At 62.0% G+C, this 57,217-nt stretch carries 55 protein-coding genes (2 of these 55 only partly in view); 21 read left to right on the top strand and 34 right to left on the bottom strand.

What is annotated here, in order from left to right:
- The 6 genes from P7228_RS13880 to P7228_RS13855 form a co-directional block, all read right to left on the bottom strand.
- Positions 1–123, bottom strand: partial view of a hypothetical protein gene (locus P7228_RS13880; protein ID WP_278015826.1) — the 5' portion only. It extends 411 nt beyond the left edge of the window; 123 of the gene's 534 nt are visible here — the first part of the coding sequence; it begins with the start codon at positions 121–123; its stop codon lies beyond the left edge, outside the window.
- Between the two features lie 35 nt (positions 124–158).
- The gene (locus tag P7228_RS13875; RefSeq protein ID WP_278015825.1) at positions 159–860 is read right to left on the bottom strand and encodes a response regulator transcription factor; all 702 of its coding nucleotides are present in this window, start codon (positions 858–860) and stop codon (positions 159–161) included.
- Positions 861–984: 124 nt separating this feature from the next.
- On the bottom strand, positions 985–2,838 hold the full coding sequence (locus tag P7228_RS13870) for a cation:proton antiporter domain-containing protein (RefSeq protein ID WP_278015824.1): 1,854 nt from the start codon (positions 2,836–2,838) through the stop codon (positions 985–987).
- A gap of 22 nt (positions 2,839–2,860) precedes the next feature.
- Complete coding sequence (gene lpdA / locus P7228_RS13865) at positions 2,861–4,273, bottom strand: dihydrolipoyl dehydrogenase (RefSeq protein ID WP_278015823.1); 1,413 nt, start codon at positions 4,271–4,273, stop codon at positions 2,861–2,863.
- A 229-nt stretch (positions 4,274–4,502) separates the two neighbouring features.
- Positions 4,503–4,928, bottom strand: a complete 426-nt coding sequence (locus P7228_RS13860) for a hypothetical protein (RefSeq protein WP_278015822.1) — start codon at positions 4,926–4,928, stop codon at positions 4,503–4,505.
- Positions 4,925–6,316, bottom strand: a complete 1,392-nt coding sequence (locus P7228_RS13855; protein WP_278015821.1) for a 2-oxo acid dehydrogenase subunit E2 — start codon at positions 6,314–6,316, stop codon at positions 4,925–4,927. Before P7228_RS13855 ends, P7228_RS13860 begins: the two co-directional genes overlap by 4 nt.
- A 125-nt stretch (positions 6,317–6,441) precedes the next feature.
- Here P7228_RS13855 and P7228_RS13850 point away from each other — a divergent pair, with 125 nt between their 5' ends.
- Positions 6,442–6,888, top strand: a complete 447-nt coding sequence (locus P7228_RS13850) for a universal stress protein (RefSeq protein ID WP_278015820.1) — start codon at positions 6,442–6,444, stop codon at positions 6,886–6,888.
- Positions 6,889–6,898: 10 nt separating this feature from the next.
- Here P7228_RS13850 and P7228_RS13845 read toward each other — a convergent pair whose 3' ends face one another.
- The 8 genes from P7228_RS13845 to radA all read right to left on the bottom strand — a co-directional run bounded on the left by P7228_RS13845 (position 6,899) and on the right by radA (position 16,574).
- Complete coding sequence (locus P7228_RS13845; RefSeq protein ID WP_278015819.1) at positions 6,899–9,277, bottom strand: ribonuclease R family protein; 2,379 nt, start codon at positions 9,275–9,277, stop codon at positions 6,899–6,901.
- Between the two features lies 1 nt (position 9,278).
- On the bottom strand, positions 9,279–10,823 hold the full coding sequence (proS, locus tag P7228_RS13840; protein ID WP_278015818.1) for a proline--tRNA ligase: 1,545 nt from the start codon (positions 10,821–10,823) through the stop codon (positions 9,279–9,281).
- Positions 10,824–10,889: 66 nt separating this feature from the next.
- Positions 10,890–11,441, bottom strand: coding sequence for a polyhydroxyalkanoate synthesis repressor PhaR (gene phaR / locus P7228_RS13835; RefSeq protein ID WP_278015817.1), 552 nt, complete (start codon positions 11,439–11,441; stop codon positions 10,890–10,892).
- 70 nt (positions 11,442–11,511) lie between these two features.
- Positions 11,512–12,552, bottom strand: coding sequence for an alanine racemase (alr, locus tag P7228_RS13830; protein ID WP_278015816.1), 1,041 nt, complete (start codon positions 12,550–12,552; stop codon positions 11,512–11,514).
- Positions 12,542–14,179 (bottom strand): MFS transporter, encoded by a 1,638-nt coding sequence (locus P7228_RS13825; RefSeq protein WP_278015815.1) that lies wholly within the window; start codon positions 14,177–14,179, stop codon positions 12,542–12,544. The genes alr and P7228_RS13825 overlap by 11 nt, the downstream gene beginning before the upstream one ends.
- A gap of 38 nt (positions 14,180–14,217) precedes the next feature.
- Positions 14,218–14,658 carry an iron-sulfur cluster assembly scaffold protein gene (locus P7228_RS13820; RefSeq protein WP_278015814.1) on the bottom strand — a complete coding sequence of 147 codons (441 nt, stop codon included), beginning with the start codon at positions 14,656–14,658 and terminating at the stop codon, positions 14,218–14,220.
- On the bottom strand, positions 14,655–15,182 hold the full coding sequence (locus P7228_RS13815) for a CvpA family protein (RefSeq protein WP_278015813.1): 528 nt from the start codon (positions 15,180–15,182) through the stop codon (positions 14,655–14,657). Before P7228_RS13815 ends, P7228_RS13820 begins: the two co-directional genes overlap by 4 nt.
- 24 nt (positions 15,183–15,206) lie before the next feature.
- Complete coding sequence (radA, locus tag P7228_RS13810) at positions 15,207–16,574, bottom strand: DNA repair protein RadA (protein WP_278015812.1); 1,368 nt, start codon at positions 16,572–16,574, stop codon at positions 15,207–15,209.
- Positions 16,575–16,644: 70 nt separating this feature from the next.
- Between radA and P7228_RS13805 the strand changes: the two genes are divergently transcribed.
- Complete coding sequence (locus tag P7228_RS13805; protein WP_278015811.1) at positions 16,645–18,975, top strand: patatin-like protein; 2,331 nt, start codon at positions 16,645–16,647, stop codon at positions 18,973–18,975.
- Here the strand turns inward: P7228_RS13805 and P7228_RS13800 are convergent.
- From P7228_RS13800 to dnaK, 3 genes are all read right to left on the bottom strand, one after another.
- Positions 18,972–19,856 (bottom strand): MBL fold metallo-hydrolase, encoded by an 885-nt coding sequence (locus tag P7228_RS13800; protein ID WP_278015810.1) that lies wholly within the window; start codon positions 19,854–19,856, stop codon positions 18,972–18,974. The genes P7228_RS13805 and P7228_RS13800 overlap by 4 nt on opposite strands.
- A 70-nt stretch (positions 19,857–19,926) precedes the next feature.
- A complete protein-coding gene (gene dnaJ / locus P7228_RS13795; RefSeq protein ID WP_278015809.1) occupies positions 19,927–21,051 on the bottom strand; it encodes a molecular chaperone DnaJ in 1,125 nt (374 codons plus the stop codon).
- 75 nt (positions 21,052–21,126) lie between these two features.
- Entirely contained in the window at positions 21,127–23,061 is a 1,935-nt protein-coding gene (dnaK, locus tag P7228_RS13790) for a molecular chaperone DnaK (protein WP_278015808.1), read from the bottom strand.
- Between the two features lie 167 nt (positions 23,062–23,228).
- Between dnaK and P7228_RS13785 the strand changes: the two genes are divergently transcribed.
- From P7228_RS13785 to P7228_RS13775, 3 genes are all read left to right on the top strand, one after another.
- Positions 23,229–23,714, top strand: coding sequence for a copper chaperone PCu(A)C (locus tag P7228_RS13785; protein ID WP_278015807.1), 486 nt, complete (start codon positions 23,229–23,231; stop codon positions 23,712–23,714).
- Positions 23,715–23,782: 68 nt separating this feature from the next.
- Entirely contained in the window at positions 23,783–24,238 is a 456-nt protein-coding gene (locus P7228_RS13780) for a vgr related protein (RefSeq protein WP_278015806.1), read from the top strand.
- A complete protein-coding gene (locus P7228_RS13775; protein WP_278015805.1) occupies positions 24,235–24,720 on the top strand; it encodes a GNAT family N-acetyltransferase in 486 nt (161 codons plus the stop codon). Before P7228_RS13780 ends, P7228_RS13775 begins: the two co-directional genes overlap by 4 nt.
- A 1-nt stretch (position 24,721) precedes the next feature.
- Here the strand turns inward: P7228_RS13775 and P7228_RS13770 are convergent, their stop codons facing one another.
- The 4 genes from P7228_RS13770 to hrcA are packed head-to-tail and all read right to left on the bottom strand — an operon-like array spanning position 24,722 to position 29,371.
- Positions 24,722–25,948, bottom strand: a complete 1,227-nt coding sequence (locus tag P7228_RS13770) for a threonine synthase (protein ID WP_430732478.1) — start codon at positions 25,946–25,948, stop codon at positions 24,722–24,724.
- Complete coding sequence (locus P7228_RS13765; RefSeq protein ID WP_278015804.1) at positions 25,948–27,699, bottom strand: DUF885 domain-containing protein; 1,752 nt, start codon at positions 27,697–27,699, stop codon at positions 25,948–25,950. The genes P7228_RS13770 and P7228_RS13765 overlap by 1 nt, the downstream gene beginning before the upstream one ends.
- A 23-nt stretch (positions 27,700–27,722) precedes the next feature.
- Positions 27,723–28,310, bottom strand: coding sequence for a nucleotide exchange factor GrpE (gene grpE / locus P7228_RS13760; RefSeq protein ID WP_278015803.1), 588 nt, complete (start codon positions 28,308–28,310; stop codon positions 27,723–27,725).
- A gap of 17 nt (positions 28,311–28,327) precedes the next feature.
- Positions 28,328–29,371 carry a heat-inducible transcriptional repressor HrcA gene (hrcA, locus tag P7228_RS13755; protein WP_278015802.1) on the bottom strand — a complete coding sequence of 348 codons (1,044 nt, stop codon included), beginning with the start codon at positions 29,369–29,371 and terminating at the stop codon, positions 28,328–28,330.
- Between the two features lie 96 nt (positions 29,372–29,467).
- On the opposite strand from hrcA, the gene rph reads away from it, so the two are divergent.
- Together rph and rdgB are read left to right on the top strand one after the other, a co-directional pair.
- Positions 29,468–30,181 (top strand): ribonuclease PH, encoded by a 714-nt coding sequence (gene rph / locus P7228_RS13750; RefSeq protein ID WP_278015801.1) that lies wholly within the window; start codon positions 29,468–29,470, stop codon positions 30,179–30,181.
- Positions 30,178–30,807, top strand: coding sequence for an RdgB/HAM1 family non-canonical purine NTP pyrophosphatase (gene rdgB, locus P7228_RS13745; protein WP_278015800.1), 630 nt, complete (start codon positions 30,178–30,180; stop codon positions 30,805–30,807). Before rph ends, rdgB begins: the two co-directional genes overlap by 4 nt.
- Here the strand turns inward: rdgB and P7228_RS13740 are convergent, their stop codons facing one another.
- Positions 30,808–31,356, bottom strand: coding sequence for a CAP family protein (locus P7228_RS13740; RefSeq protein WP_278015799.1), 549 nt, complete (start codon positions 31,354–31,356; stop codon positions 30,808–30,810).
- A 180-nt stretch (positions 31,357–31,536) separates the two neighbouring features.
- Between P7228_RS13740 and hemW the strand changes: the two genes are divergently transcribed.
- Together hemW and P7228_RS13730 are read left to right on the top strand one after the other, a co-directional pair.
- On the top strand, positions 31,537–32,688 hold the full coding sequence (hemW, locus tag P7228_RS13735; RefSeq protein ID WP_278015798.1) for a radical SAM family heme chaperone HemW: 1,152 nt from the start codon (positions 31,537–31,539) through the stop codon (positions 32,686–32,688).
- A complete protein-coding gene (locus P7228_RS13730; RefSeq protein WP_278015797.1) occupies positions 32,685–33,584 on the top strand; it encodes a tyrosine recombinase XerC in 900 nt (299 codons plus the stop codon). Before hemW ends, P7228_RS13730 begins: the two co-directional genes overlap by 4 nt.
- A 70-nt stretch (positions 33,585–33,654) precedes the next feature.
- On the opposite strand, the gene P7228_RS13725 is transcribed toward P7228_RS13730, so the two are convergent.
- From P7228_RS13725 to rsmI, 4 genes are all read right to left on the bottom strand, one after another.
- A complete protein-coding gene (locus P7228_RS13725) occupies positions 33,655–34,275 on the bottom strand; it encodes a hypothetical protein (RefSeq protein WP_278015796.1) in 621 nt (206 codons plus the stop codon).
- A gap of 79 nt (positions 34,276–34,354) precedes the next feature.
- Complete coding sequence (gene gshB, locus P7228_RS13720) at positions 34,355–35,323, bottom strand: glutathione synthase (protein WP_278015795.1); 969 nt, start codon at positions 35,321–35,323, stop codon at positions 34,355–34,357.
- Positions 35,324–35,334: 11 nt separating this feature from the next.
- Positions 35,335–35,685 (bottom strand): YraN family protein, encoded by a 351-nt coding sequence (locus tag P7228_RS13715; RefSeq protein ID WP_278015794.1) that lies wholly within the window; start codon positions 35,683–35,685, stop codon positions 35,335–35,337.
- Positions 35,682–36,542: a 16S rRNA (cytidine(1402)-2'-O)-methyltransferase gene (gene rsmI, locus P7228_RS13710; protein WP_278015793.1), complete on the bottom strand. Its 861-nt coding sequence runs from the start codon at positions 36,540–36,542 to the stop codon at positions 35,682–35,684. The genes P7228_RS13715 and rsmI overlap by 4 nt, the downstream gene beginning before the upstream one ends.
- A 38-nt stretch (positions 36,543–36,580) precedes the next feature.
- Here rsmI and P7228_RS13705 point away from each other — a divergent pair, with 38 nt between their 5' ends.
- Complete coding sequence (locus P7228_RS13705) at positions 36,581–37,732, top strand: penicillin-binding protein activator (protein WP_278015792.1); 1,152 nt, start codon at positions 36,581–36,583, stop codon at positions 37,730–37,732.
- 57 nt (positions 37,733–37,789) lie between these two features.
- Positions 37,790–39,766 carry a DNA topoisomerase IV subunit B gene (gene parE, locus P7228_RS13700; protein WP_278015791.1) on the top strand — a complete coding sequence of 659 codons (1,977 nt, stop codon included), beginning with the start codon at positions 37,790–37,792 and terminating at the stop codon, positions 39,764–39,766.
- On the opposite strand, the gene P7228_RS13695 is transcribed toward parE, so the two are convergent.
- The 3 genes from P7228_RS13695 to P7228_RS13685 form a co-directional block, all read right to left on the bottom strand.
- The gene (locus P7228_RS13695) at positions 39,763–40,944 is read right to left on the bottom strand and encodes a glycosyltransferase family 87 protein (RefSeq protein WP_278015790.1); all 1,182 of its coding nucleotides are present in this window, start codon (positions 40,942–40,944) and stop codon (positions 39,763–39,765) included. The two genes, parE and P7228_RS13695, sit on opposite strands and share 4 nt — an antisense overlap.
- Positions 40,945–41,096: 152 nt before the next feature.
- Positions 41,097–41,402 (bottom strand): putative quinol monooxygenase, encoded by a 306-nt coding sequence (locus P7228_RS13690; RefSeq protein ID WP_278015789.1) that lies wholly within the window; start codon positions 41,400–41,402, stop codon positions 41,097–41,099.
- On the bottom strand, positions 41,399–42,619 hold the full coding sequence (locus tag P7228_RS13685; RefSeq protein WP_278015788.1) for a bifunctional alpha/beta hydrolase/OsmC family protein: 1,221 nt from the start codon (positions 42,617–42,619) through the stop codon (positions 41,399–41,401). Before P7228_RS13685 ends, P7228_RS13690 begins: the two co-directional genes overlap by 4 nt.
- A 147-nt stretch (positions 42,620–42,766) precedes the next feature.
- On the opposite strand from P7228_RS13685, the gene P7228_RS13680 reads away from it, so the two are divergent.
- From P7228_RS13680 to P7228_RS13665, 4 genes are all read left to right on the top strand, one after another.
- On the top strand, positions 42,767–43,342 hold the full coding sequence (locus tag P7228_RS13680; RefSeq protein WP_278015787.1) for a hypothetical protein: 576 nt from the start codon (positions 42,767–42,769) through the stop codon (positions 43,340–43,342).
- 113 nt (positions 43,343–43,455) lie between these two features.
- Entirely contained in the window at positions 43,456–44,310 is an 855-nt protein-coding gene (locus tag P7228_RS13675; RefSeq protein ID WP_278015786.1) for an AAA family ATPase, read from the top strand.
- A gap of 12 nt (positions 44,311–44,322) precedes the next feature.
- Positions 44,323–44,751 (top strand): GFA family protein, encoded by a 429-nt coding sequence (locus tag P7228_RS13670; RefSeq protein WP_278015785.1) that lies wholly within the window; start codon positions 44,323–44,325, stop codon positions 44,749–44,751.
- Positions 44,748–45,449, top strand: a complete 702-nt coding sequence (locus tag P7228_RS13665) for a hypothetical protein (RefSeq protein ID WP_278015784.1) — start codon at positions 44,748–44,750, stop codon at positions 45,447–45,449. The genes P7228_RS13670 and P7228_RS13665 overlap by 4 nt, the downstream gene beginning before the upstream one ends.
- Here the strand turns inward: P7228_RS13665 and P7228_RS13660 are convergent.
- Entirely contained in the window at positions 45,446–46,843 is a 1,398-nt protein-coding gene (locus tag P7228_RS13660) for a methyl-accepting chemotaxis protein (RefSeq protein WP_278015783.1), read from the bottom strand. The genes P7228_RS13665 and P7228_RS13660 overlap by 4 nt on opposite strands.
- A gap of 124 nt (positions 46,844–46,967) precedes the next feature.
- Between P7228_RS13660 and P7228_RS13655 the strand changes: the two genes are divergently transcribed.
- On the top strand, positions 46,968–48,152 hold the full coding sequence (locus P7228_RS13655) for a vWA domain-containing protein (protein ID WP_278015782.1): 1,185 nt from the start codon (positions 46,968–46,970) through the stop codon (positions 48,150–48,152).
- An 18-nt stretch (positions 48,153–48,170) separates the two neighbouring features.
- Here P7228_RS13655 and P7228_RS13650 read toward each other — a convergent pair whose 3' ends face one another.
- From P7228_RS13650 to P7228_RS13640, 3 genes are read right to left on the bottom strand one after another with little or no spacing between them, the layout of a single operon-like run.
- Positions 48,171–49,457 (bottom strand): spinster family MFS transporter, encoded by a 1,287-nt coding sequence (locus P7228_RS13650; RefSeq protein WP_278015781.1) that lies wholly within the window; start codon positions 49,455–49,457, stop codon positions 48,171–48,173.
- Positions 49,457–50,653: an exo-beta-N-acetylmuramidase NamZ family protein gene (locus P7228_RS13645; protein ID WP_278015780.1), complete on the bottom strand. Its 1,197-nt coding sequence runs from the start codon at positions 50,651–50,653 to the stop codon at positions 49,457–49,459. Before P7228_RS13645 ends, P7228_RS13650 begins: the two co-directional genes overlap by 1 nt.
- Complete coding sequence (locus tag P7228_RS13640) at positions 50,650–51,195, bottom strand: DOMON-like domain-containing protein (protein WP_278015779.1); 546 nt, start codon at positions 51,193–51,195, stop codon at positions 50,650–50,652. Before P7228_RS13640 ends, P7228_RS13645 begins: the two co-directional genes overlap by 4 nt.
- A gap of 48 nt (positions 51,196–51,243) precedes the next feature.
- On the opposite strand from P7228_RS13640, the gene tyrS reads away from it, so the two are divergent.
- From tyrS to P7228_RS13615, 5 genes are all read left to right on the top strand, one after another.
- Entirely contained in the window at positions 51,244–52,473 is a 1,230-nt protein-coding gene (tyrS, locus tag P7228_RS13635) for a tyrosine--tRNA ligase (RefSeq protein WP_278015778.1), read from the top strand.
- A 113-nt stretch (positions 52,474–52,586) separates the two neighbouring features.
- Positions 52,587–52,925 (top strand): PilZ domain-containing protein, encoded by a 339-nt coding sequence (locus tag P7228_RS13630; protein ID WP_278015777.1) that lies wholly within the window; start codon positions 52,587–52,589, stop codon positions 52,923–52,925.
- Positions 52,926–52,996: 71 nt separating this feature from the next.
- Complete coding sequence (locus P7228_RS13625; protein ID WP_278015776.1) at positions 52,997–54,301, top strand: MFS transporter; 1,305 nt, start codon at positions 52,997–52,999, stop codon at positions 54,299–54,301.
- Between the two features lies 1 nt (position 54,302).
- A complete protein-coding gene (gene cysK / locus P7228_RS13620) occupies positions 54,303–55,220 on the top strand; it encodes a cysteine synthase A (protein ID WP_278015775.1) in 918 nt (305 codons plus the stop codon).
- An 87-nt stretch (positions 55,221–55,307) separates the two neighbouring features.
- Positions 55,308–56,273: a phosphatase PAP2 family protein gene (locus tag P7228_RS13615; protein WP_278015774.1), complete on the top strand. Its 966-nt coding sequence runs from the start codon at positions 55,308–55,310 to the stop codon at positions 56,271–56,273.
- 54 nt (positions 56,274–56,327) lie between these two features.
- Here P7228_RS13615 and P7228_RS13610 read toward each other — a convergent pair whose 3' ends face one another.
- On the bottom strand, positions 56,328–57,217 hold the 3' portion of the coding sequence (locus P7228_RS13610) for an acyl-CoA dehydrogenase C-terminal domain-containing protein (protein WP_278015773.1). Its footprint extends 916 nt past the window's final position; 890 of the gene's 1,806 nt are visible here — the last part of the coding sequence; its start codon lies beyond the right edge, outside the window — the gene reads right to left on this strand; the stop codon is at positions 56,328–56,330.

Here is a 57,217-nt window from a genome sequence, read left to right as displayed (position 1 = left end):
CTCGATCGTCTCCAGGTTTTGCGGGACTCCGGCGCGGTCGAGCGCGAGCGGATCATTTATCGCGCAACTCGCGAGGCTTGCAGCCATGGCGCCAGCGAGGCCGAGAATTCCTGGGCGACCCATGCCTCGCAATCTTCTACCTCTCAGCATTGTCCGTCTTACGCAGCTTCAGCCTCTTCGTTGAAGCTGTCCATCCGGTAGCCGAAACCGAAGACCGTACGGATGACAAAGCCATTGTGCGGCTTCAATTCCAGCTTCGAGCGCAACCGCGACACATGCATGTCGATCGTGCGCGTCTCCAGATTGGCGTTACCCCCCCAGACGCGTGAGAACAAGTATCCGCGCGAAAGCGGACGATCGATATTCTGGAAGAACAGGAGAGCAAGCTGATATTCCTTGGCGGTCAACGCGATGGCCTGACCGTCCTTGGAAACGACGCTCTCTTTCTGATCGAACTCATAGGCGCCAAAAGTGAGGTGGCGCTCTTTCATGTCGGTCTTCGTCTTGCGGCCGGCTGCTTCGATCCGAGCGCGGATAACGTCTTCCGACTCGGGCTTGACGATGTAGTCGCTGGCTCCGGCCTCAAGTCCGCGCACGACCTCGCCCTTCTCGCGCCGACTGGTCAGCAGGATGAATGGCGGTCGCACAGAGAGGGTCTCGTCCGCCCAGGTCACGATCTCCAGCCCGGTGTACCCCGGCATGTTCCAGTCGAGCAGGACGACGTCGTAGGTTTCGCGCTTCAGCGCGTTCTGCAAATCGATCCCGTTCCGGAAGCAATCGACCGTGTGTCCGGCAGCTTTGACTACTGTCGACACCTGGTCGAGAATTTCCTGCTCGTCGTCAGCAATGGCCACCCGCATTCGAAAATCTCCCACAGCGATGCTATGTTCTTTTCCGACGGATTTTACATTCGTTGCGCCCGCGTTGCACGCACTTCGCTTGAAAGTTTACAAGTCTTTACGCCCTGTAGGTCCAAAGTCCCCATCAGTTTCCGCGACTTACGATCTCATCCATCTGGTCGCGCAGCTTCGGATCCCATTCCGCCCGAAGCTCCTTGATCTTGGCGATCAACGGCTCGTTTTCCCATGCGGGCAAGTCCACGCGGTAGAGGTCGGCCACGATAGGCATTGCGCGGCGGTCCATCTCCTCGAATGCGTCGACCATCGCCGTCGCAGACTGCCGATCGTGACCGAGAGCTTCGAGGGCCGAGCGTCCGATCCGAAGCGATCCGTCGTAGGTTTCGCGGATGATGTCGCGGCAGCCGATCGCCCACAATTTGTAAACATGGTCGCGGTCGATCGCGCGGGCGATGATGTGGACGTCCGGATAGGTCTTGGTCACGTAGCCCACCAGCTTGTCGATCTGCTCCTTCTCGTCGAGCGCGACGATCAGCAGTTTTGCCTCGGCTATCCCGGCGCTCTGCAGCAAGTCGGGTCTAGTCGCATCGCCGAAATAGCTGCGCATGCCGAACTTCTTGAGGTTCTCGATGTGCTTCGAGTCGTAGTCGATGACGGTGGTCTTGTAGCCTGCTGCATCGAGAATCCGGTCGACGATACCGCCAACCCTACCGCGACCGGCGAGAATGATGTCGTTCGATTCCTCGATCTGGTCGGGCTCACGCTCGGCGCCGCCGCAATAGGCCTTCGCGATAACCTTGTCGTAGAGGATGAAAAGCAGCGGCGTCACCAGCATGGTCAGCGCGACGATCAACAGCAGCAAGTCTGCCAGCGCGTTGTCGAACACGGCATTGGCGAGCGCAAAGCCGATCAGGACAAAGGCAAATTCGCCGGCCTGGGGAAGGCTCAGGGCGAAGAGCCACAGCGACTGGCGGCGCAAACCGTATAGCCAGCCAATCGCCAGGAGGATCGCCAGCTTGGTGACGATGATCAGCGCGGCCCAGAAGATGACCTCACCGAGCAAATCCTGCGCCAGCCCGAAGTCTATCCCGGCCCCGACGGTGATAAAGAACAGGCCGAGTAGCAGCCCCTTGAACGGGTTGATGTCGCTCTCGAGCTCGTGCCGATATTCGCTCGTCGCCAGAACCACGCCGGCAAGGAAGGTGCCCAATGCGGGCGACAATCCAACGAGGGTCATCAAGAGCGCGATACCGATCACGAACACCAGCGCCGCCGCAGTAAACAGCTCACGCAAATTGCTGCCCGCGATGTAGCGGAACAGCGGCCGCGACAGATATATCCCGGCAAGCAGAACGGCCCCCACCGCCGCGATCCTGGCGAGTGCCGCGCCCCACCCGCTCATCTCCTCGGTCAGATCGAGCGCGCCGCCATGGGCACCTTCTCCCGCATGGACCGCTCCGGCAAGTTCAGGCAGCGCGAGAAAAGGGAGGATTGCAAGAATTGGGATGACCGCGACATCCTGCATCAGCAGGACCGAGAAACTCGCCTCCCCGCCCTCGCTCTTGAGCAGGCCCTTCTCGGTCAGCGACTGGACGATAATTGCCGTCGATGAGAGCGCCAGGACGAGACCGATCGCGAGCGAGGTCTGCCACGGATTGTCATAGGCGAGCGCAATGGCCATCAGCGCAAGAGTGGTCAGCACCACCTGCCCCCCGCCTAGACCCAGCAGCTTGCCGCGCATTTCCCACAGGCGCTTCGGTTCGAGTTCGAGGCCGACGATAAACAGCATCATCACCACGCCGAACTCGGCGAAAACCTGCAGCGCCTCGACATCGACGCCCAGACCATCGAGCAGCGGGCTGATCGCCATCCCGGCGAGGAGGTAACCCAGCACCGACCCGAGGCCGAAGCGCGTCGCCAGCGGAACCGCCACCACACCGGCGACGAGGATTACGAAGGCGAGGACCAGGAAACCCGTCATACGCCCTCCTCAACCGCTCGCGTCAGATATGCAAGGCCTTGCCGTATGCCCCAAGGACGCTCTCATGCATCATCTCGCTGAGCGTCGGATGCGGGAAGACGGTCTGCATCAGCTCTGCCTCGGTCGTCTCGAGCTGCTTGCCCACGACATAGCCCTGGATCAGCTCGGTCACTTCGGCGCCGATCATGTGCGCGCCAAGCAACTCTCCGGTCTTGGCGTCGAATACTGTCTTGATGAAGCCCTCGGCCTCGCCCAGCGCAATAGCCTTGCCATTGCCGATGAAGGGGAAGTTGCCGACCTTGACCGTGTAGCCAGCCTCCTTGGCCTTTGCCTCGGTCATGCCGACCGAGGCAACCTGCGGATGGCAATAGGTGCAGCCCGGGATGTTGTTGCGGTCGAGCGGGTGCGGATGCACATCCTTGTTGCCCAATTCCTTGGCGATGGCCTCGGCGGCGGTCACACCCTCGTGGCTCGCCTTATGAGCAAGCCACGGGCCCGGCGTGCAATCGCCGATCGCCCACAGGCCTTTCGACTTGGTGCGGCCATAGGGATCGATCTGGATGAAGCCGCGGTCCATCTCGACCAACTTGTCGAGCCCGATGTTCTCGGTGTTCGGGACGATGCCGATGGCGACAATGCAGTGGGTGAATTCCTGTTCGCTTACCTTGCCGTCCTTGGCCTTAATCTTGGCCTTCACGCCATTGTCGCCGGCCTTGATGTCCTCGACACCGGCGCCGGTCATAATCGTCATGCCCTGCTTGGTCAGCGACTTTTCGAGGAAGGTCGATACGTCGGCATCCTCGACAGGAACGATGCGGTCGAGCATTTCGACCACGGTCACTTCGGCGCCCATGTCGTTGTAGAAGCTGGCGAACTCGATCCCGATTGCCCCGCTACCGATCACCAGCAGCTTCTTGGGCATTTCAGGCGGCGTCATCGCGGTACGATAAGTCCACACGCGCTTGCCATCGGCGGGCGCGAACGGCAGGTCCCGCGCGCGGGCGCCCGTGGCGACGATCACGTGCTTGGCGGTGAGCTTCTCCTCACCCTTCTCACCCTTCACGGTCATGGTGGTGGGACCGGTCATGGTCCCCTCGCCCATGTGGACCGTGATCTTGTTCTTCTTCATCAGGTGCGTGACGCCTTGGTTGAGCTGCTTCGCCACCCCGCGGCTGCGCTTCACCACCGCCTCGAGGTCGGCCTCGATGCTGCCTGCAACCTTGAGGCCGTAGGATGCTGCATGGTCCATGTAATGCTTGATCTCGGCCGAGCGCAGCAGTGCCTTGGTCGGGATACAGCCCCAGTTGAGGCAGATGCCGCCGAGATTTTCGCGCTCTACGATGGCGGTCTTCAGGCCCAGCTGCGCGCAGCGGATTGCCGCCACATAGCCGCCGGGTCCGGAGCCGAGAACGATGACGTCGTATTGATCAGACATTCAGTTTGAGCCTTTCAATCCTGAACGGATGGAACACTTGGAACACGGTCCAATTCGCTAAGAGTGGCCGGGCGAGGCTTAGTCTCGCGAGTGGTCGCAACGGAGTGTTTCGATGAGAAGATCATGTCGCAGATATCGCATAGCTGGGAGTTTGTAGGACATTGCTCATTGCCCCTCTCCCTTTGCGGGAGAGGAGTTGCTCGCCGAGTAAAGTATCTGGTGCGAGCGGTCAGACATGCTGATTTTCGCTGTCACCGACATGAAGACAGAACCAAACTAACGCGGAGACCAGACCAGCGACCGCTCCCATCAAGGCCCACGCCCAAAGTCCAGCCAGTATTATTTCAGCGTGCCCCTGCCAAAAGGCAACGCTCAAGAGGACCCCACCGACGGCTCCGACCAGAGTGCCAACAATCGCAACTGTCTTCTGGTTGCCCGCCCACCCTTGCCGCTTCAAAATCCAGAGAGTTGGTAAACCGAAGAATACGCCGCCCAGTAGTCCGAGAACGAAGCTAATCGCTCCGACGGCAAGAAACGCTTCGAACGAGAAGTGCTCACCGGTAACAATGGAAGCCATTGCATAGAAAAAAGGTATCGCGAAGCCGACTGCCAAGGCCGTCACGAAAAACCGCCCCGTCTCTACAAGCAGTCTCAAACCACCAGCCCCATCGGGTTCTCCACCAGCTGCTGGAAGGCCTGCATCAGCTGCGCGCCGTCCGCACCATCGATAGCGCGGTGATCGAAGCTGCCGGTTGCACTCATAACGGTCGCGACCTGGAGCGCGCCATCGACCACATGCGGGCGTTGTTCGCCGGCGCCAACCGCAAGGATCATCGCCTGCGGGGGGTTGATCACCGCATCGAACTGCTTGGTGCCGAACATGCCGAGGTTGGAGAGTGAGGCAGTGCCGCCCTGATACTCATGCGGCTGCAGCTTGCCATCACGCGCCTTGCCAGCGAGCTCCTTCATCTCGGTCGAGATCTGCGCGAGACCCTTGCGCCCCGCATCGCGAATGATCGGAGTGATCAGGCCGGAAGGCGCAGCGACTGCCACGGAGATATCCTCGCGCGTGTACTGGTAGAGTTCGTCGCCCTGGAAGCTGACGTTGCAGGCCGGGACTCGCTGCAGTGCCCGTGCCAGTGCCTTGATCAGTAGGTCGTTGACCGACAGCTTTACGCCATCGGGCTCGAGCGAGGCATTGAGCTGACTGCGCAGCTTGAGCAGCGCGTCGAGGCGTACGTCCACGGTGAGGTAAATGTGCGGGATGGTCTGCTTCGCCTCGGTCAGGCGGCGTGCAATGACCTTGCGGACATTGTTGAGCTTCTGTGCCTCGTAGGGCGCATCGAGATCGCCGCCGAGCTGGGCAACGGGCTGCGGTGCGGAGGGAGCCGGTGCTGCGGCCTCCTTCGCGGGTGCCGCGCCGGGTTTGACATCTTCCACGTCGGCCTTGACGATGCGGCCGCCCGGGCCACTGCCCTTGATGGTCGAAAGATCGAGCCCCTTCTGTTCGGCAATACGCTTGGCCAGTGGCGAAGCGATGATGCGTTCGCCCGAAGGTGCAGGTGCGGGCGCAGGTGCGGGGGACGGGCTGGGAGCAGGCGCGGGCGATCCGCCTGCCGCGCCTTCGACGTCGCCCTTGGTAATCTTGCCGTCAGGTCCGGTGCCGGTGATCGATGCGAGGTCGACACCCGCTTCCTCGGCCAGCTTCTTCGCACTTGGCGTTGCTGCCGGACCATCGCTGGCAGCGGGAGCCGGTGACGGTGACGGTGCAGGAGCGCTTGCCGCCGCATCAACGTCTTCACCCTCTTCGGCGAGCAGGGCGATGACCGTGCCCACCTTGACGTTCTCGGTGCCTTCATCGACCGCGATGCTGGCGATGGTCCCTTCGTCGACCGCCTCGAACTCCATCGTCGCCTTGTCGGTCTCGATCTCGGCCATGATGTCGCCGGCACTGACGCTGTCGCCGACCTTCACCAGCCACCGGGCGAGCGTGCCCTCCTCCATCGTGGGTGAAAGCGCGGGCATCTTGATTTCGATTGGCATCGGGTGACGGAATCCCTCAATGTGACGTTACGGAAAGGTCTCTGGCGAATTCGTGCCGCGCGGGCAAGGTTCTTGCGAAGAATACGATTTCAGCGGATACGGTGCGCAGAACAGATGGGGGTCCGATGCGCACATTCCTGGTGGTAATGGATAATACGCGTGAAGCGCGTTCGGCGATGCGCTTCGCCGCGCGGCGTGCCGCGGCCGTCGATGGCGCGGTCCATATCCTGGCGCTGGTCCCGCAGCAAAACGTCAGCGCCTTTGGCGGGGTGCAGGCGACGATCGAGCAGGAAGCGCGCGATCGGGCCGAGATGCTGGCGCATGGAGCCGCCGGAAATCTGCTCAGCGAGAGCGGGATCATGCCGGCGATTTCGGTGCGCGTCGGCAACGGGCTCAAGCTGGTCGATGAGTTCCTTGCCGAGCATCAGGAGGTTGCGGCGCTGGTGCTGGGCGCGGCGGAAGGCGGCAATCCCGGGCCGCTGGTGACGCACTTTTCGGCACAGGCGGGCAACCTGCCCTGCCCGCTCTACATCGTGCCCGAGAATTACGACGAGGCAGCGAAGGGCAGCTAGCGCGCCCTGTTCACTTGCGCTTGCCGCGCCCCTGATGCCGGATGTTCTTGGGGCGGCCGCGCTTGCCCTGGACATGCTTTTGCCGAGGTGCGCCTGGGTTCTTCACCGGTCCCCTGCGCGGCGGCGGACGGTTTCCGCGTCGCTCGATCGGGTCGCCGTCACTGTCGGGAACCTCGAATTTGAGAGCACCGGTGAGCGCGTTTGCCTCGGCCAGTTTGAGCTGGAGCCGGTCGCCTGAGGCATAACGCGTGCCACTATCCTCACCGATCAGCGCCTGCGCGGCCTCGTCATAGCGGAAGTGCTCGCGGCCCAGCGTCGAGACCGGCACGAGTCCGTCCCCGCCCAAACCGACGATCGTGGCGAAGAATCCGAAGCCCTGAACACCGGTAATGCGCGTGTCGAAGGTCTCGCCGACCCGGCCTGAGAGCCACGCGGCGACATAGCGGTCGATCGTGTCGCGTTCGGCCTCCATCGCACGGCGTTCGGCCTGGCTGATCGCGTCCGAAACCTGCTGCAGCGATTCGCGATCCCGATCCGACAGGCCGGTGGTCTCCGGCAAGTTACCCTTCGGCTTGGGCTGCTCGAGCTTGTAGGCATCGACCAGCGCGCGGTGCACCAGCAGGTCGGCGTAGCGGCGGATCGGCGATGTGAAATGGGCATAGCTGCCGAGTGAGAGGCCGAAGTGCCCCGCATTGGTCGGGCCATAATAGGCCTGCGTCTGGCTGCGGAGCACCGCCTCCATCACTTGCGCCTTTTCCGCTTCGTCGCTGACGTCCTTGAGCATGCGATTGAAGAGGCTGGGCGTCACCACCTGTCCCAGCGCCAGCTTGCGCCCCAGGGTGGCGAGATATTCGCGTAGCGCGATCAGCTTCTCGCGGCTCGGTGGTTCGTGGACGCGATAGACTACTGGGGCAGTCTTGGACTCGAGCGCCTTGGCCGCGGCAACATTGGCCGCGATCATGAAATCCTCGACCACGCGGTGGGCGTCGAAGCGCTCGCGCACGAGTATCTCCGCGATCCTGCCCTTGTCGTCGAGGATGACCCTACGTTCGGGCAGTTCGAGTTCGAGCGGGTCGCGCGCATGACGCGCTTTGGCGAGCAGTTTCCAGGCATCCCACAGATGCATCAGCGCCTGATCGCGATCGCGCTCCTCACCGAAGGAATGCTTGGGCGTGCCGACAGCTTGTTCGGCACCCACCCGGGCATGGGAGAAGTTGTCGTGGGCGCGGGCCTGCGCGTCCTCATAGGGGATGTTGTGCGCGATCCGGACGATGGCGCGGGTGAACCTGACGGCCGAAACCTTGCCTTCGCGCGAAATATTGAAGTGGCATACCATGGCCGCGCGGTCTTCGTCCTGCCGCAACGAGCAGACGTCGGCCGACAGGACCTCGGGCAGCATCGGCACCACCCGATCGGGGAAATAGACCGAATTGCCGCGCTTCCTAGCCTCGCGGTCGAGCGCGCCACCTGGACGCACGTAGAAGCTGACGTCGGCAATGGCGACGACGGCGTCATAGCCGCCCTCCTTGTCGGGTGCAGCCCAGATCGCGTCATCGTGGTCGCGCGCGTCGGCGGGGTCGATTGCGATGATCGGCAGGCTGCGCAAGTCCTCGCGCTTGCCTTCGCTCAGCGGCAATTCCGCAGCGCGTTTCGCTTCGGCCAATGTCTCTTCGGGGAAGACGTGTGGGATGCCATGCTTGGCGATGGCGATCAGGCTGAAGCTCCTGGGCGCAAGCGGATCGCCCACCACTTCAGTCACCCTGACACCCGCGCGTTCAGAGCGACCCGTGCGCTCCGCAATGACCAGTTGACCTTCCTCGGCCTCACCCAAATCCGAGATCGGCGAGGAATTGCGGATCCGCTTGTCGACCGGTGCGAGCCAGGCCTTGCCGCTGCCATCGAGCTCGACCACGCCCATCAGACCTTCGGTGCGGGCCGGTAGCTTCTTCATCGGATGGGCAATCCACCCGCGCTCGGTTTCTTCGGTGCGGGAAAGCACCCGATCGCCGCGCCGGAGTGCAGGCATGGCCTTGCCGCCCCTGCCCTTGCGCTCCTGCATGATCAGGCGCGGCGGCTTGTCGGGAGCGTCGGGCGACCAGTTTTCCGGCACCGCAATCGCCTCGCCATCGTCGATCTCGACAACGCGCAAGACAGTGACCTTGGGCACCCCGCCCATGCGGTGATAGGCGGTCTTCTTCCCGTCGATGAGGCCTTCCTCGGCCATGTCCTTGAGCAGGCGCTTGAGAGCGATCTTCTCCTGCCCCTTGAGGCCGAACGCCTTGGCGATCTCCCGCTTTCCGGCGGGAGTATCCGAAGTCTGCAGAAACTCGAGGAGCTGTTCGCGCGAAGGGAGACCCTGGGGGCGCCGTGGAGGCCGCTTGCCCGCCAAATCAATAGGCCCTGGCGATCAGGATGCGCTCGACCGCTGGCTCGCCGGTGAAGATGCATGCTCCATCCGCCGACTCCGCATCGCGCGGAACATTGCGGATCGTGAGCTTATGCGCCTTGAGCTGTTCGACAACCTTGTCGAGGGCGGCACCGGTCGGTTTGGACCACTGCACCTCCAGCCAGCCCGGGTATTTGCTCGAACCATCATAGAAGGCCGCGACCTCGTCCATTGACGTGACGCCGCGCGTGATGTTGGCATCGCGCCGCCCTGCCGCTTCGTCAAACATGCCCTGCTGGATTTCCTCGAGCAGACCGCCCGCTTTTGACAGGAATTCCGCCCGCTCGGTGAAAGCGAAGTTGGGCTTGCCATTGTCCGTGTTCCACAGCCGGTCGCGGCGCAGCAACGCAACCTTGCCACCTTCCATGTCGCGCGGGCCGACCTCCACGATCAGCGGCGCGCCCTTGCGCACCCAGTCCCAGCGCTTGGCCGCAGCCTTGCCCGGACGGCTGTCGAGCAGCACGCGGATCGGTTCGCCACAGGCGCCCTGAGAGGCCAGCCCGGCGCGCACTTCCTCGCAATAGGCCAGCAAGGCCTCGTCTTCGGGCTGTTCGCGCAACATCGGCAGGATCACGATCTGGTGCGGTGCGATCCTTGGCGGCACGCGCAAGCCGTCATCGTCGCCATGCGTCATGATCACGCCGCCAACCATGCGGGTCGACACACCCCAGCTGGTCGTGTGGCAGTATTGCTCGGTCCCCTCGCGGTCCTGGTACTTGATGCCTGCCGCGTGGGCGAAGTTGGTGCCGAGGTAATGGCTGGTGCCCGCCTGGAGCGCCTTGCCATCCTGCATCATCGCTTCGATCGACCAGGTTTCGACTGCGCCCGGAAAGCGTTCGTTTTCGGGCTTCTCGCCGGTGACGACCGGCAGGGCGAGATCTTCTTCGGCACAGGCGCGGTACATTTCCAGCGCACGGTGCGTTTCCTTCAGCGCATCCTCGCGGTCGGCATGGGCGGTATGCCCCTCCTGCCACAAAAATTCGCTGGTGCGCAGGAACATGCGGGTCCGCATTTCCCAGCGCACGACATTGGCCCATTGGTTGGTCAGCAGCGGCAGGTCGCGCCAGCTTTGGATCCAACGTGCCATGGCATCGCCGATGATCGTTTCCGAGGTCGGCCGCACCACCAGCGGCTCTTCGAGCTTGGCCTCAGGGTCGGGGATCAGGCCGCCCTTGCCATCGGAGATTAGGCGATGGTGCGTCACCACGGCCATTTCCTTGGCGAAGCCTTCGACATGGGCTGCCTCACGCTCGAAATTGGCGAGCGGGATAAAGATCGGGAAATAGCAGTTCTGGACGCCGGCCGCCTTGATCCGATCGTCCATCAGGCGCTGGATACGCTCCCAGATGCCGTAGCCCCACGGCTTGATTACCATGCAGCCGCGCACCCCCGAATCCTCGGCCATATCGGCTGCCGAGATGACTTCCTGGTACCAGGCGGCGAAATCGTCTTCGCGCTTGATGTTGAGGGCGTGGCGAATGTTGGACACGGGTAGTTGTTTCCTGCTGTGCGGAGGGCGAATCTTCGATCGGGGCTGCAAGAGCGCCCGTTCGCCTTATTTGCCGAGTTCGTCCAGCTTCTTTTGCATCGCGGCCATCTGCGCGCGCAGGGCCTCGATCTCGCTCGACGCCTTGTCGGATTTCTCCGCCTTCTTCGTCGCAGCTCCGGGAATGAGGACATCGGCTGCAGCACGCATCATGGCCATGTTGGTTTCATGGATCTTAGCGAGCGGTGTGTTGCTGATCCCCTTCTCGAATGCCTCGCGGATCTTCGCCTGGTTCTCGCGGAAGTTCTGCATGCTGGCTTCGAGATAGGAAGGCATCATCGCCTGCATCGAATTGCCGTACATACCGATCAATTGGCGCAGGAAGCTGACCGGCAGCATCTGCTCGCCATTGGCTTCCTCGTCCATGATGATCTGGGTCAGGATCGAATGGGTGATGTCGTCACCCGTCTTGGCATCGAGTACCTGGAACTCGACATTGTCGCGCACCATTCCAGCGAGATCGTCGAGCGTGATGTAACTCGATGTGCTGGTATTGTAGAGCCGCCGGTTGGCGTACTTCTTGACGATTACGGGTTCATCGGCGGCGGTGGTCTTGGCCATCAATCGGGGCGTCCTGTTGCAGTTGCGTTATTGCACTTAGCACCCGCACAAGCTGCGGTGCAACATCGGCCTAGCGAGCCTTCAGTCGCGAACCCAGTATTGTCAGCAATTCATATTGTCCGAGAGAGGTTTGCTGCGCAGCATCGGGCAGGAAATAGGGCACGTCGACCCAGTCGCCTTCGCGCAGATCGGGAGCCTGCGAAAGATCGACGACGATCATGTCCATCGACACCTTTCCGAGAATCGGCAGCGCAGCATTGCCGTGCAGCAAATGGCCCCCTGCCCAGCTCCGCAGGAAGCCATCGGCGTAGCCCAGCGAGACCACACCGACCGGCATCGCAGAGGAAGCGGTAAAGGTCGCATTGTAACCGACTCGATCTCCCGCAGCGAGCCTGCGGGTCTGAATGATGGCAGCTTGCGGCATGGCGACCTGGCGGATTTCGCCTTCCAGCTCCGCGCGCGGGATGCCGCCGTAGAGCGACAGGCCCGGGCGAGTGAGATCGAAATGATAGTCGCTCCCCAGTGCGATCCCGGCGCTGTTCGCGAAGCTGACGGATTTATGCCGGACAGTCGGAATGATCGCGCGAAATGCTGCAAGCTGCTCGCCATTCATGGCCGAGTCTTCATCGGCACAGGCGAGGTGCGACATCAGCACGTCGATCTCGAGGTGCCCTATCAACGGATCGCCCACCTCGTGCATGCTCAGGCCGAGCCGGTTGATGCCGGTGTCGACCATCAGGTGGCACGGCCCTCCCCCGGCTTCGAGCCAGACCTGCGCCTGATGGAGCGAGTTAATGATCGGGATGACCCCGGTCGCACGGGCGAATGTGGCATCGTCAGGTTTGACTGTGCCGTGGAGCACCGAAATGCTGGCCGCCGGTACGTGGCGCGCGACTGCCTCGACCTCGCTCCAATGGGCGACAAAGAACTGCTTGGCCCCGGCATCGCGCAGCACCGGGACACAGGAATCGACGCCCAGTCCATAGCAATCGGCCTTGACCGCTGCGCCTGCATTTGCGGCACCGGACATGCGATCGAGGGCGCGCCAGTTGTGTGCCAGCGCGTCCTTGTCGATTGCCAGCCGAAGGGTCGGCGAAGGTTTATCCGGCATCGTCGGAAAAATCACGCGGCGGACCATCCGGCAGGCCCCACCAGGCGACGATGATGCCGAATGCCACGACAATCCAGGTGTACCACAGCCCCGAATAGATATTGCCGGTGCTCGCCACGATCACGCCCGCAATCAGCGGCAGGAATCCGCCGAGGTAGCCCGCGCCAATATGGTAGGGGATCGACATCGAGCTGTAGCGGATCTTGGGTGGGAACATCTCGCTCAGCAAAGCCGCAACCGAACCATAGGTGAGTGCCGACAACATCCCCAATCCGAGCAGGATGCCGACGATCCCCAGCAGGCTGGCCATGCCTGGCTGCTGCTTGGAGAAATCGAATCCATATTCGCTGAGCGCTGCGCGCAGGCCCTCACGCCGTGCGGCGCCATCTTCGAACCATGCCGGTTCGAGCCCGATTTCTTCGCTGCCGACCGTTACTCGCAGTTCGTCGCCATCGGCCACGTCGTAGGATACGCCCGACGCGGTCAACACCTCGAGCACCTTGCCGCATTGGGTCTGCTCGCGGTCGAAAAGTTCTGCGAAGGGATCGGTCGTACACTGCGGCCCTTCGATCCTGACGGGCGTCACTTCCGCCGCATCGGCAAGACCTGGATTGGCGAGGCTCCCCAGCCCCCAGAATGCCGGGAACAGGAGGAACAGCGTCAAAACGGCGCCGATCATGATCGGCTTCTTGCGCCCAACGCGGTCGGACCACTTGCCGATGATGAGGTAGAAACTCATCGCGATGAGGCCGGAGACGAACAGGATGATCTCGACGGTCAAATCGTCGACGTGCATCGGCCCGCGCAGGAAGCTCATTCCGGAAAAGAACGCGGTGTACCAGATGGTCGTGAGGATTCCCGTCACGCCGAACAGGGCGACGAAGATACGCTTCTTGTTACCGGGATAGGTAAAGCTCTCGATGAATGGATTTCCCGAGATCTCGCCCTCTTCCTTCATCGCCTGGAACACTGGGCTTTCGGACAGCATCAGGCGCATCCACAGCGAGATGACCAGCAGGATGATCGAGAGCAGGAATGGGACGCGCCAGCCCCAGTCGGCAAAGTCGTCCGCCGGGATCAGCCAGCGACAGGCGAGCACCACGGCGATCGACAGCACGAAGCCGCCCGCCACGCTCGCCTGGATGAAGCTGGTGTAAAAGCCGCGCTTTTCCGGTGGGGCATGCTCGGCCACGTAGATGGCTGCGCCGCCATATTCGCCGCCAAGGGCGAGGCCCTGGATCACGCGTAGAAGGATCACAATGATCGGCGCGGCTATGCCGATGGAATCGACTGTGGGAATGAAGCCGACCCCCGCGGTGGCAATGCCCATCAGGGTTACGGTGACGAGGAAGGTGTATTTCCGCCCCAGCTTGTCGCCAAGGAAGCCGAACAGGATCGCCCCGATCGGGCGGAAGGCAAAGCCGACGGCGAAGGTCGACCAGACCAGCAGGAGCCCAAGCGTGTCATTGTCTACATCGTAGAAGGCGTCCTTCAGGATGTAGGCTAGCGTGCCGTAGATGAAGAAGTCGTACCACTCGAACACGGTCCCGGCGCTGCTGGCGCCGATAACGAGCCGGATTTCCTTCTCGCTCGGCTCACGCATGGCTGGTTTTGCGACATCGGTCATCGCCCGGCGTACCTCCCCTTGAACTTCCGCAGCTTGCTCTAGCTGCTGGCTGGAGCGTTGGAAAGCGCCTCGACTGCGGCATTCCACGGCAGGAGGATTGCGCCGTGACGGCCCGTCAGACCTCGCGCCGGCGCAAGCGCTGCAAGCCCGGGCCAGTCGGGCAGTTCGCGCTTCCCATCGAGCCAGTCGACCAGGCCGTCGCGCGTTTCCGAGATCTCTTGCGAGGATACGCCCGCAGCTTCGCGCGCCAGCAAAGCGCAGGAAGCCTGGCCGACAGCACAGGCCGAGATCCTCATTCCGATACGCTCGATCCGGCCGCCTGCGTCGGTCGCAAGGCCGATATCGATGGTGCTGCCGCAGGTGCGGGAACGGCCCGAAGCGCGTTGCAGAAGGTCATCCGACAGAGGAAACCTGTAGAGCTCCGTCGCCAGGGCCAACAGTTCGGGGGAGTAGAGCCGGGACAGCCCTGTATCGATCATTCTGCGGCTTCCGCCTCTGCCTCTTCCTTCAATCGTGCGCGGCGCTCTGCGACGATCTGCACGAGATCACGCGAACTTGCGTCGACGAAGGGGTAGGTGCGGGCCGATGTTATCCAGCCCGGGCGTCCCTCGATACCCCAGACCGTGTCATAGCCGAGGACCAGCACGGAGAAGCCCATTACCACGATCAGCGCCCCTTTGAGCAGGCCGAAGCCAAAGCCGAGAATGCGGTCGATCGGGCCGAGGATCGAATTGCGCGAAGCCTGGCCGACATTGTTGGCGATGACCTTCATCGCTGCATAGGGGATCAGCAAGAGCAGCGCGAAAGCGAGGATCGAAGTTGTCGGCTCGGTATCGAGATACTCCTTGAGCCCGTCGGTAAGCGGTGTGTGCAGGTAATAGATCGCAAACGCCGCGAGCACCCAGGCCGCCAGCGACAGGACTTCCTGCACCAATCCGCGCAGGAAACCGCCGACGGCTGCCACGCCGACGATAATCAGCACAATGATATCGAAACCTGTCATCGCGATCCCGTCCTCGACCGCCCGTTACGTGCTCGCCATCACTCGGTCAACGAGGTTCGAAAGCTGGCTTACGCCTTCGAATCTTAACTTAGGCGAACTGTTCTTGGTTTCCGACGGACCGAATCCGAGGGAAAATCCCAGCTTATCGGCCTCTTTCAGGCGCAGGCCGCCGTGCGAAACCGGCCGAACCTCGCCCGCCAGGGACACTTCGCCGAACCAAATGCTTTGTGCAGGCAGGGGCCTGTCGGCGAGAGCCGAAACGAGCGCAGCGGCGACGGCCAGGTCGGCCGCCGGATCGGACAGGCGATAGCCGCCAGCAATATTGAGATAGACTTCGGCGGAGCTAAAGTTGAGCCCGCAGCGCGATTCCAGCACGGCCAGCAGCATGGCGAGGCGACTGCTCTCCCAACCGACCACCGAGCGGCGCGGCGTGGCCCCAGATTGCAGTCGGACGATCAACGCCTGAATCTCGACCAGCACCGGGCGGGTACCTTCCAGTGCCGGGAAGACCGAGCTGCCCGCCATGGGTTGGTCGCGCCCCGAAAGGAACAGCATCGAAGGGTTCGCTACCTCCTCCAGCCCCTCGTGCGCCATCGAGAAGACGCCGATCTCGTCGACCGCGCCGAAGCGATTCTTGAGCGCGCGCAGGATGCGGTACTGGTGACTGCGCTCTCCCTCGAAGCTCATCACCACATCGACCATATGTTCGAGGACGCGGGGGCCGGCGATGCTGCCGTCCTTGGTGACATGGCCGACCAGCACCAACGCGACACCGTTTTCCTTGGCATAACGGATCAGTTCGAACGCGCAGCCGCGCACCTGGCTGACCGTTCCTGGCGCCCCTTCGATCGTGTCCGAATGCATGGTCTGAATCGAATCGACCACCAGCAGGGTCGGCGGGGCCATCTGGCCGAGCGTCGTGAGGATATTGCGAACCGAGGTTTCTGCCGCGAGCCTGACTGGCGCATCGGCGAGCCCAAGGCGCGAAGCGCGCATTCGCACCTGTCCTGAAGCTTCCTCGCCGCTGACATAAACCACATCGCCCCCGTCCCGCGCGATTCTGGCCGCGGTCTGCAGCAGCAAGGTCGATTTCCCGATCCCGGGGTCGCCGCCCATCAATACCGCAGAGCCGGGCACCAATCCGCCGCCCAGCGCGCGATCGAACTCCGCCAGCCCGGTGCTACGGCGCACAGGCAGTTCGGAAGGCTCGTTGAGCGAGACGAAGTCGACCGCCCTGCCCCCGCTCGACAAGTCATGCTTCTGTGAAAAGACCGTGGCGGGAGCATCTTCCGCCAGCGTGTTCCATTCCGCGCAGTCGGGACATTGCCCCTGCCAGCGGTGGCTGACGCTGCCGCATGCCTGGCAGATATAGCGTTTCTTGGGCTTGGCCATGGAGATTCGATAAACAGAACATTGTGAGAACGCAATTGCGTTCACAAGGGCAAGCCTGCACTATCCCCATATGCGGCAAAAGGAACTTCGTCTCGCCCTGGTCTGTTACGGCGGTGTCAGCCTCGCCGTGTACATGCATGGGGTTACGAAGGAGATCTGGCAGCTCGCGCGCGCAAGCCGCGATTTCCATGCGGGCCGAGCGCCCGATTCACCGGTCGAACGAATCTATTGCGATCTGCTCAGGCATATCGAGAACGAACAGGTGCTGCGCCTGCGTGTGCTACCCGACATTCTCACCGGTTCGAGCGCGGGCGGAATCAATGCGATCTTCCTCGCGCAGGCGATCCATTCCGGACACTCGCTCGAGCCGCTAACCGATCTTTGGCTCGAAGGTGCGGATGTCGACAAACTGCTCGATCCCGATGCGCGACCGATGTGGCGCTTTGCCAAGTTCTGGGCGCAGCCGATCGCCTGGTGGCTGTTCACCCGCCCCGGCAATGCGGTGAGTGAAAGCGTTGCGCCCGAAACGCGAGCCGAGGTGCGCCACAAGGTTTCGCGCTTCGTCCGCGGGCGGTGGTTCCAGCCTCCGTTTTCCGGCGACAATTTTTCGGGGCTGTTGTTCAATGCTTTCTCGGCCATGGGGGACGGAAAGATCGAGCCTCCGCTCCTGCCGCCGGGTCATCCGATCGACCTGTTCGTCACCACGACCGATTATCACGGGCACCTCGAGCTCCTGCGCTTGCATTCGCCGGCGGTGGTCCAGGAAAGCGAGCACCGCATGCCAGTGGGATTTCACTCGGTTGCGCCCGGGACGGCCGATATCGACCTGGCCGATCCGCTCGAGCTGACATTTGCCGCGCGGGCAACGGCCAGCTTCCCCGGCGCCTTTCCCCCGCTACAGGTGCGCGAGATCGACCGCCTGGCCCTTCGCCACGATCACCAATGGGACAATCGCGCGCATTTCCTCCAGCGGATCATGCCCGTCCATGTCCGCGATGGCTCGGTGGAGCGCGTCTCGCTGATCGACGGATCGGTGCTGGTGAACAAGCCGTTCGGCGAAGCCATCGATGCGCTCGAAGGGCGGCCTGCCCAGCGCGAGGTGGACCGGCGTTTTGTCTATATCGATCCCCGTCCCGACCGCTTTGGATCGGAACGCGAGGAAGAGGACCGTACCGTCGGTTTCTTCAGCGCGATCTTCGGCTCGATCTCGATCATTCCGCGCGAACAGCCAATCCGCGACAACCTCGAAGCGCTGGAGCAACAGTCGCGCGACGCCGAACGATTGCGGCGTATGGTTTCTGCGCTTCGTCCCGAGGTCGAACGCGCGGTCGAGAAACTGTTCGGCAGAACCCTGTTTCTCGATCGCCCTACCCCCAAGCGGCTGCACGCCTGGCGCGCGAAGGCGCAACAGGCCGCGGCTGATCTGGCGGGGTTCGCCTACCACTCCTACGCGCAATCGAAGTATAACGGCATTATCGAGCACCTCGCGTTGCTCGCGTTCGAAGCGGCGCCCGAGCTTGGGCTGCCCGATCCTGCGGCCATCGAGGACGTCTTGCGGGCGGAACTCGACCGGCGCGGATTGGCGAGCCTGTCCGATCCGAGCGGAGGCGCTAGCGAGGCTGCGATCGGTTTCTTCCGGGCGCACGACATCGGGTTCCGTATCCGGCGCCTGCGGTTGCTGACACGGAGGCTGGCGCGCGATTGGGAAAACGATCCCGAGATTTCGGACCCAGCGCTCGATGTCGCGCGCGAGGCAATCTACGAGATACTCGGGGTCTATTTTCAGCATGAGGGGATCGACGGGCTTGGCCCGGAATTCCCTGCGCTAGCCGCCAACGTCCTTGCCGATCCCGGATCGCTGCTCGACCACCTGTCGAGAACCCGATTGCTGCCGGAGACCGACGAACGCGCCGAACGGATGCTGTCGGAAGCGCTCGACCAGATGCCCAAGAACCTCAAGCGGCGGATGCTGCTGACCTATCTTGGCTTCCCGTTCTATGACATCGCCACCCTGCCGCTGCTGCGCAACGAGGACCTGAGCGAATACGATCCGATCAAGGTCGATCGCATCTCGCCCGACGACGCCCGCTCGATCCGCGAAGGGGGAACGCGGGCCACGCTGCGCGGGATCGAGTTCTACAATTTCGGTGCGTTCTTCAGCCGCGCCTATCGCGAAAACGATTACTTGTGGGGCAGGCTTCACGGAGCCGAACGCATGGTCGACCTCGTCTGCTCCACGCTCGACGAAAAGTTGCCCGAGGAATCGTGCCGTCAGTTCAAGCGCGATCTTTTCCTCGCGATCCTCGACGAGGAAAGCCTGGCCGGCAGGTGCAAGATGCACCTGATCGACCAGCTCAGGCGCGAGGTCGAGGACAAGTTCGCCGAGGCTGCGTCCGACTAGTCGAGGCTGTCCCAGATCGCGGCGATGAACGCATCGGCGCCGATGAAGCCTTCTCCGCGCTGGAAGCTTTCAAGCGGCTTGGCGGCCTGCGCCTCTTCGACTGTCTTGCCCGACTGCTTGAGTGCCCTGATCCGCGTCACGGCCTCGCCGATCGCGTTGCGATAAGCCATCAACTCGGCCTTGTTCGACATCGGGCCGTGACCCGGGATGACCTTGGTCTCGTCATCCATCAGTGACAGCGCTGAATCGACCGAGAACAGCAGCCGTTCGACATTGCCGCCCGAATTGGTGTCGATGTAGGGCCACCCGGCGATCTTGAAATAGAGATCGCCCATATGGACGACGTTCTTCTCGCGCCAGAACACCACGCTGTCGCCATCGGTGTGACCGCCGCCGAGGAACATCACCTCGATCGTGTCGCCGTTGAGGTGAAGCCTGACCCCGCGGTCGTAGGTCACGACCGGCAGCGCGGCTGCCGGTGCGGCTGCGATCACGCGCTCGCCACGCTGCTGATCGACGCTAAGGCGCTTGCGGACGTTCTTGTGTGCGAAGATATGTGCCCCGGCCTTGCCGAAATGCTCGTTCCCGCCGGTGTGGTCGCCGTGCCAATGGGTGTTGATCACATAGTGGACGGGATTCGCACCGAGGCCGGCAACGGCCGCTTCGATCTTGGCAGACAATGGCGCGAACTGGTCATCGATCAGCACTGTGCCGCCTTCGCCGTGGCTGACCCCGATATTGCCGCCCTGTCCGAACAGGACTGCGACGCCTGGAGCGATCTCCTCGGCAGTGATTTGAACGTCGGCCATGTCCTGCTGCGCGGCAGCGGGTGCGGCGGCCAGGCAAGTACCGAGTAACGAAATGAAAAGGCGGCGATTCATGAGGCGATCTCCCTTCAGATCGCCTGCCTAGCCCGCGTCCCGACTTCTGTCGAGCAGGCCGACCGAAAGCCTAACCGCCGAAAGCGTCCTTGAGCTTGTCGAAGAAGCCGCGGCTCTCGGGGCATTCCTCGCCCGTTTCGGTGTCGCGGAATTGCTGGAGGATCTCGCGCTGCTTCTTGCTGAGCTTGGTTGGGGTCTCGACCGCAATCTCGACCACGAGGTCGCCGCGACCGCGCCCTTGCAGGACCGGCATGCCCGCCCCGCGCACCCTGAGCTGCTTGCCCGACTGGATGCCTGCAGGGATCTCGACGGCGTTGGACTTGCCCGACAGGTCGGGAATGTCGATGCTGCCGCCGAGCGCAGCGGTGGTAAAGCTGACCGGCACCCGCGTCGCGAGTGTCGTCCCTTCGCGATGGAATACCGGGTGCGGCTTCACATGGACGAAGATGTAGAGGTCGCCGGGCGGTGCGCCGCGCGGTCCCGCCTCGCCCTTGCCGGACAGGCGTATCCTGGTGCCGGTGTCGACCCCGGCGGGGATCTCCACTTCGAGCGCCTGGGGGCGGTCCACCCGCCCTTCCCCGCGGCAGACATTGCACGGGCTTTCGATCACCGCACCCCGCCCATGGCAGGTCGGGCACGGTCGTTCGACCATGAAGAAGCCCTGCTTCGCGCGGACCTTGCCGTAGCCGTTGCAGAGGTTGCACTGGCGCTCGCCGGTGCCCGGGGTCGCGCCCGAGCCGGAACAGGTGCCGCACGCCTGGCTGACCTCGATCTCGATCTGCCGGGTCTTGCCATGGAACGCATCATCGAGCGTGATTTCCATGTCGTAGCGCAGGTCTGCACCGCGGCGGGGTTGCTGACGCGCGCCGCCACCGCCGAAGGCCTGACCAAAAATGGTCTCGAAAATGTCGCCGATGTCGCCGAAGTCGCCTGCGCTCGGGCCATGCCCGCCGCCCATGCCGTTCTGGAACGCGGCGTGGCCAAAGCGGTCGTAGGCCGCCCGCTTTTGCGGATCCTTGAGACAGTCGTAGGCGGCGCTGATCGCCTTGAACCGCGCCTCGCTCTCGCCGCACCCCGGATTTCGATCGGGATGATATTGCATGGCGAGCTTGCGATAGGCGCTCTTGATCGCCGCGCCATCGGCGTCGCGCGATACGTTGAGAAGCTCGTAATAGTCGATGTCGGTTGCTGACATTTTGATCCCGTCCCTCAAACGCTAACCGCCACCAGCGCGAATTGCACTGGCGGCGGCAAGGTTTTCATCAGGACATCAGCCCTTGTTGTCTTCGTCGACTTCCGAGAACTCGGCATCGACGACTTCCTCGTCGCCATCCGAGCTGTCTGCGGCACCGGCATCTCCGGTATCGGCCGAAGCCGCGGCAGAAGCCTGCTCCTTCTCGTAGATCTGCTGACCCATCTTCATGGCCGCTTCGGTCAGGGCCTGGGACTTGGCATTGATGGCATCGACGTCGTCGCTTTCGAGCGCGGTTTTTGCCTCGGCCAGTGCCGATTCGACCGCCGACTTGGTATCGGCATCGATCTTGTCGCCATGCTCCTCGAGCTGCTTCTCGGTCGCGTGAATCAGGCTATCGGCCTGGTTGCGCGCTTCGGCAGACTCGCGGCGCTTCTTGTCTTCTTCGGCGAACTTCTCGGCATCCTGGACCATCTGGTCGATGTCGGCGTCGCTGAGACCGCCCGAAGCCTGGATGCGGATCTGCTGTTCCTTGCCGGTGCCCTTGTCCTTGGCACTGACGTTGACGATGCCGTTAGCGTCGATGTCGAAGGTGACTTCGATCTGCGGCACACCGCGCGGTGCGGGCGGGATGCCGACCAGGTCGAACTGGCCGAGCAGCTTGTTGTCGGCCGCCATTTCGCGCTCGCCCTGGAAGACGCGGATGGTCACCGCATTCTGATTGTCTTCCGCGGTCGAATAGGTCTGCGTCTTCTTGGTCGGGATCGTCGTGTTGCGATCGATCATGCGGGTGAATACACCGCCCAGCGTCTCGATGCCCAGCGAAAGCGGGGTCACGTCGAGCAGCAGCACGTCCTTGACGTCGCCCTGGAGAACGCCGGCCTGGATGGCTGCGCCCATCGCCACGACTTCGTCGGGGTTCACGCCGGTGTGCGGCTTGGAGCCGAAGAACTTCTCGACCACTTCTCGAACCTTGGGCATGCGGGTCATGCCGCCGACAAGAATCACCTCGTCGACCTGGTCCTTGGAAATACCGGCATCTTCGAGCGCCTTCTTGCACGGATCAAGCGTACGCTGGATCAGGCTGTCGACCATCTTTTCGAGGTCCGAACGGCTGATCGTTTCGACCAGGTGCAGCGGGGTCGAGCTGCCGCCTTCCATACGGGCAGTGATGAAGGGCAGGTTCACCTCGGTCGTCTGCGAGCTCGACAGTTCGATCTTCGCCTTTTCCGCGGCTTCCTTGAGACGCTGCAGGGCAAGCTTGTCCTGCCGCAAGTCCATGTTTTCCTTCTTCTTGAACTGGTCGGCCAGCCATTCGACAATCGCGCTGTCGAAGTCTTCACCGCCGAGGAAGGTGTCGCCATTGGTCGACTTCACCTCGAACACACCGTCGCCGATCTCGAGGATCGAAACGTCGAAGGTACCGCCGCCAAGGTCGTAGACGGCAATGGTCTTGCCATCGTCCTTGTCGAGGCCATAGGCGAGCGCAGCGGCCGTCGGCTCGTTGATGATGCGGAGCACTTCGAGACCGGCAATCTGTCCGGCATCCTTGGTCGCCTGCCGCTGGGCATCGTTGAAGTAGGCAGGAACGGTGATGACCGCCTGCGTCACGGTTTCGCCCAGATAGCTCTCGGCGGTTTCCTTCATCTTCTGGAGGATGAAGGCGGACACCTGGCTCGGGCTGTATTCTTCGCCACCAGCTTCAACCCATGCGTCGCCGTTCTTGCCCTTGACGATGTCATAGGGGACGAGCTCCATGTCCTTCTTGGTCAATGGATCGTCGAAGCGGCGGCCGATGAGGCGCTTGATCGCGAAGAGCGTATTGTCAGGGTTGGTTACAGCCTGGCGCTTGGCCGGCTGACCGATAAGGCGTTCTTTGTCCTTGGTGAATGCAACGATAGACGGCGTGGTACGCGCGCCTTCCGAGTTCTCGATCACCTTGGGCTTGCCGCCGTCCATCACGGCAACGCAGGAGTTGGTGGTGCCGAGGTCGATACCGATTACTTTAGCCATGGATTCCCCATTTTCCTTCAATTAGTTGGACGCCACGCTTTCGGTCTCCCACCATTGGCAAAACCGGTCGGCGGCTCGTTTACCCGTGGGATATAGGTGTGGTTTCGCTTGGCACAAGGGATCACCCGGACTAGTTTTTACCTTGTACCAAAGGGGGAGTTCCTAACGTGAACATCAATAAAGTCGCCGCCGTTTTCCTCGCAGCAAGCTGTGTTTCTCTCGCAGCCTGCGGAGACGCCGAGGCCCCGGTCGCAGAGACTTCGGAAGCCGGGATTCCCGGCATGACCATCACCGATGGGCGGATGGTGTTGAACGCTGTCGAAGGCAATCCGGCAGCCGTCTATTTCAATCTGAACTACGATGGTGACCGCGGTCTCGCTGTCCGCAAGGCCAGTGTCGAAGGTGCGAGCAGCGCCATGCTGCACGAATATGCCGACAACCAGGGCCGCCGAGAAATGATGGAGGCGCTGCCGATTACCCTCTCCAAGGGGACCAAGCTCGCCTTCGAGCCGGGATCGCGGCACGTGATGGCAATGGGGCTGTCGCCCGATCTCAAGGCCGGCGGCACGACCAATGTCACGCTGACGGTGTCGGGAGGAAAGACCATGACTTTCCCGGTTGAAATCGTCGCCGCCGGGGATGCCGACCGCTGACCGAAGCCAACGCGCAAATCGACGTAGATGCGGTCGCTCCATTCTGCCCGATCGGCGGCGAGCGACCGTTGACGCCGGGAGAAGTCGAGCTCGCCCGCAGCATCTTCGGGTCCGCGATCGACTATACGCAGGTCACGATCAGGCGCCGAAAATGGTTTCCCCTCCAGCCGCGGCGCATCACCATGGCACCGCGCGGACACCTTCATTTTCATCCGCTTTCGGCCAATTATTGCGACGACTTCAGTACGGCTTCGATGTCGCTGCGGTCACTGTTCATCCACGAGATGACGCATGTCTGGCAAACCCAGACCCGCGGCCCATGGTACCTCGTAACCCGTCGGATGCCCTGGGCGCGGTATAGCTACAGTCTCAAGCCCGGATGGCCGCTGACCCGCTACGGGATCGAGCAGCAGGCCGAGATCGTGAAGCATGCCTTTATGCTGCGCAACGGAATGCGCGTTGCCGGAGTGCCCGATGTTTCGGCATACGATCTCCTGGTGAACTTTCCGGGAGCGAGTGCGTGACGTTGATCGTCAGACGGTATCATGATGACGATGCCGAGGATTTCGCGCAGCTCAACCTGCGCTGGATCGAGGAAATGTTCGGCGTCGAGGAGAGCGACCGCCAGCAATTGCTCGATCCCCAGGGATCGATCCTCGATCCTGGCGGAGTGATCGCCATTGCCGAACTTGACGGCGAAGTGGTCGGCTGCGGTGCGCTGGTGCCGCCGCATCATTCACCCGATGACGGGCAGGAATGGCTCGAACTCGTCAAGATGGCGACCGATCCCGATGCACAAGGCAAAGGCGTTGCATCGCAGGTGATGACCTTCCTGATCGACGAGGCACGGGCGCGCGGTTGCGATGCCCTGTGGCTCGAAACCAACGATCGCCTGGGTGCTGCCACCCGGCTCTACGAGCGCAAGGGATTTCAGCGTCTCGAAGGCGACGAGCTGTGGCCCACGCCCTATCAGCGCTGCAATCTGCAGATGGTCCTGGAACTCTAGATCAGAGTTCGGCGAGATCGGGCAAGGCGTTCTTGTCCAGCACAGCAGACCGATCCTCGAGCGGATATTTGAGGCCGGTTGCGCAATTGAAAAGCACGACGTCGTCAGTGGCTGACACAAGCCCCGCTTCGAGCGCGTTGCGATAGGCGGCCAGCGTGGCCCCTCCCTCGGGACAGAGCAGCAAGCCATCCATCGCCGCGCTATCGGCAGTCGCCCGGACGATATCGTCCTCCTCGACTGCGAGGGCGGCACCACCGCTCTCGCGAACTGCGCGCAGGATCAGGAAATCGCCGACCGCTTTAGGAACGCGAATGCCGGCAGCCACCGTGTGGGCATTCTCCCACCGCTCGGCATGCTCAACCCCGTCTTCGAATGCCTTGACGATGGGCGCGCAGCCGCTCGCCTGCACCGCGAACATCTTGGGTCGTTCCGAGCCGATCCAGCCCAGTTGTTCAAGTTCGTCGAAAGCCTTCCACATCCCGATCAGGCCAGTGCCACCCCCGGTCGGATAGAAGATCGCCTTGGGTAAACGCCAGCCCAGTTGCGCGGCAAGCTCGAGGCCCATCGTCTTCTTGCCTTCGATCCGGTACGGCTCCTTGAGCGTCGAGAAGTCGAACCACAGTCCCTCGGCCGCACCTATCCCGACGATCGCTCCACACTCATCGATCAGCCCGTTGACGCGATAAACCCGCGCGCCCTGCGCGGCGATTTCGCGCACGTTCACCTCCGGGGTGTCAGACGGGCACAGCACCAGAGTCTCGATCCCTGCCCGCGTCGCATAGGCTGCGAGCGCGGCGCCGGCATTGCCGTTGGTCGGCATGGCGATGCGTTTGACGCCCAGCTCTTTCGCCATTGCCACGGCCATCACCAACCCGCGCGCCTTGAAGCTGCCGGTCGGCAGTCGTCCCTCGTCCTTGACCAGCACATTCGTACCGCCGGAGCGTGGGATAGGGATCAGCGGCGTTTCGATTTCGCCGAGGCTGATGATGTTTTCAGTCCTGCGCACCGGCAGCAGTTCGCGCCATCGCCACAAGTCGGTCGGACGCGCTTCAAGCGCCTCGCGCCGTAAGGCCCCGCCTGCCGCCTCGAGATCGTAGCGGACCAGCAACGGCCGGCCTGCCGCCGAAAGCCCCTGCAGCTTGTCCGCCTCGTAACGCTCGCCGGTCAGCGAGCATTCGAGATGGGTGACGAAGGTCCGTCGTTCGCCAACAAGGTTTGCGGTCAGCATCAGTCGTAGGTCACACCGGGAAGGCCCTGCCCACCGTCGGCAATGAAGGCGTCGATGCGTTCCTCGAGCACGTTCAAGGGAACCGATCCGAGCGAGAGCACCACATCGTGGAATTTTCGGATATCGAACTGCTCGCCCAGCGCATCCTCGGCCTTCTTGCGCTCCCTGCGAATGGTCATCTCGCCCAGCTTGTAGGCCAGCGCCTGCCCGGGCCAGCTGATATAACGATCGATCTCGGTCCCGACTTCATGCTGCGACAGCGCCGTGCGAGTGGCCAGATATTCCATCGCCTGCTCGCGGGTCCAACCGTACTCGTGGATGCCGGTATCGATCACGAGGCGCACCGCGCGCCACATCTCGTAGCTGAGCCGTCCGAATTTCTCATAAGGCGTGCGATAGATCCCCATCTCCTCACCGAGATATTCGGTGTAGAGACCCCAGCCCTCGCCAAAGCCCGAGAAATAGGTCTGCCGCCGGAAGCGCGGCGCCTCTTTCTGCTCGAGCGCAACTGCGGCCTGAAAGCTGTGCCCGGGCGCGCATTCGTGCAGCGTCAGGGCCGGAATATTGTAGAGGGGGCGCGACGGCAGGTCGTAGGTATTCATCTGGCAGTAGTCGAGACCGCCGCGGCCCGCCGTGTAGAACGGCGCGATCGCCGGATCGACTTCGCGGATAGAGAAGCGATGGCGCGGCAGGAAGCCGAAGTAGTCTGCCAGCACGCCATCGACGCGCTTCGCCACGTAGGATGAAACGCCCATCAGCTCGTCCGGCGTCTTGGCCACGAACTGTGGGTCGGTGCGCAAGAAGCGCACGAATTCGGGCAGCGTACCTTCAAAGCCGGCTTCGGCCTTCACCTGCTCCATTTCCGCGGTGATCCGCTCTACCTCATCGAGACCGATCTGGTGGATCTCTTCTGCGGTAAGATCGGTCGTGGTGAACTGTCGTATCTGTTGAGCGTAGAAGGACCGTCCCTCTGGCAATTCACTCGCGCCCAGGGTCTCGCGTGTCTGCGGCAGATACTCTTCGCGGAAGAACCGCAGGAAGGAAGCGTAAGCCGGCGTCACCGAGTTCACGATCGCCTCGCGCCCGGCACGCTGCAGGCGCGTCTTGTCCACGTCCGAGAAACGCTCGGGCATTTCCTCGAATGGTTTCCAGAACGGGCTCGCCTTGTAGTCCTGTGTTACATAAGCCGCGAGCGAAGCATCGCGTCCTTCCAGCGTTACTCGAGGAACCGAGAAACCGCGCTCGAGTCCATTTCGAGCGTTGGCAGTCTCCTCGGCAAAGAAGCGCGGAATGTCGCGCATCCGGCCGATGTAGCGTTCGTATTCCTCGACTGTCTGGAAACCGCTGCGCGCGGCGAGATAGCTCCAGAAATTGTTGTCGCTGTCGAACGGCATGTCCCATTCGCGGAAGCGCGCGTCGCCAATCTCCTGCTCAAGTAGCGTGCGCAGAACGGCGGCATTGATCGCGGCCTCGGGCGAGAACTCGGCCCGATCCATCGCATCAAGGCGCGCGAGGACGCTCTCGGCGAACTTCGCTCGCGCCAATTGGGATTGGGGCAAAGCCGACGGCAACCGGTCGCCCGGTTCGATCTGACCCGATGGTTTTTCGAGATAGACCCACTCGGCCAATTGCCGGTCGTAATATTCGTCAGCGAGTGCGGACAGGCGATCGTCAGCACTATCCTGTGCCGCGAGCGGCAATGACCAGGCAGAAGCAGCGAGGACCGCCGCTCCGAAGAATGCAGTCCTCATTATGCTCTCCCCTTCCCGCTCGATCAGTCGGGTTTCTTGGCGACGCCGACCATGGCCGGGCGCAACAGTCGATCCTTGATCATCCAGCCCGACTGCATCTCCTGCACCACCGTGCCGGCTTCATGCTCCTCGGTCGGGATTTCCATCATTGCCTGATGCTGGTTGGGATCGAGCGGCAGGCCGACCGAGGCGATACGCGAAATGCCATGCTGGCCAAACACCTTCTCGATCTCGCGCTGGGTCGCTTCGATGCCCTCAATGAAGCGCTTGGCCTTCTCATCCTCGCGCAGTGCTTCGGGTACATGTTCGAGCGCGCGCGAAAGGTTGTCCGATACGCTCAGGATATCGCGCGCAAAGCCGGTCGCGGCATAGGCGCGCGCGTCCTGCATGTCCTTCTCGAGCCTGCGGCGGACATTCTGCGTCTCGGCCTTGGCATAGAGCACTTCCTGCTTGGCGGTTTCGAGATCCTCGCGCAGCCGGTCGAGCGCCTGGTCGAGACCACTCGTTTCCTCTTCAGCGGTTTCTGCATCGCTCTTGTCGAGGAATTCTTCGGGTACGCCTTCCAATTCCTTTTCGACCGCTTCGTCCTGCGGTTTGTCGTTATCGATCATGTCGTTATTTTCCAAAGCTATCCGATAAGCTTGCCCAGCGAGCGGGCCGTGAAATCCATCATGGGGACGACCCGCGCGTAATTCAATCGCGTTGGGCCGATGACGCCAAGCACCCCCAGCACGCGTCCATCCCGGTCGCGATAGGGCGACGCAATAACGGACGAACCGGAAAGCGCAAACAATCGGTTCTCGCTGCCGATGAATATTCGGGTCGCCTCGGCCTCGCGTGCGCTTTCGAGCAATTCGGCGACCGATTGCTTGTTTTCCAGGTCGTCGATCAGCGAGCGAACACGTTCGAGATCGCCGATGGCGGCATCGTCGAGCAAATTGGCCTGTCCGCGAATGATGAGCACGGGGCGGCGCGCAGCGTCCTCGCTCCAGATGGCAAGACCGCGCTCGACCAGATCGGCGCTCGCACTGTCGAGCTGCGACTTGCCCGCAGCAATTTCGGCTCGCATGGCCGCCGCCGCTTCGGTCAGGGTCCGCCCACCAAGCCGCGCGGTGATATAGTTGCTGGCCTGCTCGAGCACACTGGGCATGACTGCCTCGCCCAATTCGACGACCCGATTCTCGATTCCGCCATCGTCGCCGACCAGGACCGCCAGCGCCCTGCCCTGCCCTAAATTGACGAGACTGAACTGGGCAAGCCGGTTCTCGCGCGTCGGCACCAGCACCATGCCCGCCGCGCCCGAGATGTCGGACAGGATCGCGCTGGTCTGTTCGAGCGCATGCTCGACCGAACCCGGCTCCGCCAGGCGCTTTTCGATCTGCGCTCTCTCCTGCGCGGTCGGTTCGGCTACCCGCATCATCCCGTCGACGAAGATCCGCAGGCCCGATTCGGTCGGCATCCGGCCGGCACTGGTGTGCGGCGCCGCCAAGAGGCCCAGTTCCTCCAGATCGGCCAGCACCGAGCGGATCGAGGCGGGCGAGAGGTTTACCGTGGCATCCTGCGCCAGGGTTTTCGATCCCACCGGTTGCCCACTCTCGAGGTAACCTTCGACCACGAGCCGGAAGATCTCGCGCGTGCGTTGGGTCAGTTCGGAGATGGGCGGCGAGGACATATGCCCTATCTAGCGACTGCCCCGGACGTCACAAGCCTTGCAGCCACCGGCCTTCACGGCCAAACCGCGGGCACACGAATCACCCAAGGAAATTTCATGCGACCATCCGGCCGTGCGCCCGACGAAATGCGCGCCATCACCATCGAGACCGGTTTTACCAAGCATGCCGAGGGTTGTTGCCTCGTCAGCTTCGGCGACACGCGCGTGCTGTGCACCGCCAGCGTCGAGGAACGCCTGCCGCCATGGCTGCGCGGCAAGGGCGAAGGCTGGGTGACGGGCGAATACTCGATGCTCCCCCGCTCGACTCATACGCGCGGCATGCGCGAGGCGGCGAAGGGCAAGCAATCGGGGCGGACGCAGGAAATCCAGCGGCTCATCGGCCGTTCCTTGCGCGCCGTGGTCGATCTCAAGAAGCTCGGCGAGCGCCAGATCACCCTCGACTGCGACGTGTTGCAGGCTGATGGCGGTACCCGCACGGCGAGCATATCGGGTGCATGGGTGGCTCTCCGCATTGCCGTGGACAAGCTGATGGCCGAGGGCGCAATCAAGGAAGACCCCATCACCGGACAGGTCGCAGCGATCAGTTGCGGCATCTTCAGCGGCACCCCGGTGCTCGATCTCGACTATCCCGAAGACTCCTCGGCGGAAGCCGACGCCAACTTCGTGCTGATCGAAGGCGGGCAGATCGCCGAGGTCCAGGCAACCGCGGAAGGTGCCACCTATGACGAGGAAGGGCTGCTGCGCCTGCTCCGCCTCGCCCGGATCGGCTGCGACCGGATCTTCGCGGCGCAAAGGGATGCGGTGAAGTGACCCGGCGGCTCGGTTCGGGCTCGCTGGTCATTGCGACGCATAACTCGGGCAAGCTCAAGGAGATTTCCGCGCTGCTCGAGCCGCATGGTATCAAGTGCATCAGCGCAGGTTCGCTGGGGCTGCCCGAGCCGGCCGAGACCGGCAAGAGTTTCGTCGAGAACGCACTGATCAAGGCGCGCGCTGCAGCCGAGGCATCGGGTCTTGCGGCGCTCGCCGACGACAGCGGGCTGTCGGTCGATGCGCTCGACGGACGTCCCGGGGTCTACACCGCCGACTGGGCCGAGCGCCAATGGTTCGAAGGTGATCCCGGGCGCGACTGGTACATGGCGATGGGCAAGGTCGAGGGGATGCTACAGCAGCTTGGCCCCGAAACCGATCGCAGCGCGGCTTTCCATTGCGTGCTGGCCATCGCCTGGCCCGATGGCGAATATGCCATCTATGAAGGCAAATGCCCCGGCTCGCTGACCTGGCCGCCGCGTGGTGAAATGGGCTTTGGCTACGACCCGGTGTTCGTCCCGGAGGGCGGCGAGCAGACTTTTGCCGAAATCGAGCCGAGCGAAAAGCACGCCATCAGCCACCGGGCCGATGCCTTTGCCAAGCTCACCGCGGAACAGTTCGGCGTGTGATCAGCGGCGGGCGAGCCGCTTGACCTCCGCGCCATAGGTATTGCCAGCGGGCCAGTAGCGGCACACGAGGAAGTCGTCGCTCTGGTTGCGCGCCACTGCGCAACCGACCTCGCGCGTGCCGTGCCACACGACTTGCGTGTAGTGCCCGACATCGCGCCAGTTCCCCGTGCGCGAGATGTGCGGGAAGGTCCCCGGCTTGAAGTGGCGCTTCTCGGCGGCGAAGGCTTCGACCATGTAGCGCGCGGAATACGCCCCGGCCTGACCCATCCAGAGGTTTTCCCCGGCGCCGCTGCGCTCGTCGTTCGAGGCGTGACGCATGCGACCCTCGCGTGCCAGCACATGTGCCCATTGCTGCGCCTCACGCGCCAGCTTCTGGCTCCATTGCAGTTCAGGCGCGCCAAACTGCGACCGCTCGGAGTTATGTACTTCGAGCAGTTCGGTAGCAAAGCGATTGGTCGGCGCGCGACCGCCCGCCGAAGTCGCGGTTGCTGCGATCGCCAGGGCAATCGCCCCGGCAGCGAAAATGGTTTGGATTCGACCCCGTCTCATGGCTTCCTAGCCTTGCGCCCCTCACTTTATTTGCGGCCAAGAAAGCTGGTTAACCGGCGAAAATCCATATCATTTGTGCAAATGGTTCCCGAGCTGTGGCCGAGCCGTTTTACAAACGCGACGAGCGGCAGTTGCAATCACGATTGGCAATTCACTGCGCTCATCGCATAGGATGCCGCCGTGGCACGCGCTCTCTACATCCACTGGCCCTTTTGCGCTCGCAAATGCCCCTATTGCGACTTCAACAGCCATGTCCGCCACCAGGTCGACATCGATCAATGGCGCGCGGCGCTGCTTGCCGACATGCGGCATGAAGCGGGATTGGCAGGCGGGGAGGCGTTGGAATCGATCTTTTTCGGCGGCGGCACGCCATCGCTGATGCCGCCAGCGCTGGTGGGGGATCTGCTGGCTGAGGCAGAGAAGCTGTGGGGCTTCGCCAAGGACATCGAGATCACGCTGGAGGCTAATCCGTCATCGGTCGAGGCGTCGAATTTTGCGGCACTGGCGCAGGTTGGCGTGAACCGAGTATCCCTTGGAATTCAATCGCTTTACGACGATACCTTACAGTTTCTTGGCCGCTTGCACTCATCAGATGAGGCGCTGGCTGCGCTTGACGTGGCCCAGGCAAGTTTCGACCGCGTGAGTTTCGACCTGATCTATGCCCGGCCCGGGCAGACGGCGGATGCATGGGAGAATGAACTGGCGCAGGCGCTCAGCTTTGGCACCGACCATCTCTCGCTCTACCAACTCACCATTGAACCGAGCACGAGGTTCGAGACCGACGTACGGCTCGGCAAATTCACGCCGCTGGACGACGACCCGGCCGCCGATCTCTATGCCCTGACGCAAGAGATGACATCTGCCGCGGGGCTCCCGGCCTACGAGATATCGAACTACGCCCGGCCGGGGCAGGAGAGCCGCCACAACCTCACCTATTGGCGCTATCGCGACTATTGCGGGATCGGCCCCGGCGCGCACGGAAGAAGGCTCGGCACGGCGACCGAGCGGCACAAGAAGCCCGAAAACTTTCTCAAGGCTTGCGCAGAACAGGGCCACGGCGCGAACATCGAGCGCGCGCTGGGAAATGCCGAAATGGCCTCGGAAACGCTGCTGGTCGGACTGCGCCTGGTCGAAGGGGTGGACCTGGGCGCGATCAAAACCAGGTTCGGCATAACCCGACAGCACCTGCTCGATGCGGACAAGCTCGCGCTGCACGAGAACCTCGGCCTCGTCTGGCAGAACGGCGAACGCATCGGACTGACACAAGCGGGGATGCCCTTGCTCGATGCGCTGTTGGGCGAGCTGGTCAGCGACGATCTGGTCGCGGCGTGAGCAAAGCAGACCTTCTCGAAACCTGGCGCGAACATCTGGCGCAATCGCGACGCCGCAGCCCGCATACCGTGCGCGCCTATCTCGCCTGCGCCAATCGGCTGCTCGAAGCGCTCGAAATCGAGGAGTGGCCGCAGGTGGCAAGGCTCGAAGCGCCGGACCTGCGTCGCCATCTCGCCAATCGCCGCGCCGAAGGTATCGCCAATGCGAGCGCCGCACGGGAGCTGTCGGCGCTCAAGGCGCTGATCGGCTTTGCCCGCGAACAGACCGGCCAGGCCGACCCCTCCCCGCCCCGATTGCGCGGCCCGCGGATCAAGAAGGGCCTGCCTCGCCCGGTTACGCCCGATGATGCGACCAATATCGCCGACCTTGTCGCGGGCAGTGCCAATGCCGACTGGATCGGCGAGCGCGACCGCGCTGTACTGCTGCTGCTCTACGGTTCGGGATTGCGCATTGCCGAAGCGCTGTCGCTCAAGGGACGCGACATTCCGCTGGGCGAAGTGCTGCAGGTGACCGGCAAGGGCGGCAAGCAGCGCCTTGTGCCAATCCTCCCGATCACGCGCGAGGCGGTGAACGCCTATGCCCGCAAGTGCCCCTGGCCGCTCGAAGCCGAGGATGCGCTGTTTCGCGGCGCGAAGGGTGGCCCGCTCAGCCAGGGCATGGTGCAAAAGGCCATGGCGAAGGCGCGGCGCCTGCTCGGCCTGCCCGACACCGCGACACCCCACGCGCTGCGACACAGCTTTGCGACGCATCTGTTGGGCGCGGGTGCGGATCTGCGCTCGCTACAGGAACTGCTCGGTCACGCATCGCTAGGCTCGACCCAGATCTACACCAAGGTCGATGCCGCAACGATGCTGGAGAATTACCGCAACGCGCATCGGCGGGCGAAGAAACGGTAATGTCTGGTTGTGGGTGGAAAGCGGACATTGGAAGAACCCTACTAATGGGAGATGTCATGGCACTTCTGAGTCACTCTGGGCTTGAAACACCATCTTTGGCTGGTGCTTGCCGAACTGCTTCACCCTTTCCGACTATCGTATCAAATTCTCCCGGCTCTTCCTTGAGGAACGGGAAAATATCGAATGCATCAGAAATCTTGATCCCTTCTCTTTCCATCCTCGCGCTAGCCTCTTGCATCGCTGCCTCAAACGACGGATTATTTAGCGGCGAAACATCGCTCCACCAGCCTGCACCCCCAGGAGTGGAGATCATCGCCTTCCAAGCGCCGATGTATCGAAACGAGAGGTCATCGTCGAACAGCCCGCGCTTTTGCATGCGATGCATTGAGTCAATCTGCAGCCAAAGAGCGAACATGAAGCCGTGAAAACGTGTTTTCATCAAGGCGGAGGCTTCTGAATAGCGGTTCATGCAAAAGCGAAAGTCTTCCGCGAACCCTGGTTGCGAGAAAAGAGGATGCCAATATTCAGGCCCCTGAACCATCTCTCGAAGGCTCTCGGCGTGTGCAATCAAGTTGGCCTGTTTACTCTGCTGGGTATTTTGCTTTAGCTGCACACCCACAAACAATAGTGACACGATAAGCGCTGTCGCAGCAATGACCTGACTGATGTAATAGATCGATTCCAATGACATCAATCTTAATCCTCCGCACCGAGTGCTGACATCTGCCAGAAATCCACCTGACCGCCAATCTTTGTCCGCAACCGGGTCGCTAGCGGACCTTGCCTTTCTCAGCCAACCGCGCTTCGATAGCGTCCCAGATCATGCCCGGCGTGTCGGTGCCGTTGAACTTGTCGATCGCGACGATCCCGGTCGGCGAGGTGACGTTGATCTCGGTCAGATACTTGCCGCCGATCACGTCGATCCCGACAAAGGTCAGCCCGAGGCGCTTGAGCTCGGGCCCCATGGCATTGCAAATCTCGCGTTCGCGCTCGGTCAACTGGGTCGCCTCTGCACTACCGCCCATGGCGAGGTTGGAGCGGAACTCGCCCTCACCCGGTTTGCGATTGATCGCGCCCGCGACCTCTCCGTCGATCAATACGATACGCTTGTCGCCTTCGGCCACTTCGGGGAGAAAGGGCTGGACCATATGCGGCTCGGGCCAGGTCTGGTTAAATACTTCGAACAGGGCCGAGAGATTGTCGCCACTTTCGGGCACGCGGAAGATCGCCTTGCCGCCGTTACCGTGGATCGGCTTGACGACCACCGCGCCATGCTCGGACATGAAGCGGCGGACTTCGTCGATCGAACGCGTCACCAGCGTGGGCGGCATGAAGCGGCGGTAGTTGAGCACCATCACCTTTTCAGGCGCATTGCGGACATTGGCAGGATCGTTGACCACCAGCGTCTCGTGCTGGATCCGCTCGAGCATGTGCGTCGCGGTAATATAGCCCATGTGAAAGGGCGGGTCCTGCCGCATCAGGACGACATCGATGTCGCTGCCGAGGTCGAGCCGCTGCGCTTCGCCCTTGCTGAAGTGATCACCTTCGACGCGCTGGACCTTCACCGGATAGCACTGCGCAAACAGCCGATCATCGGCATCGAGCGTCAGGCTCTCGACATGGTATTCGAACACCTCATGCCCGCGTTCCTGCGCCGCGAGCATCAAAGCGAACGAGGAATCGCCCGCGATGTTGATCGTCTCTATCGGGTCCATCTGGACGGCGACGCGCAAAGTCATGCAAAATCCTCTCAGGGCTGCCAGGCGTTGACGATGTGGCGCGGCAAGGCGCCGGGCGCAAGGAGCATCACGTCGATCCGCAAATCCTCGCCCTCGCGAACATAGTCATGCGCCACGCATTCGACCGCTGCCGCCACGCGGCCAAGCCGGTAGGAATCGATGGCATGATCGAGGTCTTGTGCGCGCTTGCGCCATTTCACTTCGATAAAGGCCACGACACCGCTTCGGCGCATGATCAGGTCGATTTCTCCGCGAGGCGTCTTGACCCTGCTGGCGAGCAGTTTCCAGCCCTGGAGGCGCAACCAGACCGAGGCCCAGCGCTCCGCATCGCGGCCCTGCCTTTCCGCGCGTTGTCGCCTCACGCCTGCTTGAGCTCCATGGCGCGAGCGTAGAGCTCCTTGCGATCGAGCCCCGTGGCCTTGGCAACATGTGCGGCCGCCTGCGAAGGCTTGAGCGTCGCTAGCGCCTCGCGCAGCAATGCGTCCGGATCGCCGCCCGGCGCCTGTTCCGCCGGTGGCCCGACCAGCAGCACGATCTCCCCCTTGGGAGCATGTTCCCCGTAATGTTCCGCCAGTTCCGCCGCCGTGCCGGCGCGGCATTCCTCGTGGAGCTTGGTTAGCTCGCGCGCCACGGCGACCTCTCGATCCGGCCACTTCTCGGCGATGGCAGTGAGCGATTTCAACAGGCGGGGGCCAGTCTCGTAGAAAATCAGCGTCGCATCGATTCCCGCCAGATCGTCGAGGAAATCGGCCCGCGCTTTCTCCTTCACCGGGATGAATCCGGCAAAGAGGAACCTGTCGTTGGGAAGGCCCGAAAGCGTCAAGCCCGCTATCGCTGCGCAAGCTCCAGGCAGGGTGGTGACCGCAATGCCCGCCTCGCGAACGTCCCGCACCAGGCGATATCCGGGATCGGAGACCAGCGGCGTGCCGGCATCGCTCACCAGGGCCACCGCTTGGGTGCGGCAGGCATCGACCAGCTTTTCCCGATCCCGTTCCGAGGCGTGGTCGTCATAGCGCCACATCGGTTTTGAAATCCCGAGATGCTTGAGCAGCTTGCCAGTTACCCGAGTGTCTTCGCAGGCTACCCGATCGCAGCGGCTCAATACATCGACCGCACGGAGCGTTACATCGCCGAGATTGCCAATCGGCGTCGCGACGATGTAGAGGCCGGGGACCAGCGGTTCAGACAGGCTGGATTCAGGTCTTGGGGTGATGCTCACACCCCTCCTATTGGTCGAGCAAAATGGGGTCGGCAAGCATGATCGGGAAATTCTTCAACCGCCGCATGATGATAATGGCAGGTGGCGCCGCGCTGCTCGCGGGCTGCCAGGTTATTCCCAAGGGGCCCACCACCTCCACTACGCCGGACACCGGCCCGACGCCCGAACCCAGCGCCACCGCCCTTCCCACCGACGAGACGCGTCACCGCGTCGCGCTGCTCGTACCGATGTCGGGTACCAACGGAGCGGTGGGCCAGTCGATCGCGAATGCGACGACCATGGCGATCCTCGATACCAACGCCAGCAACCTGCGTATCACCACCTACGACACCGCTGCCGGAGCGCGCAGAGCGGCTGAACGGGCCGTGGCCGATGGCAACAAGCTGATCCTTGGCCCGATGTTGGCTGACAACGTGGCGCAGGTAATTTCCGTGGCGCGTCCTGCGAACGTGCCGCTTATTTCGTTCTCCAACGACACCAGCGTGGCCGACCGGGACGTATTCGTGATGGGGCATATCCCCGAACAGTCGATCTACCGCACGGTCGCCTATGCCCGCTCGAAGGGCGCGGCTAGCTTTGCGATGCTGCTTCCCAATGGCGACTATGGTCAACGCGCGAAAAGCGCCCTCGACAGCGCCCTGGGGCGCTACGGCGGGACGCTCGCGGGAACCGAGGCCTATTCGCGCGGCAACACTTCGATCGTCAGCGCTGCGCAAAGGCTTAAGGCCAAGGGCGGCTACGACACCGTCCTCATTCCTGAAGGCTCACGCCTTTCGATCCAGGCTGCCGGCGAACTCAGCGGTTCGCGCCTGCTCGGGACCGAGCTGTGGAGCGGGGAAAGCTCACTGACCCGCGCCGGTGCGATGCGCGGCGCGCTGTTCTCGGCCGTCTCGGACGGACGCTACAAGCGCTATAGCGACAGCTACAACAACCGCTTTGGCTCCAATCCGTTTCGTATCTCGACTCTTGGCTACGATGCGGTGCTGCTGACCTTGCGGGTCGCGCGCGATTGGAAAGTGGGTCGGACTTTCCCGGTATCCAACCTGCGCGATCCGGGCGGATTCCTCGGACTCGACGGTCCATTCCGCTTCATGCGCGACGGCGTCGTCCAGCGAGCGATGGAAGTGCGCGAAGTAAGGAATGGAGATGTCGTGGTGGTCGATGCGGCCCCGACCCGCTTCGACGACTGACGATAACCGTACGGCCCCGCTTGTGGGGCGGCGATAGCGCGGAATATAGCCCGGCACATGTCCGACGACCTGTTTGATGGCACGCCCGCTTCGAGCGGCGACTATGACGCTTCCTCGATTGAAGTCCTGGAGGGGCTGGAACCTGTTCGCCGCCGCCCCGGCATGTATATCGGCGGGACCGACGACCGCGCGCTGCACCATCTGGCGGCCGAGGTGCTCGATAATGCCATGGACGAAGCGGTGGCAGGTCACGCGAGCAGGATCGAGGTGCGGCTTGACGAGGGCAATCGGCTGACCATCGCCGACAACGGCCGCGGCATCCCGGTCGAAGAGCATCCGAAATATCCCGGCAAGTCGACGCTCGAGGTGATCCTCTCGACGCTCCATTCCGGCGGCAAGTTCTCGGGCAAGGCTTACGCCACCTCCGGCGGCCTGCACGGCGTCGGCGTGTCGGTGGTCAATGCGCTCTCTTCGCACACCCGCGTCGAGGTCGCGCGCGATCGCCAGCTCTACGCGCAGGAGTTCTCCAAGGGCCAGACGCTTGGCCCGATCGAGGAACTCGGGCCGACGCCTAACCGGCGCGGCACCACGGTCAGCTTCACGCCCGATACAGAGATCTTCGGCGACCGCGACTTCAAGCCCGCACGACTGTTCAAGCTGGCACGGTCCAAGGCGTACCTTTTCGCCGGAGTCGAGATTCGCTGGAAATGCGCCCCTTCGCTTGCCAGCGAAGATGTGCCGGAAGAAGCTGTCTTCAAGTTTCCCGGCGGTCTTGCCGATCATCTTGCCGAGCAGGTGGGTGAACGCGAATGCGTGACTTCCCAGCCCTTTACCGGAAGGCAAGATTTCCCCGACGATCAGGGTCGGGTCGAATGGGCGATAACCTGGCCGCTGTACTCGGATGGTTCGACCAGCTGGTACTGCAACACCGTCCCTACCCCCGACGGCGGCACCCATGAGCAGGGGTTGCGCGCAGCGCTGACCAAGGCCCTGCGAGCCTTTGGCGAACTCACCGGAACAAAGAAAGCCAAGGATATCTCCGCCGACGACGTGATGACCGGCGGCGAGGTGATGCTGAGCGTCTTCATCCGCGACCCTCAGTTTCAGTCGCAGACCAAGGATCGCCTGACTTCGCCGGAAGCTGCCCGCCTCGTCGAGAACGCGGTTCGCGACCATTTCGACCACTTCCTCACCGACAATATGGAGCGCGGCAAGGCGCTTCTCGGCCAGGTGATGGAACGCATGGACGAGCGGCTGCGGCGCAAGCAGGAGCGCGAAATCAAGCGCAAGACCGCGACCAATGCCAAGAAGCTGCGCCTGCCCGGCAAGCTGACCGACTGTTCGGGCGAAGGCGATGCCGACACCGAACTGTTCATCGTCGAAGGTGATTCGGCTGGCGGCAGCGCCAAGCAGGCACGCGACCGCAAGACGCAGGCGATCCTGCCGATCCGCGGCAAGATCCTCAACGTTGCCTCGGCCACGGCGGACAAGATCCGCGCCAACCAGGAAATCGCCGATCTTTCGCTCGCGATGGGCTGCGGCACGCGTAAGGATTGCGATCCGGAGAACCTTCGTTACGACCGGATCATCATCATGACCGACGCGGACGTCGATGGCGCGCATATCGCAACGCTACTGATGACCTTCTTCTTCCAGGAGATGCCCGAGATCGTCCGCCGAGGGCACCTGTTCCTCGCCCAGCCCCCGCTCTATCGCCTCACAGCCGGCAAGGAGAGCGCCTATGCCCGCGACGACGCGCATCGCGCCGAGCTGGAAGAGACGGTGTTCAAGGGCAAGAAGGTCGAAGTGGCGCGGTTCAAGGGGCTTGGCGAAATGAACCCTGCGCAGCTGCGCGAAACCACGATGAACCCGGAAACGCGCTCGCTGATCCGCATCACCCTGCCACCCGAGTTCGAGCAGCGCGCCGCGGTCAAGGAACTGGTCGACCGACTGATGGGCCGCAATCCAGAACACCGCTTCATGTTTATCCAGAACCATGCGGGCGATGTCGACCGGGACTTGATCGACGCTTAACTTGCAGTGGCGTCTCGGGAACGGCGTGCCAAAATCCAGAAGAGCAAGCCAAGCACCAAGGGCATGATTGGGATGCCGCCAAAATGGGCCAGCGGGCGCGCGAATACTGGAGCGGTAAAGGCCAGCAAGCTTATCGTCTTCTCCCAATCTCGGTAACCGGCGTGCGCAAGGAATATCAGCGGAAAGGCCAAGAGTGCCATGTCATAGTCAAGCGCGAATGGCGTCGCGAGCGGCGCGCCGACCAGCACGAGCGATGCGATCAGCGGGCTCCAAGCCTTTCGCCAGCTTGCCCACACCACGGTCGCAGCAACGATCAAACTAACACCTATCTGCACGGCATAAGCGAGCGATGTGGAAACGCCGAGAACCTTGAGCCCGGCAAAGACGCTGACCATCTTTCCGTACCCGATGGCTCCACTGGTCATGGCGGACTGAGCTGAGCTAGATAGCGACAGCCAATCCCGCCAAATATCGAAACCGAATACGAGTCCGTTAAGTGCTGCGAGGGCAAACGCCGTAATCCCTGCCGCGGCGATTGTACGCCAGCTTCCCGTGAGTAGTAGCGCCAGTGGAACGAGCAAGCCGAACTGTGGCTTGATGGTTGCAAGGCCGAGCAGGACTCCAGCCAACACCGGCCGCTTGCCAACCAGCAAGAGACCACCGCCCAGAAGAGCGGCAATGAGGAAGCTAGTTTGCCCATGGGTGATCGTGATCAGCACCGGGGGAAATGCTGCAAACCAGACCCAGACCGGACTGAGTAGATCGAGTTCACGGCTCCAGGCGCGCAAGGCGGCAAGATAGGCGGCAGCCGTTGTCGCCAGCCACAAGGTATAGGCGACGAAGTAGGGGAAAAGGCCCAAGACCAGGCAAAATGCGAGGAACTGGGGAGGATAGAAGAAGGCCGGATAACCCTCCAGGTTCGGGGCAAACTCGCGCATGAACGCAAGATGGGTCGAAGCGTCGTATGGATTCGCGTTTTCCAGCAACAGTCTTCCGACAGCTAAAAAACTGAGAAAATCGCTGCCGATCAGATGTCCAAAGCGATCCCTGCCAGATTGTGAAGAACCGAAGAGAATGAGGAGCGATACCAGGCTCAATCCCGCCAACAGGCGCGGATAAATGCGCACCCGCTCCCGATCGAGAAAACTGCCGCGGCGCAGGTGCTCCCACAGCCTCATCCGCGATGCGCTCCGGTCATTTTCGGCAAGGCCCCCTTCATCGCTCGTGCGGCGATTCGCATTGGGGCCACCCTAGCGCAGAAGTGGTGCAGGTCGCACCATCGGGATCCCGGCGGGCGACTACGCACACCGCTTCGTTAGGTATGAGAGGCTTAGAACGGCGCGCCTTCCACCTCCTCGGCAGTGTAGATCGCAATTTCCGGCGGCGTACTCGCCATGGCGCCGACCGCGCGGATGAAGGCGCCGGATTCGGGCACGGCGAAGTGCCGCTTCATCGCCTCGGCATCCGCCCATCGTTCGAAGAAATGCATGCGGTTGGGATCACCGGCGGTAATATAGCAATCGTGCGAGATGCACCCGGGCTCGGTGCGCGAACGCTGCGAGTGTTCAAGGCCGAGCGCGATCGCCTCTTCGCGGCGCTCCGGCTTTAGAGTGACGCTGCCGGTGATGATAATCATCCCGCGGCCTCCGTGTGGATATGCAGCTCGCCCTCAAGTGTGCGGTGAACGGGGCACTTATCAGCAATCTCGATGATCTTGGCGCGCTGCTCCTCGTCCAGCCCGTCACCTTGCAGATTGATCGTCCGGTGGAGCGCCTGGAGCTGTGTCCCCTGCTCCATCGCCGCAACATGGTGGCATTCTTCCTTGTGGTTGCGCTCGTGCCGAACCTCGACAGTCACGCCTTCGAGCGGCCAGCCCTTGCGATCGGCATACATCTTCATGGTCATCGCAGTGCATGTGCCGAGCGCCGCGTTGAGCAAATCATAGGGCGTCGGGCCGGTGTCGTCTCCACCATAGCTCTTGGGCTCGTCGGCAATGAAGCGGTGGCTGACCGTGTGCACTTCGGTCCCAAATTTGCCGTGCCCGCTTTTCACGACGACGCCCTCGTCAGGCATCGGCCAATCTTCCCGCATGGGAAGGTAGCGGTGCGCCCAGCTGGCAATGACCGACGCGACGAAGCGAGCGTCCGCGTCTTTGAGCAGCAAGTGATCGGCGCCTTCGAGGCTGACAAAGCTCTTGGGGTGTTTCGCGGCCGCGAAGAGTGCGCTGGCATGCTCGATCCCGACGATGTCGTCCGTCGGCGAATGGAGAAATAGCAGCGGTCGCCGCAAGCGACCAACCTCCGCCAGCAGATCCGCGCTTTCGACGCGCTCTATGAACTCGCGGCCAAGGCAGAACTCCCGCCCGCCGATCGTGACTTCGCCCTGCCCTTGATCACGGATCGCGTCGAGATCGCCCTTGATGTTGTGCAGGACGTGCGGGACGTCGGAAGGAGCGCCGATGGTGGCAATGGCTGCGACCTTGTCGAAGCCCAGGTCGTCCGCCGCGGCGAGCACGGCCGCGCCGCCCAGGCTATGGCCGACCAGCAGGATCGGCTGGGCAAAGCGCTCGAACAGATAGCTTGCTGCGTCGACCAGGTCACCGACATCGGTGGCAAAACCAGCTCGGCCGAACTCACCCTCGCTGCCTCCAAGCCCGGTGAAATCGAACCGCAGGCACGCGATCCCCTCGCCTGCCAGCGCTCGTGCGACTTCTATCGCGGCGCGCGATTGCTTGGTGCAGGTGAAGCAATGCGCAAACAGAGCCGCGCCGCGCACCAGCCCGGTCGGCATTTCGAGCGATCCGGACAAGGCATGCCCTGACGCGGTGCTGATTGATATGTTTTCGGTCGGCATTGGCTCTCCTTTGGGCCTCGTCTCTCCCAAGAGTTCGGAACAGGCCCGGATAGATTACATGGCCGATCCGTGGCTTGGCCGCAATTTTGCACCACTGACCCGTCTATGGCGCACTTAAGCGGAGTACGAACAAGGAGCGTCGATACGATGCGGGCAACACCCATTACCCTGGCCTTGGCGGCGCTGTTTCTCGCCACGCCTCTGTCCGCCAAGGATTTCGTTATTCCGGGCGACCTGTGCGATCGGCTCGCCTTCGATACGGCTGAGCCACTTGCAGGCGACTGGACAGCCGTAAACCGCGAAGGTGGCGGAACGGTTGGCTCGAAGGCCATCGGCCTGTCTGGAAAGGACAAGGAATCGGTCGACTTCGAATATGCCGGAAATGGCGTCTTGGTGATGCGCGGTATCAACGACCAGGGGCCGCAGCGCATGGAACTCCAACCGCAAACCGTCGCAGAGCACTTGCCGACCGATTTTCGGGTCCAGATCGACGGTCGGATCAGAGAGATAGATGTCGCCGCGATGCTGCCCTGCGAATGGGAGAAGATGCCGGGCTATGTCGGGAACATCGAGTACGATCTCAACGGCATGGGAACGATGAATATGAAGGTCATCGCCAACTTTCCCAGCGTCACCCATGGATTTGGACTGCTTCACTTCACCGGCGACATGATGGGACGGCGGATCGACGTCCTGCGCTACTTCTCTCTCACCCGCGATTGACCAACTTTCGAAGCGCGCCAATCGACTGCCAATTTTGATGGCTTACGTAGCGGCACCCTTGCCTCTTGCTGCGCTGCACCCTAACGCTTGCGTCAAGTTTCAAGGGAAAACCGATGACCGAACCGACCCGTTTCGAAGGTACCAGCTCCTACATCGCTACCGATGATCTGAAGGTAGCCGTGAACGCAGCTGTGACGTTGCGCCGTCCGCTGCTGGTAAAGGGCGAGCCGGGCACCGGGAAGACCGTGCTGGCGCATGAAATCGCCAAGGCGATCGACGCGCCGCTGATCGAGTGGAACGTCAAGTCGACCACCAAGGCGCAGCAGGGGCTCTACGAGTACGACGCGGTTGCCCGCCTGCGCGATGGACAGCTGGGCGATGAGCGCGTCCACGACATCTCGAACTACATCAAGAAGGGCAAGCTGTGGGAAGCTTTCACTGCGCCCGAACTACCCGTTCTGCTGATCGACGAGATCGACAAGGCCGATATCGAGTTCCCGAACGACCTTTTGCAGGAACTCGATAGGATGAGCTTCGACGTCTACGAAACGCACGAAACGATTACCGCGCAGGAACGCCCGATCGTGGTCATCACGTCGAACAACGAGAAAGAACTGCCCGACGCATTCCTGCGCCGCTGCTTCTTCCACTACATCAAGTTCCCCGACCGCGACACGATGCGCGACATCATTGATGTCCACTATCCGAACATTCAGAAGAACCTCGTCACCAAGGCGATGGATATCTTCTACGAGCTGCGCGATGTGCCGGGCCTGAAGAAAAAGCCCTCGACCAGCGAATTGCTCGATTGGCTCAAGCTACTGCTCAACGAAGACATGCCGCTCGAAGTGCTGCAGGACAGCAACCCCAACAGCGCGATTCCGCCACTGCATGGGGCGCTGCTCAAGAACGAGCAGGATGTCATGATGTTCGAACGACTCGCCTTCATGGCTCGGCGCCAACCCTAAGAGGGCAAGCCCATGGCTCATACCGGTCGATGCTTGTGCGGACAGGTGACGGTTTCGATCGAGAGCGAGCCATTGGGCGCCCGGACCTGCTGGTGCCGCGATTGCCAGAAGTTTGGCGGCGGAAATGGCACCACCAACGCTTTCTTCGCTTTCGCCAGCGTCAGCACGCAGGGCGAGCTTACTTGGTACGAAAGCACCGCCGATAGCGGCAACACGACCCGCCGTGCATTCTGTCCGGCTTGCGGATCGCACATCTTCACGAGAAGTTCGGCAGCCCCCGATTTCGGCGGCGTGCGGCTCGGCGTGTTCGACGACAAGGACCTGATCGCACCGCAGGCCGTGATCTGGACCGACAGCGCGCCCGATTGGGCCTATCTCGATCCGGACTTGCCGCATTTTCCCAAGGCTCCGCCGGTACCATCTGTGGATCCAAGCCGGTGAGCAAATTGATCGGTCGATTGGGAACGCCAGGGGCGACACTGCTTTTCTTCGCGCTGACCATTGCCATCCTGCTCGTGATGCGCGACTACTTCCCGGCGGAACTCGCGATCCCGCTCGAGGGGAGCGATATTCGGCCGGTCCTGCTGCTCGAATTCGCTTCGAAGCCCGAGCATTTGATCAACATCTTCGGCGAACCGGGCGACCCTGCGCGGGCGGATCGCATTGCGGGAATGAACACAGGCAATGCGCTCGATTATCTCCTGATGCCGGCATACGGGCTGCTGACGCTCAGTTTCTTTTTCGGCGTTGCGCGTGAACTGGCCGATCGAAGATGGCGGTTTTTCGGATGGCTGGCAGTCATCGCGGCAGTGTCCGACGCTGTAGAAAACGCGATCATGTTCAGCATGGTTGCCGACATGAGTAACGCTATGCCGGAAATGGCATTGCTGCCCTATCCCGTGTGGCTAAAGTTCGGACTGCTGGCGCTGACCTGTGGTGCCGCGGTGGCCGCGTTTGCCAAACTGAAGCGCTGGATACTCGCCCTGCTTTGCGTCCCCGCCCCGCTTCTCCTGGTCCCGGGGATGCTGGATCCGTTCGGCCTTGCCCCGATGGCAACCAGCATGATCGGCCTGGGTTGGGCCGCGATGGCGATCCACGCAGCGACGCGTTGGATCGCCCATTCGCGGAAACCGGTCTAGAGTACGTAAGCCAGTTCGAAGTCGCCCCAGCGCCGTCCGTCGATAATCATCGGAACGTAGACGTTGCGAACAATCTCGTACTGCTTGCCATCGCCTTCCTGCCGGTAAACCGCCATCATGTAGGCATCGGAGCTTTTCTTGGCCGCCTTGTCGACTCCTTCGAGCAGGATGCGCCCATTGCGGCAATGTTTCGTGTCATGCGCTAGGTCGCCGGTCGGCTTGCGCGAGCGGTCGGAGATGTGGGTAGGCAGGAAGCCGTTCATGTCATTGCAGGAGCACATCCGGATTGCGCCGCCCTGCGCGACGACCTCGTCGAAGATCGGGCGCCAGGCTTCGTCTGCCCAATCGCATAGCGAAGTGCGGTAGAGCTGGGGGTTGGTGCCCGGGACTTCGCGATAGTTCTGGTCGAACAGGGCCGATGCCGTCAGTCGACCTTCAGCAAGGGCTTTTTCGGCCGCCGCTTCGAGCTTCTTGGCGACGTCCTGCGCTCTGTCGACCTGAATGCTGTCCTCGGGCGACAGGCCGGCCTTGACGATCTGGTCGAACATGTCGCTCGCGGTGAGCTCGAGCTCGTGCATGCGCTTGTGCGCCTTGTCGAGCTTGGTTTCATTATCGACTGCGGCTTCATCGAAGCTGTCGAGCACATCCTGGACCCGCTGAACATGTCCGCTGATCGTGCTGGTGGAACGGGCAATCTGGTCGTTCTGCTTGTCGACTTCCTCGACCAGCTCGCCAACACTCGAAATGGTGCGCTCGATTTCAGCGACGGAATTCTTCGCGTCGCCGCTCGCTTTGGAGCCTGTCTCGATTCGTTCGATGACCGACGCGGCCTCCGCATCGAGGGCATCGACAGTTGCAGCGATTTCCTCCGTCGCCTTGCGGGTGTCGTTGGCGAGGTTCTTCACCTCCCCTGCCACCACGGCAAAGGTCCGGCCGGCATCGCCAGCGCGCATTGCTTCGATCGTGGCATTGAGCGCCAGTATGTTGGTGGTTTCTGCGATCTGCTCGATGTCGTGCGCGCTGCGCCGAACCTGATCCATCGCCGCGGCGAAGCTGGTCACGTGCTGCGCAAGCGCCTCGACGAGTTCGAGTACGGAATTGATCTTGCTGAGCGAGGAATGGATCAGCGACGTGCCTTCGCCGAGTCGTTCGATCGCGCGCTCCGAGAGCAGGCGCGCTTCGTCGCTCGCCTGCGCCACCTTCTCCTGGTCGGCTTCGAGTTCGACAACGGTCCCGCGCAGCGCGGTGTGCTCCTCGCGCAGCCGCTCCGAGGATTTGATGACTTCCTCGATTATGCCAGCGACATCGGTGCAACTGACGGTCACGTCTCCGCAGCTTGCCGGAATGCGATCCAATGCCCGTGCGTTGTGACTGTCGACTTCGATAGGCTTCATGCCCTGGGACCCCCAATAGTGATATTGGTGTCATCGGTAACCGCTCATGGTTAGCAAACATTTAAGCGGAAGCGGCTGTGAAACGCCTCTGGCCTCGGGCGATCAGTGGCGCTAAGCAACGGACATGTTCTTTAACTTCGTCGACGAACTGCGTGAAGCCGGGATCCCGGCCAGTTTCAAGGAGCACCTCACCCTGCTAGAGGCGCTCGACAAGGACGTGATCGAGCAGACGCCCGAGGCGTTTTATTACCTCTCGCGGGCCACCTTCGTGAAGGATGAGGGCCTGCTCGACCGGTTCGACCAGGTGTTCCAGAAGGTTTTCAAGGGAATCCTGACCGATTACGGGCAGAATCCCGTCGAAATTCCGGAAGACTGGCTCAAGGCCGTCGCCGAGAAGTTTCTCAGCCCCGAAGAGATGGAGAAGATCAAGTCGCTGGGCGACTGGGATGAGATCATGGAAACGCTCAAGAAGCGTCTCGAAGAACAGGAAAAGCGCCACCAGGGCGGCAACAAGTGGATCGGCACCGGCGGCACGTCGCCCTTCGGCAATTCGGGCTTCAACCCCGAAGGCGTGCGGATCGGTGGCGAAAGCAAGCACAAGCGCGCCATCAAGGTCTGGGACAAGCGCGAGTTCAAGAACCTCGACAACACCAAGGAACTCGGCACCCGCAACATCAAGATGGCCCTGAGACGCCTGCGCCGTTTCGCCCGCGAAGGTGCCGCGGACGAACTCGACCTCGATGCGACGATCGAAGGAACGGCCAAGCAGGGCTGGCTCGACATCCACATGCGCCCCGAGCGCCACAATGCGGTCAAGCTGCTACTGTTTCTCGATGTCGGGGGATCGATGGACCCGTTCATCAGGCTTTGCGAAGAGCTCTTCAGTGCGGCGACCAGCGAGTTCAAAAACCTCGAATTTTTCTACTTTCACAACTGCCTCTACGAGGGCGTGTGGAAGGACAACAAGCGCCGCTGGCAAGAACGGACTAAAACCTGGGACGTGCTTCACAAATACGGCCATGACTACAAGGTGATCTTCGTCGGCGACGCAGCGATGAGCCCTTATGAAATTACCCATCCGGGCGGCAGCGTCGAGCATATGAACGAGGAAGCGGGCGCCATCTGGATGCAGCGCGTGATCAATACCTATCCCGCGACAGTCTGGCTCAATCCCGTGCCGGAGAAGCAGTGGAGCTATTCGCAGTCGACAAAGGTGATGAAGCACCTCGTCAACGACCGGATGTATCCGCTCACACTCGACGGTCTCGATGACGCCATGCGCGAATTGAGCCGGAAACAGGGTCATTAGACTCGCCGCGCCGCAGCCTCAGTCTTTCTGGTCGAGTTCCGCATTGAGCCGCAGGCTGCAGCGCCAGAAGAAGAATGCAGGCAAAAGGCCGAGGAAGGCCGCGACATAAAGCACTACCTGCACGCTGTTTTCCCCGAATTCAGGCCTGATCGCGTCGGACATCATGCCGAAGAGCAGCGGACCCAGGCCAAGCCCGATGAGGTTCTGGCAAAACAACATCACGGCGCTCGCCATGGCTCTCGCTTCGCGTGGGACCAGCCCTTGCACGCTCGAGTAGGTCGGCCCGTAATATAGCGAGTTCAGGAGTGTCGGCACGAAGAGCAGGAAGAGCGCCGCTCTCCAGTCTGCGACCGAATAGGCCCAGAAGGCGGCCGGAGCGGCGATCATCATTCCCACTGCCGGTGCAGTCAGGACGTGTCGCCGATTGGTTCCGCCGAAGCGGTCGGCCAGCCATCCTCCGAGCCAGGTTCCGAGGATTCCCGCCGCTCCATTGACCACGCCGAAGTAGAAGCCGACTTCTCCCGGCGTCAGCCCATGGGTCCGCTGGAAGAATATCGTCGCCCAGGTTGTCTTGCCGTAGGCGAGAAAGGAGGCGCACGACCCGGCGATCAGCAACAGGACGAGCGCACGCGAACTGAAGATCGCCTTCAATATTTCCTTGCCGACCAGCGGCGGAGTAGCGCTCATCGTCGGTTGAATGACGCCCCCGTGGCGGCGCGGGTCGCGCAGGAAGACGAGGACGAAACCCGCGAGAGCGACTCCGGGTAGCCCTACTGCGAAGAATGCGAGCCGCCACCCCAGCAGGTCGTTGAGCACGCCGCCGATCATCATGCCCAGTAGGGTTCCGATGGGGATCCCGAGGGCATAGAACGCGAGAGCGCTGCTGCGCTTTTCCTTGGGTACGCTGTCGGAAATCAGCGAATGCGCCGCCGGGGTGCATCCAGCCTCGCCTACGCCCACCCCGATCCTTGCGAGCAGCAATTGCCAGAAGTTCTGCGCGAAACCGCACAAAGCGGTCATCACCGACCATGTTGCGAGAGCAACGGCGATGATCCGCGGCCTGCTGGTGGTGGGCCGATCGGCGTAGCGAGCGATGGGAATGCCGAGCACTGTGTAGAATAGCGCAAAGGCAAGGCCAGTCATCAGGCCGATTTGCGTGTCCGAGAGGCCCAGCTCGTTCCGGATGGGCTCCGCCAGGATGTTGACGATCTGCCGGTCGATGAAATTGAAGATGTAGACAACCAGCAGGATCCACAGGAGCAGTCGCGTCGAGTTGCCCCTGCTGGCGGTTGCCGTGCTGGCCATCAGTAGAGCAAGTGCCCGCGAACCGTCGTTATCCAGCTTGCTTCGTCATTTGCCGCCATCGCATCGAGATCGTGGGGCGTGGCGTCGGGATTGTCCACCCATTCGCGCAAGGCAGGTCCGCCATTGATCACATCAATCGCGAGCCGCTCAAGTTCGTACTCATAGGGAAAATCACGCCAAATCTCGTAATCGGGATAGAGATTGCGGATCGCCTTGAAGGCCAGGGCTTGCAGCCTCCAAGGACGGAAATTGTCGTGCCCATAGAACGGGCCTTCTGCATGGATCATCAATGCGTTGCAGAGTGTTCCTGCGTGCTTGTGAAAGGTCGGCTCGAACCAACATTCGCGCAAGGCGCAGCCGGAGATCCACTCGGGCGCCATCAGCAACATCTCCGCCAGCACCGATCTGGCATCGACATCGGGCGCGCCGAACAGCACTTCGAGCGGGCGGGTCGTTCCCCTGCCCTCGCTCAGCGTCGTTCCTTCGAGCATGACGGTCCCGGCATAGGCCCGCGCCATATTGACGTTTGCTGCATTGGGGCTGGGATTGATCCAGATGCGATCCTGCGGCCAACCGTGACCGGGGCCGTCCGGCTGCCAGCCCTCCATCGCGACGACGCGGTAATCCACGTCCAGCCCGAAGTGATCGATAAACCAATGGCCCATCTCGCCCAGCGTCAGCCCGTGCCGCATAGGCATGGGCGCTGCCCCGACGAAGCTTTCCTGCCCCGGAACGAGCAGAGTCCCTTCTACCGGTCGCCCGGCCGGATTGGGGCGATCGAGCACCCACACGCTCTTGCCAGTCTTGGCCGCCTCTTCGAGCAGGTACAGCAGCGTGGTGACGAAGGTGTAGATTCGGCAGCCGAGGTCCTGCAAGTCGAACAGGAAGACATCTGCCGATGACATCATCTGCCCAGTGGGGCGACGAACCTCGCCGTAAAGCGAGAATACCGGAATGCCGTAGGTCGGGTCGGTCTCGTCACCCGTCTCGACCATATTGTCCTGCTTGTCGCCCTTCAGACCGTGCTGAGGCCCGAAAGCACTCGTCACATTGACGCCAGCGGCAATGAGGGCATCGAGACTGTGATTGAGCGCTGCGGTGACGCTGGCCGGATGCGCGATCAGCGCGACGCGGCGCCCATCGAGCTCTCGCAACAGATCCGGTTCAGTGAGGAGACGATCGATCCCGAATTTCATGATGCGTGCGGTGCCGCAAGCCCGGCCACGAAGCAAGCCGGATCGTGGAAATCGGGCTTCTCATCGTTGGGATGCTGGATGGCCCAATAGCTGATGCGGCCACCCTCCTCCTCGATAACGGCGCTGATGCTCATCCTGCATGGCGCGTCGGGAAGCTCCGACCGAGGAATCGCTGCATAGAAGATCGTAAAGCTCGACCCGGGGTGGACTTGGCTATCTGGCGCTCGCCTCACCACTCGTTCAGCCATCCCTTCGCGATATTCGACGAAGTCATAGGCATTCCAACGCCGCGAGGGTGACAGGTTCCACTCGCTATACCCGGCGCCGCCTTCAGGTTGCAGGAACAGCTCGAAACAGGTCGTCCTCCACAATCCGTCAGCCCTCGTCTTGCTCCCAATCCTCGGCAGCACCAGCTTCTGCGCCCCCTCGACTTTCCATCGCAGTCGCAGCCAGTTGGCATCATCGTCATGGATGCGCGCCTCTATCGCGGTGACGGCGAGCGGCGGGTGAGCGGGGTGAGGAATGAGCCGATGCGCTTGCATTACCCCCCCTCCATGCTAACCGCGCCCTCCCAAGGCAAGAGAATGTCCATGAGCGAGTACAAATCCGATCTCCTGCGCCTGCTACAAGAGCGCGGGCATATCCACCAGGTTACCGATGCCGACGCGCTCGACGCGCTGGCTTCGAAGGAGATCGTGACGGCCTATGTCGGATTCGATCCGACCGCGCCATCGCTCCACATCGGCAATCTCGCTTCGATCATGCTGCTTAAGCGCGTCCAGCAGGCCGGCCACCGGCCAATCGTGATCATGGGCGGAGGCACAGCCAAGGTCGGCGATCCATCGGGCAAAGACGAAACGCGGACCATGCTCACCGAAGAGCGACTCGCGGCCAATGTGGCCTCGATCAAGGACAGCTTCGAGAAGATCCTACGGTTCGACGATAGCCCAACCGGCGCGATCCTGATCAACAATGACGATTGGCTGAGCAAGCTCGGCTACATCGAGATGCTTCGCGATGTCGGCCCGCATTTCACCATCAATCGGATGCTGACCTTCGATTCGGTCAAGCTGCGCCTCGACCGCGAACAGCCGCTGACCTTCCTCGAATTCAACTACATGATCATGCAGGCGTATGATTTCCTCAAGCTCGCGCGCGATTATGATTGCCGCCTGCAACTAGGCGGCAGCGACCAGTGGGGTAACATCGTCAATGGGATCGAACTGACCCGGCGCATCGATGGCAAGGAAGTCTATGGCGTGACAGCGCCCCTCATTACCCGGGCCGACGGGCAGAAAATGGGCAAGTCGGTCTCTGGCGCGATCTGGCTCAATGAAGAGCAGCTTCCGGGCTACGATTTCTGGCAATACTGGCGCAATACTGACGACCGCGATGTTGGCCGGTTCCTGCGCCTGTTTACCGATGTCCCGCTTGACGAGGTGGCACGTCTCGAAGCGCTCGAAGGTGCCGAGATCAACGAGGCCAAGGTCGTTCTTGCCAACGAGGTCACTAAGATGGTGCGCGGCGAAGCAGCAGCCAAGGCTGCCGAAGCGACAGCGCGCGAGACCTTTGCGGGCGGCGGTGTTGGCGAAGACCTCCCTACCCTGTCGGTAGGTGATGAAGGCATGCGCATCGGCGCGGTTCTGACGGCGATCGGGTTCACCCAATCCAACGGCGAAGCGAAGCGCAAACTGGCCGAAGGTGCGGTCAAGCTCGAAGACGCGGTCGTCACCGATCCGGGAATACTGGTCCTTCCCGCTGTGAACGAGTCGCTCAAGCTCAGCCTCGGCAAGAAAAAGCACGGCCTCGTGACACGATAAGGGCGCTCCACCGGAGGGGACGTCCCGTATCGGGACAGCGGTTCTTTACAAATTATCAGCCTTTCTACCGCATTAGTGATTTCGACGAACCAAGATGTGGAGGGTCGAATACTGTGTCTGCGGGAGCAAGCCTGAGCGTCACTGACATGCGCCGCGCCGCGCGTCACCCGGTCGATTTCCCGGTGATCGTGGAGCACCATGCCCAGGGTGACATGAACCTGCACGTGGCCAACATTTCGGCCCACGGCTTTATGGTCGATGATGCACATAACCTGCAGCGCGGTGATCGTGTGATCATTCGACTGCCTGTGGTTGGTCGGATCGAAGCCTACGTCATCTGGGTGCGCGACAATCGCGCCGGGTTCCAGTTCGAACGCATCATTCGTCTCGACGATTTCATGGCGGTGATCGATACTTTGCAGCCGAACCCGCGACTGCGTCGTCCGCGCTGAGTAGCGCGACTTCCACTACAGCTAGATTTTGACGTATTGGCAGGCCCCTCGCGGCCTGCCATTGCGCGTCTGTGAGCGATACCGAGAGCCCTGCCGGGCACCCTTTCCACATCGGCAATTTCCGCGCCTACTGGACGGCGCGACTTGCGATGACGCTGGCGCAGTACGCCATGCTGCTCATCATCGGTTGGCAAACTTACAATATTGCGCGCGACAGCGGCATGAGTGTCGGCGCAGCTTCGGGACAGTTGGCCCTCATCGGCCTCCTACAATTCGCACCGCTCTTCGTGCTCACGCCTTTCGCGGGATTGGCTGCCGACCAGTACGACCGGCGAAAGATTGGTCTCCTTACCATCCTGCTGCAGCTCGCATGCGCCGCTGTCCTCGCAGCGGTAACTTGGCAGGACGCGATGACCCTGCCGGTACTGTTCGCGATTGCGATCATGCTCGGCGTCGCGCGGACTTTTACCGGACCTGCACTCTCCTCCCTCGCGCCGAACCTGGTGCCAAAGGCAATCCTGCCCAATGCCATCGCGCTTTCCTCGATCTCCTGGCAGGTGGGAATGATCGTGGGTCCGGCGATGGGCGGCTATCTTTACGCAATCGAGCCTGCGATGCCCTATATCGTCGCATGCGGGCTGTTCGTGGTGGCCTTCGTGGCCCTCGCGATGATCGGCAAGGTGCCGCAGCAGGCCATGCGCAAGGACATTCGCCCGATCGGGCAAATCATCGATGGCCTGCGCTACGTTGCTCATAACAAGATGGTGCTGGGGTCAATCACGCTCGATCTGTTTGCGGTGTTTCTGGCTGGGGCAACTGCACTGTTTCCCGTCTACGCCCGCGACATTCTCCAGGTCGGCGAACAAGGCCTTGCCCAGCTCGCCATGGCACCGGCCACCGGAGCGGCGATCACTGCCGCGTGGTTTTCATGGAGGCCCCTAAAGCACAACGTCGGCCCCAAGATGCTCCTGGCCGTGTTTGTGTTCGGTATCGCCACGATTGTCTTCGGCCTCTCGACCTCGATGCCGCTGAGCCTCGCAATGCTGTTCATCGTCGGGGCTGCCGACATGTTCAGCGTCTACATCCGCTCGTCGCTGATCCAGCTTCACACGCCGGACGACAAGCGCGGTCGCGTATCATCGGTCAGCCAGCTGACCATCAGCGCGTCGAACGAAGGCGGTGATTTTTTCTCCGGCAGCCTCGCATTTCTGATTGGCCCGGTCGCTGCAGTGGTTGCAGGCGGTGTCGGTGCTATCGTAACGGTGGCGATCTGGAGCCGCGTGTTCCCCGTGCTGCGCACGACCAAGACCTTCGATCCGCCCGAGGATTTGCTAGAAGACCGACATCCGTCCAAACCTACCCCGCAGGAGGTATGACATGAAAGCCGCCAGTATTCTCGAAACCATCGGCAACACGCCGCATATCCGACTTGCACGGATGTTTCCCGACCATGAAGTCTGGGTAAAGTCGGAACGCAGCAATCCCGGCGGCTCGATCAAGGATCGGATCGGCTTGGCGATGATCGAGGACGCCGAGGCAAGCGGGGCGCTCAAACCCGGCGGCACGATCATCGAGCCGACCAGTGGCAATACGGGTATCGGCCTCGCGATGGCGGCCGCGGTCAAAGGCTACAAGCTGGTGCTCGTGATGCCCGAATCGATGTCACTCGAGCGCCGCAGGCTGATGCTTGCCTATGGCGCCAGCTTTGACCTCACGCCCAAGGAAAAGGGCATGAAGGGCGCGATCGAGCGGGCCAACGAGCTGATCGAGCAGACCGAGAACTCGTGGATGCCGAGCCAGTTCGACAATGATTCGAACTGGAAGGTCCATGTGCGAACCACTGCGAAGGAAATCCTCCAGGATTTCGCCGATAGCCCGGTCGATGTGCTGATTACTGGCGTTGGCACCGGCGGACATCTCACCGGCTGCGCGGAAGAGCTCAAGCGTCACTGGTCGGGCATGAAGGCCTATGCCGTGGAGCCGACGCTTTCCCCCGTGATCTCGGGCGGACAGCCCGGCCCGCACCCGATCCAGGGAATCGGCGCCGGATTCATCCCGGGAAATTTGCACACGCAGGCAATCGACGGGGCGATTCAGGTTGAGCCTAAAGATGCCAAGGAGATGGCCCGCCGCGTCGCGCGCGAGGAAGGCATGCTCGTTGGAATCTCCAGCGGCGCAACCCTCGCGGCGATTGCCCAGAAACTGCCCGACCTCGCCGCCGGGACACGGGTGCTCGGTTTCAATTACGACACAGGTGAGCGTTATCTTTCTGTTCCGGATTTTCTGCCAGAGTAGTAATCGAACACGGCGGCGAGGATTCGGCGCCGTGTAGGTTGAATGTTCTTACGAGGGGTCGGAACGATTCGTTGGGTCGCTGCTATTGTGGTCGCGCATTTCACTGCGGCTGTTTCTCTGGGCGAGCGGAAGCTCGTCGACTACTTCACCTGGTCTTGGCTGCAGGAAGTTTTGACTTTCTCGCTCATGCCACCCCTACTGATTTTTGCGGGACTGGTTTTCCGCTCAGTAAGGGCGCAGCCCTCCAATGTGCTTGGTCATCTCGGCGAGACACTACGGGAGAATCGCGAACGTTTTTTCTACGGCTTTCTCTTCATCCTGATCTACCTGATCGTCCATCGTGCCTACCGCGCGCTCAAGGTGGCGATCCCCCGACATAACGAGTATTGGGCGGATCCCATGTTCGCGTCATGGGACAAGGCGATTTTCGGCCAGGATCCTTGGCTGATCACTCATTCCATGGTCGGCCCATTGGGCACACAGTTTATCGACATGCTTTATGTCGTGTGGCTGCCGGTAATGCTCATTTCGTTCGGCTTTGCCGCCTTCGCCAAGGATTCGCAGTTTCGCAAGCGCGCCACCTTGAGCTTCTTCCTGACCTGGATCTTGTTGGGCAACCTCTTGGCCACCCTCTTCGCTTCGGTTGGCCCATGCTTCTACGCCGAATTCTACGGCAGCGATCGGTTCACCCCATTGATGGACCTGCTTTCGCATCAGAACCTGGCGGCGCTCAAGCTCCAGGAAACTCTGCGAATGACGGTAGGCGACGAAGCTATTGGCAGCGGGATCAGCGCCGTCCCTTCTCTCCATTGTGCAATCACGATGATCGTCGTGTTGATGGTACACGATCGGTATGGCTGGGATTGGCGTACTTACCTCGCCATCGCATATCACGTGATCATCTGGTTCGGATCGGTGCACCTCGGTTGGCACTATGCCGTCGACGGGATGATCTCCACGGCACTCATACCTTTCATCTGGTGGGCGAGCGGCAAGATCGTGACCCTGAGTGAAAGGCTTCCGAAGAAGCAGCCGGCGCCTGCCGTCGCATAAACGAAGGGCGCCTCGAACGAGACGCCCTTCGCCATTTCAGCAAAGTCTGCGCGATCAGGCTGCGGTCTGGAACGCATCCGCCGGCAGAGCCATCATGTTCTCCGCACCTGCTTCCAGCTTGCGGCGAAGTGCACCGGAATCGGGCAAGAAGCGTTCGGCATAATAGTTCGCCGATACCAGCTTGGCTTCGTAGAATGCCTTGTCACCGGCGCCGCCAGACAGCTTCTCGGCAGCTGTCTTGGCCATCTTCAGCCACATGTAACCGAGCGTTACGAGGCCCATGATGTGCATGTAGTTGTAGGCGCCGGCCCCGAGATTATTGGGGTTGGTCATCGCGTTTTGCATGAACCACATGGTCGCAGCTTTCTGCTCACCTAGTGCCTTCTCTAGTCGCGTGGCAATCTCAACAAGTTGCGGGTTGCTCTTGGCCGCAGCGATTTCCTCGTCGACCATCGCAAAGAAGGCCTGGATCGTCGCGCCGCCATTCTGGCCAAGCTTGCGACCGCACAGGTCCATCGCCTGAATGCCGTTCGCACCCTCGTAGATCTGGGCGATACGCGCATCACGCACGAACTGGCTCATGCCCCATTCTTCGATATAGCCGTGGCCGCCGAAGACCTGCTGCATATTGGTCGCGGTTTCATAGCCTTTGTCGGTCGTAAAACCCTTGATCACAGGGGTCAGCAGGCTGAGCATCTCATGGGCGGACTTCCGCTCCTCTTCGGTCTGCGCCTTCTCCGACAGGTCTGCCTGCAACGCGCTCCACAGGCAGAATGCGCGCGAACCCTCGGTGAACACCTTGGCGTCCATCAGCAGACGGCGAATGTCAGGATGGACGAAAATCGGATCGGCCTTTTCCTCCGGATCGACCGGGCCGGTCAGCGCCCTGCCCTGGCGACGGTCGAGCGCATAGGCCACGGCGTTCTGATACGCGGCCTCTGCCT

Source organism: Altererythrobacter sp. CAU 1644, assembly GCF_029623755.1.
In the GTDB taxonomy this organism is placed as follows: Bacteria; Pseudomonadota; Alphaproteobacteria; order Sphingomonadales; family Sphingomonadaceae; genus Erythrobacter; species Erythrobacter arenosus.
This window is presented reverse-complemented; position numbering and strand designations above follow the sequence as displayed.

Coding starts and splice junctions, on each gene's coding strand:
- P7228_RS13770 (WP_430732478.1), bottom strand. CDS start 25,948: ATGCTGACCGCAAACCTTGTTGGCGAACGACGGACCTTCGTCACCCAT.
- P7228_RS13675 (WP_278015786.1), top strand. CDS start 43,456: ATGACCGAACCGACCCGTTTCGAAGGTACCAGCTCCTACATCGCTACC.
- P7228_RS13855 (WP_278015821.1), bottom strand. CDS start 6,316: ATGCCAATCGAAATCAAGATGCCCGCGCTTTCACCCACGATGGAGGAG.
- tyrS (WP_278015778.1), top strand. CDS start 51,244: ATGAGCGAGTACAAATCCGATCTCCTGCGCCTGCTACAAGAGCGCGGG.
- P7228_RS13850 (WP_278015820.1), top strand. CDS start 6,442: ATGCGCACATTCCTGGTGGTAATGGATAATACGCGTGAAGCGCGTTCG.
- P7228_RS13825 (WP_278015815.1), bottom strand. CDS start 14,179: ATGACCGATGTCGCAAAACCAGCCATGCGTGAGCCGAGCGAGAAGGAA.
- P7228_RS13650 (WP_278015781.1), bottom strand. CDS start 49,457: ATGGCCAGCACGGCAACCGCCAGCAGGGGCAACTCGACGCGACTGCTC.
- P7228_RS13690 (WP_278015789.1), bottom strand. CDS start 41,402: ATGATTATCATCACCGGCAGCGTCACTCTAAAGCCGGAGCGCCGCGAA.
- grpE (WP_278015803.1), bottom strand. CDS start 28,310: ATGATCGATAACGACAAACCGCAGGACGAAGCGGTCGAAAAGGAATTG.
- P7228_RS13870 (WP_278015824.1), bottom strand. CDS start 2,838: ATGACGGGTTTCCTGGTCCTCGCCTTCGTAATCCTCGTCGCCGGTGTG.
- P7228_RS13765 (WP_278015804.1), bottom strand. CDS start 27,699: ATGAGGACTGCATTCTTCGGAGCGGCGGTCCTCGCTGCTTCTGCCTGG.
- P7228_RS13800 (WP_278015810.1), bottom strand. CDS start 19,856: ATGAATCGCCGCCTTTTCATTTCGTTACTCGGTACTTGCCTGGCCGCC.
- dnaJ (WP_278015809.1), bottom strand. CDS start 21,051: ATGTCAGCAACCGACATCGACTATTACGAGCTTCTCAACGTATCGCGC.
- dnaK (WP_278015808.1), bottom strand. CDS start 23,061: ATGGCTAAAGTAATCGGTATCGACCTCGGCACCACCAACTCCTGCGTT.
- P7228_RS13725 (WP_278015796.1), bottom strand. CDS start 34,275: ATGTCATTGGAATCGATCTATTACATCAGTCAGGTCATTGCTGCGACA.
- radA (WP_278015812.1), bottom strand. CDS start 16,574: ATGGCCAAGCCCAAGAAACGCTATATCTGCCAGGCATGCGGCAGCGTC.
- hrcA (WP_278015802.1), bottom strand. CDS start 29,371: ATGTCCTCGCCGCCCATCTCCGAACTGACCCAACGCACGCGCGAGATC.
- P7228_RS13705 (WP_278015792.1), top strand. CDS start 36,581: ATGATCGGGAAATTCTTCAACCGCCGCATGATGATAATGGCAGGTGGC.
- P7228_RS13695 (WP_278015790.1), bottom strand. CDS start 40,944: ATGAGGCTGTGGGAGCACCTGCGCCGCGGCAGTTTTCTCGATCGGGAG.
- lpdA (WP_278015823.1), bottom strand. CDS start 4,273: ATGTCTGATCAATACGACGTCATCGTTCTCGGCTCCGGACCCGGCGGC.
- P7228_RS13815 (WP_278015813.1), bottom strand. CDS start 15,182: ATGACAGGTTTCGATATCATTGTGCTGATTATCGTCGGCGTGGCAGCC.
- P7228_RS13805 (WP_278015811.1), top strand. CDS start 16,645: ATGCGGCAAAAGGAACTTCGTCTCGCCCTGGTCTGTTACGGCGGTGTC.
- P7228_RS13640 (WP_278015779.1), bottom strand. CDS start 51,195: ATGCAAGCGCATCGGCTCATTCCTCACCCCGCTCACCCGCCGCTCGCC.
- alr (WP_278015816.1), bottom strand. CDS start 12,552: ATGCCGGATAAACCTTCGCCGACCCTTCGGCTGGCAATCGACAAGGAC.
- P7228_RS13685 (WP_278015788.1), bottom strand. CDS start 42,619: ATGCCGACCGAAAACATATCAATCAGCACCGCGTCAGGGCATGCCTTG.
- parE (WP_278015791.1), top strand. CDS start 37,790: ATGTCCGACGACCTGTTTGATGGCACGCCCGCTTCGAGCGGCGACTAT.
- P7228_RS13660 (WP_278015783.1), bottom strand. CDS start 46,843: ATGAAGCCTATCGAAGTCGACAGTCACAACGCACGGGCATTGGATCGC.
- P7228_RS13680 (WP_278015787.1), top strand. CDS start 42,767: ATGCGGGCAACACCCATTACCCTGGCCTTGGCGGCGCTGTTTCTCGCC.
- phaR (WP_278015817.1), bottom strand. CDS start 11,441: ATGGCCAAGACCACCGCCGCCGATGAACCCGTAATCGTCAAGAAGTAC.
- gshB (WP_278015795.1), bottom strand. CDS start 35,323: ATGACTTTGCGCGTCGCCGTCCAGATGGACCCGATAGAGACGATCAAC.
- P7228_RS13655 (WP_278015782.1), top strand. CDS start 46,968: ATGTTCTTTAACTTCGTCGACGAACTGCGTGAAGCCGGGATCCCGGCC.
- P7228_RS13820 (WP_278015814.1), bottom strand. CDS start 14,658: ATGATCGATACAGGGCTGTCCCGGCTCTACTCCCCCGAACTGTTGGCC.
- P7228_RS13670 (WP_278015785.1), top strand. CDS start 44,323: ATGGCTCATACCGGTCGATGCTTGTGCGGACAGGTGACGGTTTCGATC.
- P7228_RS13645 (WP_278015780.1), bottom strand. CDS start 50,653: ATGAAATTCGGGATCGATCGTCTCCTCACTGAACCGGATCTGTTGCGA.
- rph (WP_278015801.1), top strand. CDS start 29,468: ATGCGACCATCCGGCCGTGCGCCCGACGAAATGCGCGCCATCACCATC.
- P7228_RS13875 (WP_278015825.1), bottom strand. CDS start 860: ATGCGGGTGGCCATTGCTGACGACGAGCAGGAAATTCTCGACCAGGTG.
- cysK (WP_278015775.1), top strand. CDS start 54,303: ATGAAAGCCGCCAGTATTCTCGAAACCATCGGCAACACGCCGCATATC.
- P7228_RS13740 (WP_278015799.1), bottom strand. CDS start 31,356: ATGAGACGGGGTCGAATCCAAACCATTTTCGCTGCCGGGGCGATTGCC.